This is a genomic window from Pseudomonas sp. QL9, assembly GCF_041409665.1.
Classification (GTDB): Bacteria; Pseudomonadota; Gammaproteobacteria; order Pseudomonadales; family Pseudomonadaceae; genus Pseudomonas; species Pseudomonas knackmussii.
Window position 1 is genome coordinate 679100 of record NZ_CP166971.1, and the last position, 56300, is coordinate 735399.

Sequence of the window (56300 nt, forward strand, 5' to 3'; positions counted from 1 at the left end):
CGGTCGCCTCGATCTGCATCGCCGCCGTGGGCTTTCACCTGCCCAGCGCGGTAGCCGCACTGAGCCTGTTCGTCTTCGCCATGCTCAGCCTCGGGGCAGGCAACGGCGCTGTATTCCAACTGGTCCCGCAGCGCTTCCGCCACAGCATCGGTGTGATGACCGGGCTGATCGGCATGGCCGGCGGGATCGGCGGTTTCTGCCTGACCGCCGGCCTGGGCGCGATCAAGCAGGCCAGCGGCGACTACCAGCTCGGCCTCTGGCTGTTCGCCGCCCTCGGCGTGCTGGCCTGGTTCGGCCTCTACGGCGTCAAGCAGCGTTGGCGCACCACCTGGGGCAGCGCAGCCGTGACCGCTGCGCGGGTATAGCAACATTGTTTTCTGGGTTCCCGCATTCGCGGGAATAACGACCTCCCATGTCATCCCCGCGAACGCGGGGACCCAGCAGACAGCAATGGGCATGACAAGGCAAAAGGAGCCTTCATGAGCCTGCAACTGAGCATCGGCCAGGCCAGCGCCACCGGCCCGCGCAAGGAAAACCAGGACGCCCTGCGGGTGGTCACGCCCCCCGCCGACCTGGCCGCCAGCAAGGGCCATCTGCTGGCCCTGGCCGACGGCGTCAGCCAGTGCGCGGATGGAGGACTGGCGGCACGCGTGACCCTGCAGGCGCTGGCCAGCGACTACTACGCCACCCCGGAAACCTGGGCCGTCGCCCAGGCCCTGGATCGCCTGCTGCTGTCGCAGAACCGCTGGCTGCAGGCCAACGGCGGCGGCCAGCCGCTGCTGACCACGCTGACCGCACTGGTGCTGCGCGGCCGTCGCTTCACCCTGGCGCATGTCGGCGACTGCCGCCTGTACCGCTGGCGCGCAGATTCGCTCGAATGCCTGACCGAGGACCATGTCTGGGAGCAACCGGGCATGCAACACGTGCTCAAGCGCGCCCTTGGTCTCGATCAACACCTGGTGGTCGATTACCGCGATGGCGAGCTTGAGGCGGGTGATCGCCTCCTGCTGGTCAGCGACGGCGTCTGGGCGACCCTGGGCGATGACGGTATACGCCGCATCCTGAATGATGCCGACGAGCCAACCGAAGCGGCCGAGGCGCTGGTCAGGGCCGCACACCTTGCCGGCAGCCAGGACAACGCCAGCGCCCTGCTGGTGCGCATCGACACCTTGCCGCCGAGCGGCCTCGGCGACACCCTAGCACAACTGGACGCCTGGCCGCTGCCGCCGGAACTGCGCGATGGCCAGGCATTCGAGGGCTGGCAGGTGCAGGGGCGACTGAGCCAGTCGCGGCAATCGCTGATCTACCGCGTGCACGACAGCCAACAGCGTCCGTGGCTGCTCAAGACGCTGCCCGAGTACCTGCACGACGATCCGCAAGCCAACCAGGCGCTGCTGCTGGAAGAGTGGTTCCTGCGCCGCGTGCAGGGGCGCCACTTCCCCGAGCTGCACGGCCTGCCGCAACGCCAGCACCTGTACTACGTGATGCGCGAGTACCCCGGCCAGACGCTCGCCGAGCGCCTGCGTGCGGGTGCACTCGGGCTGGCCGAATGGCTGGAGTTGGCGCCGCGGCTGCTGCGCGCGCTGGGCCAGTTGCATCGGCGCAACATCCTGCACCGCGACATCAAGCCGGAGAACCTTCACCTGGGCGAAGACGGCGAACTGCGCCTGCTGGATTTCGGCCTCGCGTATTGCCCGGGACTCTCCCTCGACGAGGCGCACCAATTGCCGGGCACGCCGTCGTACCTCGCGCCGGAAGCCTTCGAGGGCGCCACACCGGACGTACGCCAGGACCTCTACGCCACCGGCGTGTCGCTCTACCAGCTGCTCTGCGAACACTATCCCTATGGAGAAGTGGAAGCCTTCCAGCGCCCCCGCTTCGGTAATCCGACGCCAGCCAGCCGCTACCGCCCGGACCTGCCGGTCTGGCTCGACGCCTGGCTGCTGCGCGCGGTTGCCAGTGACCCGGCACAGCGCTTCGAGACCGCCGAGGAGGCCCTGCTCGCCCTGGAGCAAGGCGAACGCCAGGCCGGGCAGACTGCACGCCCCCGCCCTTTGCTGGAGCGCGCCCCACTGCGTACCTGGCGCGCCATCGCACTGCTTTCGCTAGTCCTCAACCTGTTGCTGATCGTCGCCCTGCTGCGCGGCTGAAAGCGCACCAGTTCGAGTCCCGCACGCTTCATCACAGTGCAGAAATATCGGCAAAGCCGCCGATAGCGCCCGCAAAGCCCCGAAAAATCGGCACTCGGCAAGACTGGCACGGCACCTGCAATAACCCCATCAACAATTTACAAAAGCGCGCGCCTCAACGACGAGGAGCGCACTTCCCGATCGATCGGGACTTGGACAAAGGCGTCCTCGCCGGGCAACCGGCGGGACGCCTTTTTTGTTTTCCGCGATTCCTGGAGCCCCTCGCATGAAGAAGCTCAAGCTCGTCCTGATCGGCAACGGCATGGCCGGTATCCGCACCCTGGAAGAATTGCTGAAGATCGCCCCGGACCTCTACGACATCACCGTGTTCGGCGCCGAGCCCCACCCCAACTACAACCGCATCCTGCTCTCCCCGGTGCTGGCCGGCGAACAGACCTTCGAGGACATCGTCCTCAACGACCTGAACTGGTACAGCGAGAACGGCATCCGCCTGTTGCTCGACCGCAAGGTGGTGAAGATCGACCGCCACAAGCGCAAGGTCTTCGCCGCCGACGGCACCGAGGCCGAGTACGATCGCCTGGTGATCGCCACCGGTTCCAACCCCTTCATCCTGCCGGTGCCGGGCAATCGCCTGCAGGGCGTGATCGGCTACCGCGACATCGCCGACACCCAGCAGATGATCGAAACCGCGAAGAGCCATAGCCACGCGGTGGTGATCGGCGGCGGCCTGCTCGGCCTGGAAGCGGCCAACGGCCTCAAGCAGCGCGGCATGGACGTCACCGTCGTGCACCTCTCCGACTGGCTGCTGGAGCGCCAGCTCGACCGCACCGCCGGCAAGCTCCTGCAGTCCGCGCTGGAAGCCCGTGGCATCCACTTCCGCCTGAACACCGTCACCGACGAGCTGATGGACAACGGCGACGGCCGCGTCTGCGCCGTGCAGTTCAAGGATGGCGACGTGGTCGCCGCCGACCTGGTGGTGATGGCAGCCGGTATCCGCCCCAACACCGAGCTCGCCGAAAGCTCCGGGATCCCCTGCAATCGCGGCATCCTGGTCAACGACACCCTGCAGACCTTCGACCCGCGCATCTACGCCATCGGCGAATGCGCCAGCCACCGCGGCATCGCCTACGGCCTGGTAGCGCCGCTGTTCGAGCAGGCCAAGGTCTGCGCCAACCACCTCGCCCAGTTCGGCTTCGCCAGCTACAAGGGCTCGGTGGTCTCGACCAAGCTCAAGGTCACCGGCATCGACCTGTTCTCCGCCGGCGACTTCATGGGCAGCGAAGGCACCGAGACCATCACCCTCTCCGACCCCATCGGCGGGGTCTACAAGAAGCTGGTGATCAAGGACGACGTGCTCGTCGGCGCCTGCCTCTACGGCGACACCGCCGACGGCGGCTGGTACTTCCGGCAGATTCGCGAGAACCACAACGTCGCGCAGATCCGCGACCACCTGATGTTCGGCGAAAGCAGCCTGGGCGACGTCGGCCACCAGGGCCAGAGCAGCGCCGCGAGCATGCCCGATAGCGCCGAAGTGTGCGGCTGCAACGGCGTGTGCAAGGGCACCATCGTCAAGGCCATCCAGGAGAACGGCCTGTTCAGCGTCGACGAGGTGAAGAAGCACACCAAGGCGGCCAGCAGCTGCGGCTCCTGCGCAGGCCTGGTGGAGCAGATCCTGATCAGCACCGTGGGCGGCGCAGCAGACGTCAAGCCCAAGAGCGAGAAGGCCATCTGCGGCTGCAGCGACCTCAACCACGGGCAGATCCGCAAGGCCATCCGCGACCACCACCTGACCTCGATGGCCGAGGCCATGGGCTTCATGGACTGGCGCACACCCAACGGCTGCGCCACCTGCCGTCCGGCGCTGAACTACTACCTGATCTCCACCTGGCCGGGCGAGGCGAAGGACGATCCGCAGTCGCGCCTGATCAATGAGCGTGCCCACGCCAACATCCAGAAGGACGGCACCTATTCGGTCGTCCCGCGCATGTGGGGCGGCGTTACCAATCCGTCCGAACTGCGGCGCATCGCCGATGTGGCCGACAAGTACAACGTGCCGATGGTGAAAGTCACCGGCGGCCAGCGCATCGACCTGCTGGGCGTGAAGAAGGAAGACCTGCCGGCGATCTGGAAGGACCTCGACATGCCCTCCGGGCACGCCTACGGCAAGTCCATCCGCACCGTGAAGACCTGCGTGGGCAGCGAGTTCTGCCGCTTCGGCACGCAGAACTCGACGCAGCTGGGCATCGACCTGGAGCACGACCTGTTCAACATGTGGTCGCCGCACAAGGTCAAGCTCGCCGTCTCCGGCTGCCCGCGCAACTGCGCCGAAGCCGGCATCAAGGACATCGGCATCATCGGCGTCGACTCCGGCTGGGAGCTCTACATCGGCGGCAATGGTGGCATCAAGACCGAGGTCGCGGAGTTCTTCGTCAAGCTCAAGACCTCCGATGAGGTCCGCGAATACAGCGGCGCCTTCCTCCAGCTCTACCGCGAGGAAGCCTTCTACCTCGAACGCACCGTCCACTACCTGCAACGCGTCGGCATGGAGCACATCAAGAAGGCCGTGCTGGAAGATGCGGAGAACCGCCAGGCACTCAACGCCCGCCTGCAGTTCGCCCTCTCGCTGGAACAGGACCCTTGGCAGCAGCGCATCGAACAGCCGCAGCTGAAGAAGGAATTCGAACGTATTGCGCTCACCCAACTGGAACCGGCCTGAGGAGAACCGCATGAACTGGCAAGACATCTGCGCCCTGGAAGACATCAACCCGCTGGGCTCGCGAGTGATCGCAGGCCCCCGCGGCGACATCGCCCTGTTCCGCACCGCCGACGACGAAATCTTCGCCCTCGACGACCGCTGCCCGCACAAGGGCGGGCCGTTGTCCCAGGGACTGATCTTCGGCAAGCGCGTGGCCTGCCCGCTGCACAACTGGCAGATCGAACTGGATAGCGGCAACGCCGTGGCACCCGACGTCGGCTGTGCCCACCGGCATCCGGCGAAGGTCGAGAACGGCCGCGTGCTGCTGGCCCTGAAAGACCTGGCCGCCTGCGCCTGACATCCACCGCCAAACGGGAGAACGCCATGAGCCAACGCCAAGTCACCGCCAGCACCTGCTGCTACTGCGGCGTCGGTTGCGGCGTGCTGATCGAGCACGACGGCGAGCGCATCCTCGGCGTGCAGGGCGACCCGCAGCACCCGGCCAACCTCGGCCGGCTGTGCAGCAAGGGCTCGAGCCTGCACCTCACCGGAGACCGCTCGGCCCGGGCGCTCTACCCCGAACTGCGCCTGGGCAAAAGCCTGGGCCGCAGCCGGGTCGACTGGAGCCACGCGCTGGAGCACGCCGCCGGCGTCTTCGCCGAAACGATCCGCGAGCACGGCCCGGACAGCGTGGCCTTCTACGTCTCCGGGCAACTGCTGACCGAGGACTACTACGCCTTCAACAAGCTCGCCCGCGCCCTGGTCGGCAGCAACAACATCGACAGCAACTCGCGGCTTTGCATGTCCTCGGCTGTGGTCGGCTACAAGCGCAGCCTCGGTGCCGACGCCCCGCCCTGCTGCTACGAGGACCTGGAACAGAGCGACTGCGTACTGATCGCCGGCAGCAACATGGCCTACGCCCATCCGGTGCTGTTCCGTCGTCTGGAGGCCGCCAAGGCGGCGCGCCCGGAGATGAAGGTGATCGTCATCGACCCGCGGCGCACCGACACCTGCGAGCTGGCCGACCTGCACCTGGCGATCCAGCCGGGCACCGACGTCGCGCTGTTCCACGGCATCCTCCACCTGCTGCTCTGGGAAGGCCGGGTCGACCGCGCCTACATCGAGGCGCACACCCAGGGCTTCGACGACCTCAAGGCCCTGGTGCGCGACTACGGCCCGCTGGCGGTGGCGGAAATCTGCGGCATCGCCGTGGAAGACCTGCAGCGCTGCGCGGAATGGATCGGCCGCGCGCCCTCTTTCCTGTCGCTGTGGTGCATGGGCCTGAACCAATCCACTGCCGGCAGCGCCAAGAACAGCGCGCTGATCAACCTGCACCTGGCCACCGGGCAAATTGGCCGGCCGGGCGCCGGGCCCTTCTCCCTCACCGGCCAACCCAACGCCATGGGCGGCCGCGAGACCGGCAGCCTGGCCAACCTGCTGCCCGGCCATCGCGATGCCGGCGATGCCGCGCATCGTGCCGAAGTCGCAAGCCACTGGGGAGTCGATTCGCTACCAGATGCGCCCGGGCTGACCGCCATCGAACTGTTCGAGGCTGTGCGTGACGGACGCATCAAGGCACTGTGGATAGCCTGCACCAATCCCGCGCAATCGCTGCCAGATCAGCACAAGGTCCGCGAGGCGCTCGAAGCCTGCCCCTTCGTGGTCGTGCAGGAAGCCTTCGCCACCAGCGAGACCTGCCGCTACGCCGACCTGCTGCTGCCGGCCGCCAGCTGGGGCGAGAAGGAAGGCACGGTGACCAATTCCGAGCGCCGCGTCAGCCATGTGCGCCGCGCCGTGCCGGCACCGGGCGAGGCACGCGCGGACTGGGCCATCGCCTGCGATTTCGCCCGGCGCCTGGAGTGCCAACTGCGCCCCGGTCAGCCAAGCCTGTTCGATTTCGCAAGCCCTGAGGCACTGTTCAACGAATACCGCCCGCTGACCGAAGGCCGCGACCTCGACATGGGCGGCATCAGCTACGCCCTGCTGGATACGCGCGGACCGCAGCAGTGGCCGCTCCCCGCCGGCTTCGAGCACGGGCTGAAGCGTCTTTATGGCGACGGCAACTTCGCCACCGCCAACGGCCGTGCGCGCTTCATCGCCGAGGCCTACCGCGCCCCGCGCGAACGCCGCGAAGCGCGCTACCCGCTGATCCTCAACACTGGCCGCCTGCGCGACCAGTGGCACGGCATGACGCGCACCGGCACCGCCGCCAGCGCCTTCGGCCATGTCGAGGAAGCCCGCCTCAGCCTGCATCCCGCCGAACTGCGCCGACGGCGCCTGGTGGACGGCCAACTGGTGCGCCTGAGCAGCCGCCGCGGCAGCCTGGTGCTGCCGGTACAGGCCGATGACGGGCTGCTGCCCGGCCAGGCCTTCCTGCCGATGCACTGGGGCGAACGCTTCCTCAAGGGGCTGGGCGTGAACGCCCTGACCTTGCCGGCCTTCGACCCGCTGTCGCGGCAACCCGAACTCAAGCACACCGCCGTGGAAGTCGTCGCGGTGGACCTGCCCTGGCAGTTCTATGCGCTGGTCGAAGGCGATGTTCAGCAACGGTTCGAGGCACTGCGCCCGCTGTTCGACAGCCTCGACTACGCCGGCGTCAGCCTGGTCGGTCACGAGCGCCCTGCCCTGCAGATTCGCGCCGCGCACAGCGGCAATCCGGACTCGAACTGGTTGCAGCAGGTGGACGCGTTGCTCGATCTGAGCGAGGGAATGGTGCTGGCCTACGACGATCCCCGGCGCGTGCAGGGCAAGCGCGTGCGCCTGGACGGCGGGCGCATCAGCGGCCTGCGTCTGGCGGGCAGCGGCATCGCCAGCGATTGGCTCAAGGCGCTCTGGCAATCCGGCGAAGCCGACACCGACTTGCGTCGTAAGCTGCTCGCACCGCCCGGCGCGCAACCCGCCGCCGCTGCCGACAAGACCCTGTGCAACTGCATGAATGTCAGCCACAGCCGCGTTTGCGCGGGTATCGCCCAGGGCCTGGACCTTGACGGTCTCAAGCGCGAACTGGGCTGCGGCACCCAATGTGGTTCCTGTGTTCCCGAGATCAAGCGACTGCTGGCCAGCGCGGCCGGCAGCCTCGCCGTACACGCCTGAGGAGAGAAGCCATGAGCGGAAAAGTCTGGTTGGTCGGCGCCGGTCCGGGTGATCCGGAGCTGCTGACCCTGAAAGCGGCCAAGGCATTGGCGCAGGCGGAAGTCGTACTGATCGACGACCTGGTCAACCCGCAGGTGCTGGAACATTGCCCGGCTGCGCGCGTGATGCGGGTCGGCAAGCGTGGCGGCTGCCGTTCCACGCCGCAGGACTTCATCCAGCGCCTGATGCTGCGCTATGCGCGCCAAGGGCGACGTGTGGTGCGCCTGAAGGGAGGCGATCCGTGCATCTTCGGCCGTGGCGGCGAGGAAGCAGCCTGGCTGGAGGCCAGAGGTATCTGCTGCGAACTGGTCAATGGCATCACCTCGGGGCTGGCAGCGGCCACGAACTGCGGCATTCCGCTCACGCTTCGCGGCATCAGCCGTGGCGTGACCCTCGTGACAGCGCACACCCAGGACGACAGCGAGCCCAACTGGTCGGCACTGGCGCAAAGCGGCACGACGCTGGTGGTCTACATGGGCGTGGCGCGCTTGGGCGAAGTCCGCGACGGGTTGCTTGCAGGCGGAATGCGTGCCGGGATGCCGGTCGCGCTGATCGAGAACGCCTCGCTGCCCCAACAACGCGAGTGCCGCAGCAGCCTGGCGCGAATGCAGGCCGACGCCCTGGCCTTCGGCCTGCGCAGCCCGGCCATCCTGGTGATCGGCGAAGTCGCGGCAAGCACCGCGCTGGAGCTGGCCCGCAGCGCCTGAGAGTTTTTCTGCAGGCAAAGAAAAACCCAGCCGAGGCCGGGTTTTTCTCAAAGCTCAGGCCAATTACTGCTGTTTGGCTTGGGCTTCTACTTGGGCTTCTACGCGGCGGTTAACAGCACGGCCTTCGGCAGTGTTGTTATCAGCAACCGGACGGCTCTCGCCGTAGCCAACTGCGTTCACGCGGCCGCCTTCCACACCGTAGGTGTTGACCAGAACGTCGCGAACGGCGTTAGCACGCTTCTCGGACAGTTTCTGGTTGTAGGCGTCGGTGCCGACGGAGTCGGTGTGGCCTTCAACGGTGGTGGAGGTGGACGGGTACTGCTTCATGAAGTCAGCCAGGTTCTTGATGTCGGCGTAGCTGTTCTCTTTGACCTTGGCTTTGTCGAAGTCGAACTTCACGTCCAGCTGAACACGTACGACTTCGGCAACAGCCGGGCAGCCGTTGGCGTCAACGGTAACGTTGGCCGGGGTGTTCGGGCACTTGTCGACGTTGTCGCAGACGCCGTCGTGGTCCGCATCGGAGCAGACTTCAGCAACCGGCTCAGGAGCCGGGGCCGGCTTGGAGCCGCCGCCGAAGTTCATGCCGACGCCAACGCCAGCCATCCACTCGCCCTGGTGACCGTTGTCACGCTGCTCCAGGCCGTACTGGCCGTCGAGGCTGGCTTTGGCGTAGAAGTTGTCGGTGAAGTAGTACTTCAGGCCGGCGCCGATGTTGGCCATGGTCAGGTTCTGACGGCTGCCGTTGGCGTCGTGGATGTTGGTCAGGCTCTGGTGACCGATACCAGCGGACACGTACGGACGCAGGCCGACACCCGGGGTGCCGAAGTGGTAGATGGCGTCCAGGGAGGACAGGTTGCCATGTACCTTCTTGTTACCGGTCTCGTAGGTGCCACGAATGTCGTGGTACTCGCCGTAGGACAGCGCCAGCTCGACGTCGTCGGTCAGGAAGTAGCCAACCGAACCGCCGTACAGGTCGCCGTTCTTCATGTCACGGGTGCTGTCGGTGAAGTAACGCTTGCCGAACGCCTCTACCTCGACCGAGTTCTGGCCTTGAGCGAGAGCGTTGGCCGCGGAGGCGGCGATCAAGGAGCCGATAACGACGCCCAGAGTGTTCTTCAGTTTCATCCGTTAAATCCCCATCTTGGTGGTCAGTAAGCTGCAAGCCATCGACAAAAATCAGGACAAGCAACTTGCTCGCAAGTTTATCAGAACTCGCGAATTAGAGAGACAACATTTACCCAACTATGTTTCGGATACGCCCGAAAACTTTTCCCGAAGGCGGTCGAGTGCACGCTTGTAGCGCATTTTCGTCGCGCTCAAGCCCATGTGCATGATGTCGGCGATCTCCTGGAATTCCAGCTCTGCGACAAAACGTAGCACCAGGATTTCCCGATCAATGGGATTGACATGCACGAGCCAGCGGTCGAGCCCCCCCTTCTCTTCAACTTTGGGGGCCTTCTCCTCGGAGGCTTCCTCGATCGGATCGAGACTCAGCGCATCGAGCAGACGACGCTTTCGCCGCTCTTTGCGGTACTGAGTAATACATTCGTTGTATGTGATGCTGTAAAGCCAAGTTTTGAACTTGGACTTACCCTCGAAGTTCTTCAAACCATACAAGACCTTCAACATCACTTCTTGACAGACATCATCCGCATCCCGGTCATTGCCCAGATATCGGGCACAGACGTTGAACAGCGTGCGCTGGTAGCGGCGCATCAACTCCTCGTACGCACGGGTCACGTGGAACAGCTCGTCATGAGCACGCTCCACCAGCTCCTCGTCGGTGAGCTGGCGCGGGTCATAGCGCTGGGACAGTGGTTGCGGCTTGTTCAAGTCGGATCGGGCCAGGTCAAGTCGGTAGCCGACGCGGCTTCGCGGAAGCGGCGTCGGCGCGGATCAGGGTCAGTTCAGCGACTGGTCACGCGACTATCGAGGAGCACGCGGTTGGCAATGGACACCAGCTCGCCCTCCTCGGTCATCAGAATAGTCTTGATGGTCCCGATTTCTTCGATGATGCCTTCGACATCCTCGACTTTCACCTGCTGTCCGACCTGATACAGCTCACGTACGTAGATGCCGGCGATGATCTGCCCGGCAATGTCCCGGCTACCGAGACCCAGCGCCAGCGCGGCGGCCAGGCCGACGGTGATCAGCACGATGGCGATGATGTAGTTGAGCAGATCGGTCTTCACCTCGAGCTGGCCGATGGCCACCGAGATGCTGATGATGATGACCAGCCACTGGGCCAGACGACCCAGGCCGTTGGAGTATTCCAGGCCGACGCCATCCGCGGCGCCGCGCACCAGGCCATTCACCAGTTGCGCCAGGAGCACGCCGACGATCAGTACCAGAGCCGCGCCGAACACCTTGGGAAGGTACAGCGCGAGCATGTCGAGGGTCGCCGAGACCCGCTGCAGGCCCAGGGATTCGGCAGCGGAAACCAGGAACACCAGCAGCACGAACCAGTAGACGATCTTGCCCACCAGGGTCGAGACCGGCACCTGGACGCCGGCGCGCGACAGCAGCTTGGTCAGGCCGGTGCCGGCCATGAGGCGATCCAGGCCGAGCTTGGCCAGCAGTTTGGACAGCAGCGCGTCCAGCAGCTTGGCGACGATGAAGCCGAGCAGCACCACGACCAGGGCGCCGAGCAGGTTCGGAATGAACCCGGCGAGCTTGCCCCAGAGGGTGTTCATGGCCGTCAGCAGGCTTTGCGTCCAGATATCGAATTGCATCTTCAATCAGCCTTGTCAGCAGAAGGAGCGGAATGACGGGGACGGCGGGAAACCGGTGCGACGTGTGCGGCGCCACGGCTGACGCCGATGCTCAGGGCCTGCAGCCAGTGGCCCATGAGGCTGAACAGGTCGCCGGCGCCCACCTGGCGGTTGGCAGTCTTCAGCACGCGACCCAGGCGCAGATCGTCGTCCGGCTGTTCCGCCGGCATGCGCAGCAGGTCGCGCAGGGATTCCTCGAATGGGTCGTGCATGACACACCTCGCCTCTGTGTGGTGCCTTGACGCAGCCACACCACCACAAGTCACATCAGAGCCAGCGCAGGCGGCGGAAGACCCACCATTGGAACCCGGCGATCAGCACGATGGCCACGCAGGCCACGGCAAAGCCGTAGGGAGCGCTGGCGCCCGGGATACCACCCACGTTGACGCCCAGGAGTCCGGTCACGAAGCTCATGGGCAGGAAAAAGCCGGTGATGATACCAAGAATGTACATGGTCTTGTTCATTCTCTCGGTGATGCGCCGGTGCTCGGCCTCCTGGATCAGCGAGATGCGCTCGCGCACCAGCTCCAGTTCCTCGATGTTTCGGGTAAGGCGGTTGTACAGCTCGTTCCAGTAGTCGACATCGTCCGGCACCGTCCAGGACAGCTTGGTTCGGGTCAGTTGCGAATAGATGTCACTCTGTGGCGCCAGGTAACGGCGCAATCCGGCGGAGCGGCGACGCAGGGCACGCAGCACAGCTTGGTCGGGGATATTGGTCTCGTCCTCCTCGATCGCCTCTTCCATGTCGTCGAGCTGGTCGGCCAGATTGCCGATCAGGGTGTCGACACGATCGGTGAGGTAATGCGCCAGGTACAACACCACTTCGGACGCATTCTTCGGCCCCTTGCCGGCAGCCAGGTCCTCGCGCAGGTCAGCAACCGCCTTAAGAGGCCGCAGGCGCATCGAGATCACTCGCCCGGCTTCGGCGAACACCCGTAGCGATACCATGTCTTCGGGCATCGCCCCGGGGTTCAGATTGACCCCGCGCAGGAACACCAGCATGCGCTCGGCGCCGAGATCGACCAGGCGCGGCCGAGTCGCCTCTTCCAGAAGCAGATCACAGGTAAACTCGTTGAGCCCGCTGGTCTCACGTAGCCAGGATTGCGCCTCCGGCACACCGCGATCCCAATGCAGCCAGAGGCTTTCCTCGGGCTTGAGATCCAGCAGCGGCAGTTCGCTTCGAGTGATCTGCCGGCCACTCCCACGCCCGTCCAGGACGAAGCCGTAGATCAAGCCGCGTTCGGTACCGCTTTCGTATGACTGCATGCAGGCTTCCAAGTACTCCGGCGTCGGACGGCGCCAACGCGCGCGCCCGACACTGCGGGGACATCCCCAGGGACCCGGTTGGACCGGAGGGCCGGCCCGGGGTTCACCTTACTCGGGCATTTTCAGCGCTTGCGGGGAAACGATGATGCCGTTGTTGTCGGCATAGACGAACTCGCCCGGGCGGAAGGTGATGCCGCCGAAAGTCACGGCCACGTTGAGGTCGCCGATGCCGCGCTTGTCGGTCTTCATCGGGTGGCTGGCCAGGGCCTGTACGCCCAGGTCGGTCTGCGCGATCACATCGACGTCACGGATGCAGCCGTAGACCACGATGCCTTCCCAGCCGTTTTTCGCCGCCTTCTCCGCAAGCATGTCGCCAAGCAGCGCACGACGCAGGGACCCGCCGCCATCGACCACCAGCACCTTGCCCTTGCCGTCCTTGTCGACCTGCTCCTTGACCAGCGAGTTGTCCTCGAAGCACTTGATGGTGACGATCTCGCCACCGAAGGAGTCGCGACCGCCGAAGTTGCTGAACATCGGCTCTACGACCTGCACCAGTTCCGGGTAGGCGTCGCACAGATCAGGGGTGACGTAATGCATGGAGAGACTCCTTGGAGAATGAGCGGAATGCGCGGCGACATCGCCAGCCGAATCGGCGAACGCATTCCAGGCGCCGGGCACCCGGAATGACTGAAGTTCGCTCCGGCGTCAGAGTCTAGCGACTGCCGCGTCATCCGCCTACGCCCCAGGGCCCTGGATTGCGGCTTTGAGAAGGCTCTACACCGGCACGGCGGCAGCGTCGGACTTCGGTAGCGCCTGATGTTCGAGCCAATGGAGCACCAGTGGCCAGACCTCGCGTTGCGCCCCCTTGCTGACCAGCATTTCGACGTGGCCGAAGTTTTCCGAGAAGCCTTGCTTGCGCCCCAGGCAGAGGTACTCGCGGACTTCGGAACCGAACTGATCGAACAGCTTGCGGCAGAGCCACGGCGGGTCCTGGTGATCACCTTCGGCGCTTACCGCCAGCACCGGCACCTGCACCTCGGAAAGCCCGGCCCACCAATCGTTGTCGCGCTCGCCGAAGCGACCGAACAGGCCGTGCCAGCGCAGGGCTTCGAGGGCCAGGCCGATGGGCTCGTCTTCCGGCCCGCGGCGCAGGCGCGAGCCCGAGATGACACCCATGCGCCTGAGCAGGAAGCGCCCGCTCCAGGCCACTGGCGGCAACTTCAGTGGCCAGTAGTCGCGACTGACCTGGCTGCCGAACAAGGCAACGCTGGCCGCCTCGTCCTCGCCCAGGTAGCCACCGCCACAGGCCGCAGCCAGGGTGATGCCACCGAGGGAATGCCCGATCCAGTGAGGACGCTGCCCCGCCTGCTCGGCGACGAAGCGGCCAATGGCTGGCAAGTCGTAGCGCGCGTAGTCGGCCACGCGATTGCGCGAGTAGTCCTGGTTGCGCGGCGACAGCCCGTGGCCGCGCATCTCGGCGATCCACACGTCGAAGCCGGCGCGTGCCAGGTACGGCCCGAGGCCGATGCCCTTGGGCGAGTACCAGAAGCGCCGGTTGGAGAAACTGCCGTGCAGCAGGATGACCGGGACGCCGCGCGCTTCCTGCCCGATCAGGCCGAGGCGGGTCAGGGCCAGCTCGACGCTGGCGTCCGGGCTGTTGTTGGGCTTGAGGCGGTAGATATCCTCGACGAGGTCTCCGCGGATTTCGGCGCTGACGAGCGCGACGGGAAAGAGTTCGCTGCTGCTTTGCATGATGGAAATGACTGGCACAAAAAAGGGCGGGTGCAAGCACCCGCCCTCTTGGACGGTTTAACGCGACGTCAGGCTTGGCCTTCGGCCAGGAAGAACCAGGTATCGAGCACCGAGTCGGGGTTCAGCGAAACGCTTTCGATGCCCTGCTCCATCAGCCACTTGGCCAGGTCCGGATGGTCCGAAGGCCCCTGACCGCAGATGCCGATGTACTTGCCGGCCTTGTTGCACGCCTGGATGGCGTTGGCCAGGAGCTTCTTCACCGCCGGATTACGCTCGTCGAACAGGTGCGCAACGATTCCGGAGTCGCGGTCCAGGCCCAGGGTCAGCTGGGTCAGGTCGTTGGAGCCGATGGAGAAGCCGTCGAAGTACTCGAGGAACTCGTCAGCCAGCAGGGCGTTGGACGGCAGTTCGCACATCATGATGACGCGCAGGCCGTTCTCGCCACGCTTGAGGCCATTGGTGGCCAACAGCTCCACCACTTGCGAGGCCTCGCCGAGGGTACGCACGAAGGGCACCATGATCTCGACGTTGGTCAGGCCCATTTCGTTGCGGACCTTCTTCATCGCGCGGCATTCGAGCTCGAAGCAGTCGCGGAACGACTCGCTGATGTAGCGCGAGGCACCACGGAAGCCGAGCATCGGGTTCTCTTCTTCCGGCTCGTAGAGCTTGCCGCCGATCAGGTTGGCGTATTCGTTGGACTTGAAGTCAGACAGGCGCACGATGACCTTCTTCGGCCAGAAGGCCGCCGCCAGGGTGCTGATGCCTTCGACCAGCTTCTCGACGTAGAAGCCGACCGGATCGTCGTAACCGGCGATGCGCTTCTCGACGCTGTCCTTGATGTCGGCCGGCAGGCTGGAGAAGTTCAGCAGCGCCTTGGGGTGCACGCCGATCATGCGGTTGATGATGAATTCCAGGCGGGCCAGGCCCACGCCCTCGTTGGGCAGCTGGGCGAAGTCGAAGGCGCGGTCCGGGTTACCGACGTTCATCATGATCTTGAACGGCAGTTCGGGCATGGCGTCGACCGAGTTCTGGCGCACGTCGAAACCCAGCTCGCCTTCGTAGATCAGGCCGGTATCGCCTTCGGCGCAGGAAACGGTCACGCGCTGGCCGTCTTTCAGGACCGCAGTGGCGTTGCCACAACCTACGACAGCCGGGATACCCAGCTCACGGGCGATGATCGCGGCGTGGCAGGTACGGCCGCCGCGGTTGGTGACGATGGCGCTGGCGCGCTTCATCACGGGCTCCCAATCCGGGTCGGTCATGTCGGAGACCAGCACGTCGCCCGGCTGGACCTTGTCCATCTCGGATACGTCGTGGATCACCTTGACCGGGCCGGCGCCGATGCGCTGGCCGATGGCGCGACCTTCAACCAGGACCTTGCCCTTCTCCTTGAGCAGGTAGCGTTCCATGACGTTGGCACTGGAACGGCTCTTAACGGTTTCCGGACGAGCCTGGACGATGTACAGCTTGCCGTCGTCGCCGTCTTTGGCCCACTCGATGTCCATCGGGCGCTGGTAGTGCTTCTCGATGATCAACGCCTGCTTGGCCAGCTCGGTCACCTCGGCATCGGTCAGGGCGAAGCGCGCGCGGTCGGCCTTGTCCACATCGACGACCTTGACCGATTTGCCGGCCTTGGCTTCGTCGCCGTAGACCATCTTGATCGCCTTGCTGCCCAGGTTACGGCGCAGGATCGCCGGGCGACCGGCTTCCAGGGTCGGCTTGTGGACGTAGAACTCGTCAGGGTTCACAGCACCCTGCACGACGGTTTCGCCGAGGCCGTAGGCGCCGGTGATGAAGACCACGTCACGGAAGCCGGACTCGGTGTCCAGGGTGAACATCACGCCGGCGGTACCGGTTTCGGAGCGGACCATGCGCTGCACGCCAGCGGACAGGGCGACCAGTTTGTGGTCGAAGCCCTGGTGCACGCGGTAGGCGATGGCGCGGTCGTTGAACAGGGAGGCGAAGACTTCCTTGGTGGCGCGGATCACGTTGTCCACGCCACGGATGTTCAGGAAGGTTTCCTGCTGGCCGGCGAAAGAGGCGTCCGGCAGGTCTTCGGCGGTGGCGGAAGAGCGCACGGCAACGGCCATGTTGGCGTTGTTGCCGGCCATCTCGGCGAAGGCCTTGCGGATCTCGGCGTCGAGCTGGGCGGGGAATTCGGCGTCCATCACCCACTGGCGAATCTGTGCGCCGGTCTTGGCCAGAGCGTTGACGTCGTCGACGTCGAGCGCGTCCAGGGCGGCATGGATGCGATCGTTCAGGCCGCTCTGCTCGAGGAAGTCACGGTAGGCCTGAGCAGTGGTGGCGAAACCACCGGGAACGGAAACCCCAGCACCGGCGAGGTTGCTGATCATTTCGCCCAGGGATGCGTTCTTGCCCCCCACATGTTCGACATCGTGGACGCCGAGCTTATCGAGGGAAACTACGTACTCTACCAAGGTGATCTCTCCACTGAATGTTGGAAAAGCTCAAAACGGCCGTCGCGGCTCCGCCGCGTCCTGGCCTGGGCCGGAAAAATGGGTAACAATCCCCCGGCAAAAGGCCCTGCAAAAGCGCGGCCTATCATACCTAGGATTCCTTCCTACCTTAAGGCCACTAGCGCAATGAAACGTACGGCGTTCTTCATTTCCGACGGAACCGGCATCACTGCCGAAACCCTCGGCCAAAGTCTCCTTGCGCAGTTCGAGAACATCAACTTCCTCAAACTGACGCGACCCTACATCGACTCTGAAGAAAAAGCGCGCGTCATGGTACAGCAAATCAACGCTGCTGCCGAGGCGGACGGGGCCCGCCCGATCATCTTCGACACCATCGTGAACCGCGAGATCCGCGCCATCCTGGCGCAGTCCAATGGCTTCATGATCGACATCTTCTCGACCTTTTTGTCCCCATTGGAACAGGAATTATCCGCGGACTCCTCGTACTCCGTCGGAAAGTCGCACAGCATCGGCCAGCACACCAACTACATGGAGCGCATCGAGGCCGTGAACTTCGCGCTGGACAACGACGACGGCGCGCGCACCCACTACTACGACAAGGCCGACCTGATCCTGGTCGGCGTGTCGCGCTGCGGCAAGACCCCGACCTGCCTGTACATGGCCATGCAGTACGGCATCCGCGCCGCCAACTACCCGCTCACCGAAGAAGACATGGAGCGCCTGCAGCTGCCCAATGCGCTCAAGCCCTTCAAGCACAAGCTGTTCGGCCTGACCATCGACCCCGACCGGCTGACCGCCATTCGCCACGAGCGCAAGCCCAACAGCCGCTACGCGAGCTTCGCCCAGTGCGAGTTCGAGGTGCGCGAGGTGGAGAACCTGTTCCGCCGCGAGAACATCGCCTACATCAACTCCACGCATTTCTCGGTGGAGGAGATATCGGCCAAGATTCTCGTCGAGAAGGGTGTCGAACGCCGCCTAAAATAACCCGCGACCTCCCTGATACAGCGCGAAAAGCCGGCCAAACGCCGGCTTTTGCCGTTATCCGTCGCCTTTGACGCCAGTGCAATGGCGCGCGATTGTCGCGGCCGAAACGCCCCATGCTAGAATGCCGCCCGCTCTCCACTGGGCGTCTACCCGGCGCGGCCGAACGATCAGCGCGCGCATGCGGGCCAGGCGTTTGCCGGATGCTCCCGTACCCGAGGCCTCGCGGTCTCCCAGTGCACAGAACCTATGCAACCCAGACTCACCGCCCTTCTGCTGCTGTTCCTGCTCCCCGTGCTCGGCGTAACCGCCCAGGCCGCGGGGAAGACCGTCTACGGCCTCAACGAATACGCGCACATTGGCGAGCTCGATGAAGTGCTCGCAGCCAAGCTCGACACTGGCGCCAAGACCGCCTCCCTCAGCGCCCGCGACATCAAGCGCTTCAAGCGCGACGGCGAAACCTGGGTGCGCTTCTACCTGGCCACCGACAGCGCCGACCGCGAGCCCATCGAGCGGCCGCTGGCGCGCATCAGCAAGATCAAGCGCCGCCACGGCGATTTCGACCCCGACGAAGACAAGGCCTACACCGCGCGCCCGGTCATCGAACTGGAGGTCTGCCTGGGCAAGGTGCGCCGCACCATCGAAGTGAACCTGACCGATCGCAGCGCCTTCCAATACCCGCTGCTGATCGGCTCCGACGCGCTCAAGCGCTTCGGTGCGCTGGTCGATCCCAGCCTGAAATACGCCGCCGGCCAGCCCGGCTGTCCCCTTGCGAAGAAAACTGCCGAGTAACGCCCCATGCGCTCTCTGAACCTACACCTGAAGATCCTGATCGCGACCCTGGTGCTGCTGGGCATCTCGATCACCGCGTACCAGATCTTCGTCCTCGGAATTCCCATGACCGAAGCGGAAACCGAGGACCTCTGGAACATCGACGCCCGGGTCAGCTTCGAAGCTGCGCCCAAGACGCCGGTGAAGGTGCAGATGTTCGTCCCGCCACTGACCCAGGACTACACGAGCCTCAACGAGAGCTTCGTGTCGAACAACTACGGCGTGAGCATCAACCGCTCCGACGGCAACCGTAAGGTGACCTGGTCTTCGCGCCGCGCCAGCGGCAAGCAGACCCTCTACTACCGCCTGGTGCTGACCAAGCGCTTCAGCGGCGAGAAGCCCAAGGAGAAAGGCCCGATCTTCCGTGACACGCCGCCCCTGGAGGGCCCGGAGAAGATCGCTGCCGAAGCGCTGATCGCTCCGATCCGCCAGCATTCGGCCGACATCGAGACCTTCGTCAGCGAGACCATCAAGCGCGCCAACAACCAGGCCGACGACAACGTCAAGCTGCTGATGGCCGGCGACACCAGCCTGGAGAAGCGCGCCTACATCGTCGAGACCCTGCTGGGCATCGCCCACGTGCCGCTGGAGCGGGTGCACACCCTGCGCCTGCTGGCCAACCAGCAGCAAACTCCGGAATTGTGGCTGCGCAGCTACAACGGCAAGGACTGGCTGTACTTCAACCCCGAGACCGGCGAGCGCGGCCTGCCCAACGACCGGGTGATCTGGTGGCTGGGCGACGAGCCGCTGCTGAGCGTGGACGGTGGCAAGAAGGCCCAGGTCAGCTTCAGCATCAACAGCAGCGAGATGAATGCCATCCGCCTGGCGAAGATCTCCGACGCCAACACCGACGCGACCTTCCTCGAGTACTCGCTGTACGGCCTGCCGCTGTCGACCCAGCAGACCTTCCAGATCATGATCATGATCCCCTTCGGCGTGCTGGTGATCCTGGTGCTGCGCAACCTGATCGGCATCCAGACCCTGGGCACCTTCACCCCTGTGCTGATCGCCCTCGCCTTCCGCGAGACCGGCCTGCAGTGGGGCATCGGCCTGTTCACCGTGATCACCGCCCTGGGCCTGTCGCTGCGCTCGTACCTCGAGCACCTGAAGCTGCAGATGCTGCCGCGCCTGTCGGTGGTGCTGACGTTCGTGGTGGTGATGATCGCGATCATCAGCCTGCTCAGCCACAAGCTCGGCTTCGAGAGCGGGCTGTCGGTGGCGCTGTTCCCGATGGTGATCCTGACCATGAGCATCGAGCGCCTGTCGATCACCTGGGAGGAGCGCGGCGCCGCGCATGCGATGAAGGCGGCCCTCGGCACCCTGGTGGCGGCTACCTTGGCGCACATCCTGATGCGCGTGCCGGAACTGGTGTACTTCGTTTTCACCTTCCCGGCGGTGCTGCTGATCCTGGTCGCCTTCATGCTCGCGATGGGTCGCTACCGCGGCTACCGCCTGACCGAGCTGTTCCGCTTCAAAGCCTTCCTCAAGGACTGAGCCATGTTCGGCCTGATCAAGCGATGGAAAGCCCTGGAAGCCAAGGGCATCATGGGGATCAACCGGCGCAACGCGGACTTCGTGCTGAAGTACAACAAGCGCCACCTGTACCCGATCGTCGACGACAAGATCATCACCAAGGAGCGCGCCATCGAGGCCGGCATCCAGGTGCCGGAGATGTACGGGATCATCTCCACCGAGAAGGAAATCGAGAAGCTCGACAGCATCATCGGCGAGCGCAACGACTTCGTGATCAAGCCTGCGCAGGGCGCCGGCGGCGATGGCATCCTGGTGATCGCCGACCGCTTCGAGGGCAACTACAAGACGGTCTCCGGGCGGATCATCAGCCGCGACGAGATCGAGTACCAGCTGTCCAGCATCCTCACCGGCCTCTACTCCCTCGGCGGGCACCGTGACCGCGCACTGATCGAGTACCGCGTCACCCCCGACCCGATCTTCAAGAGCATCAGCTACGAGGGCGTGCCAGACATCCGCATCATCGTCCTCATGGGCTACCCGGTGATGGCCATGCTGCGCCTGCCGACCCGCCAGTCCAACGGCAAGGCCAACCTGCACCAGGGCGCCATCGGCGTCGGTGTGGACCTCGCCACCGGCAGCACCCTGCGCGGCACCTGGCTGAACCGCAAGATCGCCAAGCACCCGGACACCGCCAACGCGGTGGACGGCGTGCAGCTGCCATTCTGGGACGGCTTCATGAAGCTCGCCGCGGGCTGCTACGAGCTCTGCGGCCTTGGCTACATCGGCGTGGACATGGTGCTGGACCAGGACAAGGGCCCGCTGATCCTCGAGCTCAACGCACGCCCCGGCCTGAACATCCAGATCGCCAACGACTGCGGCCTGGTCGGCCGAACTCAGGCAGTGGAGGCGCATCTGGAAGGCCTGCGCGCCAAGGGTATTGAGGAAACGCCGGAGCAGCGCGTGAAGTTCGCCCAGAGCCTGTTCGGGCACGTGCCGCAGCGGGAGATCTGACGGCGCCGCCCCGCCCGTAGGAGCGGATCTCATCCGCGAAAAACCTGTAGGAGCGCGCCATGCGCGCGAATCGCGGACAAGGTCCGCTCCTACAGGGATTCCCCCGCCCAACCTCAGCGAATCACCGCCAGCTCGAAACCGCCCTGGTCGCCGTGGTCGCGCACCTTCATGCCGGCGTCGTTCACCGCGAGCTTCTCCAGCGGCCGCTTGTAGGGCTTGTTGTCCAGCGTCTGCAGGCTACGGTCCTCATCCGTGGTCAGCAGCAGCACGTAGCGTTCACCTTCGTTGGCGCGCACCGGCACCGTGCCTTCGATGAAAGCGTAGCGGTACCAGGTCTCCGGATTGAGCTTGTACACCGCGTCGCTGACCAGGCGGGTCGGGCGCTTGTGTTCGTCGAGGAACAGCAGCGACGGGTAGACCACCTGGTGGTTGGCGAAGCTGCGCACGCGCAGGCCATAGACCTGCTGCGACGCCGGCAGCTTCATGGCCACGTAGTAGCTCTTGCCCATCGGGAAATCGAAGCTCGGCGAGAACTTGTTGAGTTCCTCGTAGCGCGGTTCGTCGGCACTCAGTTCGGTGAAATCGCCCTCGCCGATCTGCTCGCAGCAGCGCCGCTGCAGGTCCTGGTAGAGGTCGTTCAGGGTCTTGCCGCTACCCTTGAGCAACGCCTTCATGGCGTCGGTCTGCTCGCCGCTGCCGTCGAGCCCAGGCAATGCCTGCGGACGCTTGCCGAACTCGACCTGGCGCCCTTCGGTGAAGGCGATGTCGTTGCGGCGAATGCCCGCTGCGCGCTCCTCGGGGCTGATCGGCGAGTTGTGCATGCGCCCCTGCTCGTCGACCCAGGTGTAGTACGGATTGCCGTTCTGGCTGCGGACGAAGCCCTTGTCTTCGTACGCCTCGGCATCGATGTACTCGGACGAGCGATCGCCATTGGGCAGCACGTAGTCGGCGCCACCGGCAGGCGCCTGGTTGGCCGCGTAGAAGCTGTTCTGCAGGTTGCCCTGGCCGTCCACCCAGGTGAAGTAACGCCGCTTGCTCTCCCCCGCCGCCTGGCTCCCCGGCCAGCGCGTGCCGCCGTCGTCGAGCAGGCGCGCCTGGTCGCTTTGGTCGATGCGCTTGGCCGCCTGGCGCTGTTGGCGATTGAAGTCGTCGTCGACGAAGGTGTTGTGCACCTGCCCGCTGTCGTCGATCCACGACAGGTAGCGTCCGGCGCCCGCCTGCGCACCCGCGGACAGCAAGGCCACGCCGAGGAGAACAATGCCCAGTGGAGTGCAGCGACGCATCTGTCCGTCCTCAGAAGGTGGTGTTGTAGGTCAGTGCGAAAATATAGGCCTTCACCGTCGTGTCCACATCCATGCCGGCATAGGGGTTGTACACCAGGTTGTCAATCCCGGTGCAGGTCAGGTTGCAGCTCTCGCCGGCCTTGATGCTCTGCTTGGAAACGAAGTAGTTGAAGCCCAGGTCGATGGTGGTGTCCTTGTCCCAGCGATAGCCCAGGCCGAGGCCGTAGAGGTTGGCGTCGCCGATGGGCACCAGGGCGTCGGCCTTGCTCTTGGGGATCGCCGAGGGGCGGTACTCGTAGCCGGCGCGCAGCTGCAGGCGGTCGTTCACGTCGTACTGCACGCCGGCGGCGTAGCTCCAGGTGTCGCGGTAGCCGCGGTCGAGGATGATGCTGTGGTCGGTGGCGCCGTTGGGCGCGAAGTTCTTGGCGATGCGCAGCAGGTCGAGTTCCTTGTCGAACTCGATGGTCATGTTGTTCCAGTCGCTGTAGCCGCTCCACTTGAGGTCGGCGTTGAATTGCCAGTTGTCGAACGGACGAATCTTGATGCCGGTGGAGAAGTTGTCCGGGTTGGTCAGCTTCAGCGTGGCTACGCCGTGCTCTTCGTCGACGTTGCCGTTGGGGAACAGCGGACTGAGGAAGGCACCGAACACCGAGCTCTGCAGGCCGGACCAGAAGCCCTGCCAGTCCTGGGTGTAGTCGACGCGGTACTTGCCCTTGAGCTTCATGCGCGACTCGCTCTGGTACACCGCCCCCCAGCCGAACCAGTCGTTGGGCTCCCAGAGCACGCCGAGGTTGTAGCTCGGCGAGAGGGTCTGCTGCATGTCCAGCTTGAGGTTGGCCAGCTTGTCGTAAGGGCCGATCTTGCCGCCGCAGACGTTGAACACCAGCTCGACGATTTCCTGCGCCCCCGGCACGCAGGTGGTGTTGTGCAGGGTTTCCAGCAGGCCGGTGAGGATGCCCGGGTTGCGGAAGTCGGTATCCAGCGCCATGGCCTGGTGCGAGAAGCCGATCGACAGGCCGAACGACCAGGCGTCGTTCATCTGGTAGCCCACCGAGGGCGAGAAGTAGGTCAGCCGCTGCAGCGATACACGACGGCCATCGTAGCGTGCCGGATCGCTGTCGGAATCGCGCGAATAGCCCAGCGCCTGCGGGGTGTAGACGTTGGTGGCGAAGGTGAATTTCGAGCCCGGCGGGTTGATCGAGATGCCGGCCAGCGGCGCTACCAGCGCCGGCACGTCGGTCATGCCGCCGAGGCCTGGCAGGTACATGGTCGGCGTGGTGGTGCGGCTGTGCGAGTTGGCGATCGGGTCGTCGGTCACGCCGAAGGTGCTCGAGCCATAATCTGGCGGCGCATGGAAGCCGGCGCGGATATCCATGAAGCCGGCCACCAGCTTCACCGTGGTCTGCCGGCCCTTGAGTTTGGTCAGCGCGGCCGGGTTGTAGTGCACGGCGTCGATGCCGGTCGAATCGGCAGTCACCGCGTTGCCCAGGGCCATCGCCTTGGGGTTGCCGATGGTGATGTCGTTGGCCAGTTGTGCGTGCGCCGGCAGAATCCAGCCAAGCCCCGCCCCAGCCATCGCCAGCACGAGTGGCGAAATGCGCTTCGTCATGTGGGTCTCGCTCGCGGGTTAGTCGGGTTTCAGGCCCTTGATGTCCAGGGGCAGGGAAACCCCCAGCAGGACATCCGGCGAGTCCTCGGTCATGCCGAAGCCGGCGTTCACGTTGACGATGTAGTCGGGTGAAGTTCGCAGGCCGAGCGAGAAGTTCATGATTGCGCTGGTCTGTTCCGGAGCCTCCACCGTGCGGTCGTCGAAGTGGTAGTGGCTCTTCATCTGGTAGGCCATCTGGTACGAGGTGGCCAGCGATACGTCATAGGACAGCGCGTAGGCCATGCCCATGGCGAAGTTCAGGGTGTCGCCCGGAGTGACCTTCTGCAGCTCCTCGTTGTATTGGTACTGGTGGATGCTGTCGACCTGCATGTTGTAGGTGTAACCGAGCGAGCCGTAGAGCACGACCGGGTCGATCACGTAGGACATGTTGGCGCCCACGCCCAGGCTGTAGTAGCCGCTGCCGGTAGACACGTCCTTGTCCGGATTCATGTCGTACGGGCTGTCGCCGGTGGGGAGGCCGAGGGTGGCGTAGAAGGTAGTGACGGGACGTCCGCGTACCGATGGCCAGGGCTGCCAGCGCAACGTCGTGGAGATGTCGCCGAGGCTGTAGGCATGCACGTCGCGCTCGGTGTCGTACTTGGCCACGAACGGCAGGCGCAGGCTGAAGGTCAGGTTGTCCCAGATGCCGTAGTCGAAGGTGAACGAGTTGGTGAAGGTGTGCTGCGCCTCGCTCTGCGCCAGCACGCTGTAGACGTTCTGGCCAGTGCGCACCTGCTGGATGCGGGTGTCGCGCATCATCGAGTAGTCGAAGCCATAGGTGAGCGTGCGCTCGCCCTTCTTCAGCAAGGTGTAGCTTTGTTCCGCCGCCTGGAACACCTGCTCCAGCGCCTTGGCGCTGTCGGCGTCACCCTCTTTCTTGGACAGTGCATCACGCGCCTGGTCGACCGATTTCTCCTCGGCCAACACAGGGCCGCCAGCCAGCAAGGCCAGTATGGCGGCGCACGCATACCCCCTGAAATCCATGATGCTATCCCCTGGTCTTATTCTTATGGGTCGATGAAAAGAGCGCTCACTTGTTGCGGATGTACTGCACGTCGCCTTTCGAGGCGGCCTCCGTCACGCGGTTGCTGGCGAACTTGCTCAGCTCCGGGAAATCGCGGAAGGCCAGCAGGCTCACGGTGCGGTCATCCACCAGGCGCAGGTCCTGTTCTTTCAGGGCCAGGGCGTTCTTCGGCTCCTGGCCGCCGGGGTAGATCACGAACAGGACGTTCTGGTCCCAGATCGCCTCGAAGCGGCTGCGGGTGAAACTGATGTTGCCCAGGGCAGGATCGGCAACGAAAACGTGATCGTTGTAGACGTCACGCACCACCACGAAATGCTTGAAGCCGCCGTAGTGGATGGGCACGAGCGCCGGGTTTTCCAGCGAGTCGAGGTCGGAGAATTCGGCACGGAAACCACCGCTCTTGTAGCCCAGTGCAGCGGCGTAGCGCTTCATGTCGAGCAACGAGAAACCGCGACGCTGGACGATCTTGTCCGCCTCGCCGTACTTCAGAAGGCCTTCCATGACCTGGCGCTCTTCCAGGTTGCGCCCCAGGTAGTAGTCCAGCAGCGTGGTCAGGGCCGCCGAGCCGCAGCTGTAGTCGTACGACTGGCGAATGACGTTGCGGAACTGCACCTGGCTCATCGGCTCGAGCTGCACCGACTCACGCAAGGGGCCGTTGGGAGTGAGTTGCTGCGAGAGATTGACCGTGCCTTGCGGTTGCGGCTTGGTGTCCACCGCCTGGGTGAAACCGAACAGCCCCAGCAGGCTCCCCAGCAGAATCTCGAACATCCATCCCACTCCTTGAATTCTGGATGGACCTCGCCGGCGAGGCGCCGGCGAGATCGGGTACTACGCGAACACCGTGATCAGTGACCCCAGATCTTCACGGTGGAACCGGCCAGGTTCAGGTTGGAGACGGTCAGCGAGCCGATGCTGGCGCCAGTGCTGCCAACCTTGATGGCGTCGATGGTCACGTCGCCGGTGACTGTCGGCAGGCCGATAGCCAGCTGCTGGGTCGGGGTGCTGCCGATGGTGGTGGTAACCACGTCTACGGTCATCGGGGCGCTGTCGGCGATGGTTACGCTCGGCAGATGGATGCCCTGCAGCACCAGGGAGCCGCCGTTGGTGTCGGCGTCGGTGTAGGTCACGGCGCCGATAGAGGCGTTGAAGGTACCGGCGATGCTGATGCCGTCCTGACCGGTCACGCTGGACAGCGCGGTGTCATCCATGGATTTCAGGTCGGCATGAGCCATGAACGGAGCGGCCAGAACAGCACTTGCAAGAACCAGTTGTTGGATTTTTTTCATTGTTGTGTCTCTCCAGTGTTCAGGTGGGTTTGCCCCAGGGCACTGCAGTGGGCGTCCTGCCCCGCTGCAGGTTGGCCGGCCAAGCCGACCCTCCAGACCCGCCACGGCTTCCCTAGGTGTCGCGGGCATGGATTCGTGAAGCACTCAGGCTTCGCGTCCTGGTTTCAAGCTACTGGTCCAACCCCCACCTGCCAGCCCATCCAAGGGATGGAGCCGGATCTTCCGTGATTTCACGCCTCGCTCAGCAAGCCGAGGCTCTTCCCCTTGAGAACTGCCTGGGTACGACTGCGCACGCCCAACTTGGCGAACAGGTTGTGCAGGTGCCACTTGATGGTGGCCTCCGACAGATGTACCGCCTGGGCGATATCGCGATTGGAAAGGCCCGCCGCGACCAGCCGCAGGATCTCCCGCTCGCGGTGGCTAACATCCTGATTTTCCTCGAAACCTTCCGGGTCGACGGAGAGCCGGCGGCACTGCTCGCGGAGCATCTCGGCCACCCCTTGCCAGGCGGCGGCGCGCTTGGGCTCGGCTTCGCGCCAGGCCTCCCAGAACGGCAGCAGCCAGAGCGCGTCGTCCTGGAACAGGCGGCGATAGCCCTGGTTCCAGGCCTCTTCGAGAGTCGGCGCGAAGAGTGCGAAGGCTTTTTCGCTGTTACCTTTCTGCCAATACGCAACAGAAAGTAACAAGGAAAGACGCAAGCGCCGGTCGCGCAGATAGGGCGAAGTCGTCGCCGCCAGGCAGGCTTCCAGGCGCTGTTGCGCTTTCTCGGCATGCCGCTCGGACAACGCCAGGCGCGCCTCGGCCAGGCACAGCGCGGCGTGGGCGTCAGCGAAGCGCTCCGCGGAAAGCCCCGAGAGCTGTCGCGCCAGTTGAAGGCAAACGCGCTCGGCCTCGTTGGGTCGACGCAGCCAAAGCAACAGCTGCACCTTGCAACTCATGGCCAGCGCATTGACTCGCTCGTAACCCGGCGATTGCAGCCCGGCCAGCCATTCGTCGAGTTGGGCCAGGCCCTGATCGGCCTCGCCGGCAAAGAAACGCGCCTTGGCCATCACCAACTGGCCGCGACTGATCAGCTCGACCGGCGTCGCCACGTCGCGCCAGGTCGTGGCGAGCGGCAGTTCGGCGAGGATCGCGGCGTGGCGATCCTGCTCGTAGAGGATATCGGCGTAGGCCAGCGACAACGGCCCACCTACCCTACTGCGCCGGCCGAACACCCGCTCGACCCGGCTGCGCGCGCTTTCGGCGATGGTCCGCCCGCGTTCAAGCTCGCCACTCTCCTTGCAGATCAGCGCCTCGATCATGCTCGCCACCACCTGCAGGTACTCGCTGTCCGCCATGCGCAGGCATTCGCGAGCGATCCCGATGGCGCCGGCCGCCTCGGCGTAGTCGCCCAGTAGCGCGTGTGCAGCGGCGAGGATGCACGCCAGGCTCGCGCGGAACACCGGCTGGTTCGCAGGCACCAGCGACAGCCACTGGCGCGAGACCTTGAGGCTCGCCTCCAGCTTGTCCTGGTAGAGCAGCACCAGCGCCTTGAGTACCTGGGCCACCGCCAGCAACTCGGCCAGACCGAAGTTGCGCGCCTTGCCCTGCCCCAGCAGCAGCCGTGCGCTGAGCTCCTCGATGAGGGCCTCGGCCTCGGCGAACTTCTGCTCGAAGGCCAGCTGCCAGGCATAGAAGATCTGGAACACCGGGTGCTCGCGGATCACCTCGGCGGGAATGCTGCCGAGCATGCCGAGGATGCTGTACACCCGGTTGCCGGCGATCAGCCGCGCGCCCTGGCGCTCCAGCAAGTCGGCGGCAAAAGCGTAGTCACGCGCACGCAACGCATAGCGCACCGCGCGATCGGCCATGTCGCGGCTCTCGCACCAGCGCGCCGCGGCATTGAGCAACGGCGTGGGATCGGCGCTGCGCGCCAAGCGCCCGTGGAGGAACTCGGCGAACAGGTGGTGGTAACGGAACCACTCGCGCTGGTCGTCCAGCGGGATGATGAACAATTGCTCGTTCTGCAGGCGCATGAGCATGTCCATGCCGTCGCGCCGCCCGGTCAGGGCGTTGCACAGCTCGGCGCAGAACTCGTCGAGCACGGAGGTCTGGTCGAGGAATTGCTGCAGCGGCGCCGGCAGCGAGGCGAGCACGTCTTCGGCGAGGTAGTCGGCTATGTCCCGTTCGGTACCGGACAGCCCGCGCAGAAAGGCGGCGCGGTCGCTGTGCCGGGCCAGCGCCAGGGCGGCCAGGTGCAGCGCGGTGATCCAGCCTTCGGTGCGCTTGTAGAGCAGCGCCAGCTCGGACTCGGCCAGAGACAGCCCCTTGAGCTCCAGCAGATAGGTGTCGGCTTCTTCGCGGGTCAGGCGCAGATCCGCGCCGTTCAGGCAGAAGGCCCAGGGCGACAGCGCCGGTTCGTCGACCAGGAAGCGTGGCCGGTAGCGCGTGCTGGTAACCAGGCGGACGTTGTCCGGCAGGTGCTCGATCAGATAGCGCGCGCCGGGCGTGAGCGCCGGATGGCGAATGCGATGGAAGTCGTCGAGGAACAGATAGAGCTGGCCGTCGATACGCTTGAGGTCGGCGAGGAAGGCATCGAGCAGCCCCTCCAGCGGCAGCGTCATGTCCGACTGCAGCAGGTTCGAGGTGTTGGCGCCGAAGCCCTCGGCGACGCTGCGGATGCTCGCCACCAGATATTGCAGGAAGCGCTGCGGCTCGCTGTCGCCTTCGTCGCAGGACAGCCAGGCTACCAGCGCCCCGCTCTCCTGCAGGCGCCGGCGAAACAGGCTGAGGATGGTGCTCTTGCCGAACCCTGCCGGCGCGCTGAGGATCAGCGCGCGCTGGTTGCGCGCACCGTACAGGCGGTCGATCAAGGCCTGGCGCGGCAACAGCGCCACGCCATCCGCGTGCGGCGGGAACAGCTTGGTGCGCAGCAGCGGCGTGGGCTGCTGAGAATTCATCATGTTCATGTCAGAGCAGGCTCAGCTCGCGGGCACGGCGGATCGCTTGGGTCCGATTACGCACCTTGAGCTTCTCGTAGATGTTGTGCAGGTGCCATTTGACGGTTCCCAGGGCCAGCGACAGCTGCTGGCCGATCTCCTCGTTGGAGAGTCCCTGGGCCGCCAGACACACCACTTCCCGCTCGCGGTCGGTCAGCCCTTCCTCGAGCACGTCCTGTGCCTTGCGTATTTCCTGTCCCGGCCAGGCGGACAGCAGGCCGCGAATGAAGACCTGCAGCGCCGGCTGGCGTTCGGTGGACTCGAGTTGCTGGAGGAGCAGGCGGATGCCCTCGCCTTCCTCGACGAAGAGGCTACGCACCCCTTCGCGCTCGGCGCCGATCAGGCACTGGCCGAGCAGACTGTTGGCGCGCTCCTGGTAGCCCAGGCGCTGGTAGCTGAGCGCCGCCAGCAGGTCCAGGCGCAGGCGCTGCAGACCGTGCCAGCCGGGTTGCAGCAGCGCGCGCAATTGGGTGATCTCGTGCAGCGCTTCGCTGAAATGGCCGCGCGCCTGCAGCAGGCGCACCCGGCTGATGCCGCGTACCCAGAGCACCGGGTTGAACGGGCCCTGGCGATAGGACGCAGCGAGCTTCTGCCAATCGATGCCGTTGAGGCGCTGCTCGGCGCGCTTGCAGCGGTCGGCGGCCGACTCCTGGAGAATCAGGTTGATCTCCTCCCCCACCGCCATGGCGAAGATGCGCCAGGAGTGGTTGCGCGACGCCAGCGCCTGCATCAGGCCGAGCGTCGCCAGGGCCTCCTTGCTGCGCCCCTGCAGGCGCTGGATGCGCGCCAGGCATTGCACGCCCTGGGCGTAGAGATCGATGGGGTTGATCACGTCGACCCGCCCCAACGCCCAGCGCAGGCGCGCTTCCAGGCCGTCGAGTTCCATGCGGTAGTAGGCCGTCAGGCTCTCGGTGATCGCCGGCAGGGCCAGGGCCTGGGAGCGCCGATCGAACAGCGGCACGGCCTGCTCGCGGACGCGATCGACCAGCAGCTGCGCCTGCTTCACGTGGCCTTGCTCCAGCGCCAGCATCACCTCAATGGTGGACAGCTGCATGTGCAGGTAGCGGCCGTCGAGGAAATGATTGCGCTGCTGCGCCAACCCCATCAGGCGCCGGGCCTGCTCGGCCTGGCCATGCATGACCTGGGCGAAGGCGGCGACCAGCAGGATGGCGCACTCGAGGAACGCCGAGTTCTGCCCCAGCTGGCTCTCCACCCGTCGCGCCAGGGCGATGCACTGTTCGAGATCGTCCTTCTGCAGCGCCAGCACGGCCTTCACCGCCAGCGCCGACAGGTATTGGTCGCCCATGGGCGACTGCGGCTTGCCGTCGCTCCAGCGCGCCAGCAGCTCGTCGAGCATGCGATTGGCTTCGGCGAGGCTGAGCTCGGTGGCGCGGGTCCAGACATCGCTGAGCACCAGGATCGGATAGCGCGCGGCGATCTCGTCCGGCACGTGCCGGCGCCAGCGCGAGATCAGGTACAGCTGGCCGCGGTTGATCAGCTCCAGACCGTAGCCATCGACCAGCGCGGCTAGCATTTCCGGGTCTTCGGCCAGGCAGGCGTGTTCGATCGCCAGGGTCGGCATGTGGTGGTTGGTAAACCACAGGCTCGCGTTGAAGTGCAGCTGCTTGAAGCGTTCCGGCTCGCGATCGCGCAGGTGCGCGCGGAGGAAGTCGGCGAACAGCTGGTGGAAGCGGTACCACTGGCGCTCGCGGTCCAGCGGCAGGAGGAAGAGTTGCAGGCTGTCCAGGCGCTCCAGCAGGGCCTGGCCGTCCTGGCGACCAGTCAGGGCATTGGCCAGGTCGCCGTTCAGGCGACTGGCCACGCTCAGAGACAGCAGGATGCTACGGATGTCGTCGGGTAGGCGCTCGAAGACCGCGCGCAGTAGATAACCACCGACCGCCGCCTGGTCACCGCGCAGGGCCTCGAGGTTCAGGGGCGTGCCGCTGGGTTGCTGACGCAGCCACAGGCTGACCAGGTGTACCCCGATCACCCAACCCTCGGTCTGCGTGTACAGCGCGCGCAGGCATTCGTCGGCCAGTTCAAGACCGCTGCGGCGGAAGTAGTCGCGGGTCTGTTCTTCGCTCAGGCGCAGCTCTTCGAGGCCGACTTCCAGCAACAGACCCTTGGCGCGCCAGGTGGCCAGGCTGAGCGGCGGCAGCGAACGGCTGCCGATGGCCAGGGTGAAGGCTGGCGGGGCGTACTGCACCAGGCGGTTGAGGCCACCGAGGATTTCTTCGTGGCCAATGCGATCGAAGTCATCCAGCACCAGCAGGACCGGCTGCTCGCAACGCGCCAGGTCCATCAGCAGGCTTTCCATGACTGCGACGACCGGCACACGCAGGGTGTTCTGCAGGTAGCTCTGGGCATCGGCGCCAACGCCGGGCAAGGCGGCGGCGAGCGACTCGGTCAGCCGGGTGCAGAAGCGCACCGGGTCGTCGTCGGCACTCTCGAGGGAAATCCACACCACGTGGTGGCCGCGTTCCTCACGCTGAGCTGCAAGCGACGCCAAAGCGGCACTCTTGCCGAAACCGGCAGGCGCAGAGAACAGCAGGACTCGGAAATGCTTGGAACGGTCCAGTGCGGACTGGACCTGGGGAAGGTACAGATGATCGGCAGGCACCTGGGGGAGCGAAGACTGATGACGCGAAAGGCTGCCGGCTGCGGTTTTGAACACGACGTCCACGGCCTATATCCCTGTTTCATTATCGTTGTGGTACGGAGCATGGCTTCCGCGGGATAATCCAATTCTTATCAGAATGCCTTTCCTACGTAAACCGAGGAAACGGCTCTAGCATCGGACTTTTCAGACAAGCAGCAGCCCCTGCTTGGAGCGCCCTCACCCCACCTATGTCCCATTACCTCGTACACCCTCTGCCCTATCGGGAAGATCCTGCCGCGTATTTCACGCGCATCAGTCGGGCTCCAGGCGCCGTCCTGCTTGATGCAGGCAGGCCAGTGGCCACACGTGGACGCTATGACCTTATGAGCGCCTGGCCATTGGCAGAACTGGCGCCAGGCACTGACGAATCGGCCAAGGATTTCTTCGATCGCCTGCGAGCCGCCTTGCAGAGCCTCGGCAATCTGCAACCGGCCGAAATTCCGGATCTGCCATTCGTCGGGGGAGTGATCGGCTATCTGAGTTATGACTTCGGCCGGCGCATCGAACGGCTGCCGCAATGCAGCGCCGACGACCTGGGTCTACCCGAGGCGCGTGTCGGTCTGTACACCTGGGCGCTGATTAGCGACCACCAGCAGCGCACGAGCCAGCTGGTGTTTCATCCGCATCTGGGTCAGGACGAGCGCCAGCGCTTGATGGCGCTGTTCGAAAGCGGCGAGCCGGCACACGCGGAAGAGCCCTTCCGCCTGCAACGCGGCTTCCGCCCGGACCTGGAAAAGGCGCAGTACCGCGAAGCGCTGGAGCGCGTACAGGGCTACATCCTTGCCGGCGACTGTTACCAGGTGAACTACACCCAGCGTTTCCAAGCCCCCTGCAGCGGCTCGCCGTGGCTGGCCTATCAGGCGCTGCGCCAGGCCTGCCCGACACCCTTCGCCGGCTACCTGGCGCTGGACGAAGGCGCGATCCTCAGCCTGTCGCCGGAACGCTTCATCCAGATGCACAAGCGCCAGGTAGAGACCCGCCCGATCAAGGGCACACGCCCGCGCGGGCGCACGCCGGAAGAGGACGCAGCGAACGCCGAAGCGCTGCTGGCCAGCGAGAAGGACCGCGCGGAGAACCTGATGATCGTCGACCTGCTGCGCAACGACCTGGGGCGCAGCTGCACCCCAGGCAGTGTGCGAGTGCCGGAGTTGTTCGCCCTGGAGAGCTACCCCAACGTCCACCACCTGGTCAGCAGCGTCACCGGCGAACTGGCGCCGGACAAGGACGCCCTCGACCTGCTGCTCGGCAGCTTCCCCGGTGGCTCCATCACCGGTGCGCCGAAGATCCGTGCCATGCAGATCATCGACGAACTCGAACCGACCCGGCGCAGCATCTACTGCGGCAGCCTGTTCTACCTCGACGTGCGCGGCGAGTTGGACAGCTCCATCACTATCCGCACTGTGCTGGTGAAAGACGGCCAGGCCAGTTGCTGGGGCGGCGGCGGCATCGTTGCCGACTCGAACTGGGAAGCCGAGTACGAGGAATCGCTGACCAAGGTCGATGTGCTGCTGCGAACCCTGGAGCGGCTGTAACGCCCACGAATGAAAAAGCCCCGCACTGGCAGACTGTGTGAAAGCCTCGCAGTCTGAGTGCAAGCCAAAGACAATGCCCGTATCGATCGATACGGGCATTGTCGTTCATGGGCTATATCCGCGGTGAAGGGCGTGTTCAGGGCAGCTTGTTTCCGGTGTCGCTGGATGAGTTGGTCCCTGAAGAACATCTGGTCCGCGTGATCGAGGCCTATGTGGCACGACTGGATCTGCAGCGACTTGGCTTCAGCAAGGCGCAGGCGAGCAAGGTTGGACGCCCGGCCTATAATCCGGCCGACTTACTCAAGCTGTACCTGTATGGCTACTTCCAGCGAGTGCGCTCCTCGCGCCGACTGGAAGCTGAATGCCAGCGCAATGTCGAAGTGATATCGAGTTGATGGGCTGATCCCTCCGAAAAACAAACGCCCCGAACCAGTCGGGGCGTTTGTTTTGCCTTGCTCACAGCGTGTTTTCACACGGCCTGATCTGCGGGGCTTTTTCGTGCACAGCCGAGATTACAGGCTGAGCTCGCGGTTCGACGCCTTGAGGAATTCCTGCTTCAGGTCCTCGTAGGTGTGCACCGCCGGGAACTGCGGGAACTCGCGGATCACGTTCTCCGGCGCATGGAACAGGATGCCGGCATGGGCTTCGCTGAGCATGGTGGTGTCGTTGTACGAGTCGCCGGCGGCGATCACACGGTAGTACAGGCTCTTGAGGGCGATCACCGACTGACGCTTGGGATCTTTCTGGCGCAGTTGGTAGCCCACCACGCGATCGGTCTCGTCGGTGACCAGCTTGTGACACAGCAGGGTCGGGAAACCGAGCTGGCGCATCAGCGGCTGGGAGAACTCATAGAAGGTGTCGGAGAGGATCACCACCTGGAAGCGCTCGCGCAGCCAGTCGACGAACTCCACCGCGCCTTCCAGCGGCTTGAGGGTGGCGATCACTTCCTGGATGTCGGACAGCTTCAGGCCGTGCTCGTCGAGGATGCGCAGGCGCTGCTTCATCAGCACGTCGTAGTCGGGAATGTCGCGGGTCGTCGCCTTCAGCGCATCGATACCGGTTTTTTCAGCGAAGGCGATCCAGATTTCCGGAACCAGAACCCCTTCCAGGTCGAGACAGGCGATTTCCACGAACGTTTTCCCCGCAGGATTTGACAGAAGGCGGCACTCTAGCGGCTCGCCCGAGCCGGCGCAACGCGGCCCTTATACCCAAACAATGCAGTCACCCTTCCTGATGGTTATTTAGGGGCATATCCGCCTCTTTGCTAAGATCGGCGGCCACTACAGCGCACCGCGCAAGAACAACTGGAAGCCGCCTGATGAGCCACCCCTTCGATGTAGCGGAAGTCGCCGCGACTTACGCCAGCAAGTCCCCCCAGGACATCCTCAAGTTCGCTTTCGAGCACTTCGGCGACGACCTGTGGATCTCCTTCAGCGGTGCCGAGGACGTGGTGCTGCTGGACATGGCCTGGAAGATCAACAAGAACGTCAAGGTGTTCAGCCTGGACACCGGCCGTCTGCACCCGGAGACCTACCGATTCATAGAGCAGGTGCGCGAGCACTACGGCATCGCCATCGAGGTGATGACGCCCGATCCGCGTCTTCTGGAACCCTTCGTTAAAGAGAAAGGCCTGTTCAGTTTCTACAAGGACGGCCACGGAGAATGCTGCGGCATCCGCAAGATCGAGCCGCTGCGTCGCAAGCTCTCCACCGTAACCGCCTGGGCCACCGGCCAGCGCAAGGACCAGAGCCCCGGCACCCGCAGCCAGGTCGCGGTGGTCGAGCTGGATGGCGCCTTCTCCACCCCGGAGAAACCGCTATACAAGTTCAACCCGCTGGCCAACATGAGCAGCGAGGAAGTCTGGGCCTACATCCGCATGCTGGAGATTCCCTACAACAGCCTGCACGAGCGCGGCTTCATCAGCATCGGCTGCGAGCCCTGCACCCGTCCGGTGCTGCCGAACCAGCACGAGCGCGAAGGCCGCTGGTGGTGGGAAGAAGCCACCCAGAAGGAATGCGGGCTGCACGCCGGCAACCTGATCAGCAAGGGCTGAAGATGGGCCGCAGGTTTGCACCTGCGCCCTGCTCTACCGGGACAGCAGACGAGGTAGATCGATGCGTATCACCCTGGTGAAGAAGGTCCTCGCCGATGGCGAGGACTGCGGCAAATGCAAGGACGTCCAGCAGCGCCTGGAGCGCGGCGGCTATCTCGATCGCATCGATCGCGTGCTGGTCGCCGACGAGCGCAATCCGTCCAACAGCGGCTGGATGGTCGCCGCGCAGTATGGCGTGGAAACCGCCCCCTTCTTCGTGGTACGCCATGACGACGGTCGCGAGCAGGTCTTCACGGTGTTCATGAGCTTCCTCCACGAGATTCTCGAAGGCCGTGGCCCCGCCCCTGCGGACGACCCCGAGGTGCTGGCCGAACTGGCCGCACGGAACGACCTCGATCACCTCTGACGCCTTCTCGCGACATTTTTTTCACCGCCGGTTAATGCCGCGTTCATTCTTCGCCCCGTAGAGTGCGGCCGTCCGGGCTCGCCACGAGCCCCGTTGCTCAAGCGGTTCCGACTCGTCATGCCAAGCCCTCTCCTTGCGTCTTCGTCCAGCCTACTGGAGCACATCAACCACCAGGCGTTCCTGGCTATCAATGCCGGCCCCGATACGCCGAACTGGCTGCTTGGCTTCGCTCGCCTGATAGCGACGGTGCCGCTCTTCCTGCTGCCGCCGATGCTGCTGGGCCTCTGGTGCTGGGGGGACCGCGCGAAACGTGGTGTATTGTTGCGAGCACTATCGGTCACGCTGATTGCGCTGTTGATGGGATTCTTGATCGGCGCCATCTGGCCTCATCCGCGGCCCTTCGCCATCGGCCTGGGGCACGCCTGGCTACAGCACGCGGACAACGCCTCCTTCCCCAGCGACCACCTGACCATCTTCGCCAGTCTGGCCCTGAGCCTGCTGTTCGACGATGCCTACCTGCTGGGTGCGACGCTTGCACTGGTCGGCCTGGCGGTTGGCTATGCACGGGTCTATCTGGGCATCCACTTCCCGCTCGACATGCTCGGCGCCCTAGCCGTCTCGGCAGTCAGCAACAGCCTCGTCTGGGTGCTCTGGCAACGCCACGGCACGCCCATCACGCAGCTGGCGGAAGGCGTCTATCGGCGCTGCCTGGCACCCGCCATTGCGCGAGGTTGGGTACGAGACTGATCGCCCAAATGAAAGCGCCCGGCAATGCCGGGCGTTTTCGTTCTCGATATTCAGGCTCAGTAGACCGGCAGCTCGATGCCTTCGAACAGTTCGTCCAGCTCCGTCTTGTTGTGGCATTGCACCGCCTTGGCCAGCAGGTCACGGGTCAGGTGCGGTGCGAACTTCTCGATGAAGTCGCACATGAAACCGCGCAGGAAGGTGCCGCGGCGGAAGCCGATCTTGGTGATGCTGGACTCGAACAGGTGGCTGGCGTCGAGCATCACCAGGTCGCTGTCGAGCTTGGGATCGACTGCCATGTGCGCCACGATGCCCACGCCCAGGCCCAGGCGCACGTAGGTCTTGATCACGTCGGCGTCGGCCGCGGTGAACACCACCTTGGGCTGCAGGCCGCGCTGGTTGAAAGCCTCGTCTAGCTTCGAACGGCCGGTGAAGCCGAACACGTAGGTAACGATCGGCTGTTCGGCCAGCAGTTCCAGGGTCAGCTTCGGCACCTTGGTCAGCGGGTGGCCCTGGGGCACGATCACGCAACGGTTCCAGCGATAGCAGGGCATCATGATCAGGTCGCCGAACAACTCCAGGGCCTCGGTGGCGATGGCGAAGTCGACGGTGCCGTCAGCAGCCATCTCGGCGATCTGCATGGGCGTGCCCTGGTGCATGTGCAGCGACACATCCGGGTACTGTTTGATGAAGCTGCCGATCACGCCAGGCAGCGCATAGCGCGCCTGGGTGTGGGTGGTGGCGATGGACAGCGTGCCCTTCTTCTCGTTGGAGAACTCCTGGGCGATCTGCTTGATGCTCTCGACCTTGCGCAGGATCTCCCCGGCGGTCGTGATGATGCGCTCGCCGGCCGGCGTGACGCGGGTAAGGTGCTTGCCGCTGCGAGCGAAGACTTCTACGCCGAGTTCGTCTTCGAGCAGGCGGATCTGCTTGCTGATGCCCGGCTGCGAGGTGTACAGGCTCTGCGCCGTGGCGGACACGTTCAGATCGTGGTGCGCGACTTCCCAGATATAGCGCAGTTGCTGAAGCTTCATGGAGGTTCCTCGAAATGGATGTCGCGGCCCGCGATCCCGGGCTCTGCTTTTATAACCATATTAATGGTTTAGGGAATAAAGTTAGACGTTTTTTGGGAACCTGCCTACCACTCGTCCAAAGTCCCCGTCCGTTTCCCTGCAGAATCGCGCGAAGCTCCATTGCAGAGCGGCTGCGTGCCACTGCGCCGCTCGTCGTACTCAACGATGCTGGAGCATCGGCACCAGGTACACCGGCACCTCGGCCAGTTGCACCACGCGCGCGGCGGTTCGCCCCAGGGGCGTATTGAGCCCGTCTCCGTGGCTGTGGCTGCCCGCGACGATCAGGTCCACACCCAGGCGCTGCGCCTCTTCGAGGATCACCATGGGCGGGTCGCCCAGCATCACGCGCACCGAGCGGATCAGCCCTGCGTCCGGCTGCAGCTCGCCCAGTTCATCGCGAAAGCCTTCCATCACCCGCTTCTCGATATTGCCCATCACCGTCTGCATCCCCGAAGCGCGCAGCTCGGCCAGGGTTTCGCTATCCAGATAGGTCTGCAGCACCGAATCGGCGAACAGCCCCATCGGCTCTACCGCATGTACTACATAGAGTTCAGCCGAATAAGCGCGAGTCAGCGACAAGGCGTGTTGCAGGACGTAAGGCGCGTAAAGACCAAGATCGGTGGCATAGAGAATGGAGCGGATCATGCGGCCTCCCACTGCCTGGAACGGCGGGCCTTAGAGCAGCGTAGCAGCAACTGGAGAAGACCACCGACGGCGCGCCGCCGGCTTCAGTTGGCAACTTTCTCGTTGCTTACCCCGTGCGGCACATGGCCAGTCGCGACGACCTTGCTGGCACGCTCGCAATGCCCCGGCTGGTCGTCGAAGAACACATCGGCGGAAAACGCCTCGAGGAAGGCCGATTTGTCCAGGCCGCCGAGGAACAGCGACTCGTCGAGACGAATATCCCACTCGCGCAGGGTGCGGATCACCCGCTCGTGAGCCGGCGCCGAGCGCGCGGTAACCAGCGCCGTGCGGATCGGGCAGGACGCCTGGGGGAAGGCGCGCTGCACACGGTTCAGCGCGGCCAGGAAAGGTTTGAACGGGCCGCCGCCCAAGGGCTCGCGAGCGGATTCGCGCTCGCGGTTCTGGAAGGCTTCCAGCCCGCCTTGCTGGAACACCCGCTCGGCCTCGTCGGAGAACAGCACGGCATCGCCATCGAAGGCGAACCGCAATTCATCCGCCGCATCGCGCTGAGCACCGCCAGAAAGGATGGTCGCCGCAGCGAAGCCGTTCTCCAGCGCGCCGCGCACATCCTCTACGTGGGTCGAGAGGAACAGGTGGCAGCCAAAGGCCTTGAGGTACAGATAGGGACTGCTGCCGCCGGAGAAGGCCGCGCGGGAAATCTCCAGGCCGTGCTGCTGGATGGAATTGAACACGCGCAGGCCGGTATCTGCGCTGTTGCGCGAGACCAGCACCACCTCCACCAGTTGCCGCTCCAGCCGCGCATTCAGAGCCAGCAGCTTCTGCACCAGCGAAAACGCATCGCCAGGCTGCAGCACCTCGTCCTCATGGGAGATCTGGTACTGGCGGTAGGCTTCAACCCCATCGTTCTCGTAGACCTCGTGGCTTTCACGCAGGTCGAACAATGCCCGCGAGGAAATCGCCACCACCAGCTTGTCGCCCAGCCCTGCCGCCATGCTTGTCTCTCCCTCAGCGTTGCTGATTGCGTGCATCCAGGAAACGTAGCGCAGCCAGCAATGACTCGATGCGAGGCAGCTGTGCGCCTGCCTGCGCAGCGGCAGCCAAGGGCGCTCCATAAATGGCTTGCAGCTCCAGCGGACGATGCTGGGCAAAATCGTGGTACATGCTCGGCAGGTAGTCCGGCATGCGCTCGGTGGCGTCGAGCATCGCCGCCGGATAGCCGGCAGGCAATTCATGGCCACAAGCTGCGGCTCCCTGCATGACCTCGTCCATGATCGCGGCGATCAATGCGCGACTGTCCGGGCTGGCCATGAGATCGCGGGTGCCGCTATCGAGCAGCACCGAAAGACCGTTGTAGGGGATGTTCCAGACGAGTTTCTGCCAGCGCGCTTGCTCCAGGTTCGGCATGGCCTTGGAATCCAGGCCGGCGGCGCGGAACATCGCCGATCCCTCTTCAGCGATCGCCAGTTGCGCCTCCGAATCGACCGCAGGCCCCGAGTGATAGCCAAGGTGTACCGCCCCCAGCGCCTGGTGCTCGACGACACCCGGTGCCGATCGATGCACGCAGATGTAGCAAAGGCCGCCGAGCAGGTGCAGCGAGTCCGGCAGCAGCGCGCGCATGCCCTCTTCCACCGCGAAGCCATTCTGCAGCAGCAGGACCTTCGCACCTGGCGCCGCCGCGCGGGCGATTATCGGGGCCAGTTCGGCATTGCTGGTGGTCTTGGCGCCAACCAGCACCCAGTCGCAGGGCGGCATGTCGGCGACATCGTGGTACGCCTGAACTGACTCCAGCGCCAGGGCGCCATGCACCTGGCTGTTTAATCGCAGGCCGTTTTCGGCTACCGCGGCGTACTCGCTGCGCAGCAGGAAATGCACGTCGAAGCCGGCACGCGCCAGCAGCAGACCGTAGAAACCGCCAATAGCGCCGGTGCCGATGACACCGATGCGGACATTCTTCATCTAGGGCAACTCCTCGGGGGCGCGCGTCGCGGCGACGCCCAGGGCTTCGGCCAGGGCTGGGGCGCGCAAGGGCGCCAGCACGCGGCCATGGAAACTGCCATCGCGAATCAGGAACAGCGCCGGCAGGTGAAAGACTTCATAGCACTCGACGAGGCCACCGTTGCGCTCCGCATCGATCCACGCAAGGCGATCCACCGGCAGCCCCATTTTGGGCAGCTGTGCGCGCGCGAATCGGCAGGCGGAGCAACCTTCGCCAGTGAAGATCAGCAGTGTGTCGCCGGGCAGCGCCAGCAGCTGATGCTCGGCATCCAGGTCAGTCAGTTCGAGCGACGGCACTATACTCAAGTCGATGCCAACACCATAAAGATTGCAGTCGGAGTACTCCGTCATGCGTCAGTTCCTACGCCACCCGTGCGATCTGCCGGTCGAGTTGATCATCCGCAAGCAGACCTTTCTGCCCCGCCAGCGCCTGTACAATATCAGCCTCGGCGGTGTCGCCTGCAACGCTCCGCGCGGCTTTCGCCGCGGCACCTCGGTTGAACTGCGAATCCCCCTGCTCGGCGACGCCGCGCGCTGCCCTGGCGTGGTGGCCTGGAGCCGCAAGCTGAGCAGTGATTACCTGGTGGGAGTCGCCTTCATCGACGAGGACACGCTGTTCCGCGCGCGCATGGTCGAGCAGGTTTGCCAGATCGAGCATTACCGCCGAAAGCGCGAGCTGCAGAGCGGCGAACTGCTGTCGATCGAAGGCACCGCCCTGGAATGGATCACCTGCAACGCCGCCGACTTCCCGCTGTTCTGTTCGATCTAGGCGCGAAGAAAGCGCTCGACGCCCCGTCGCTCGGGCATTCTCCCTGACTTTGCCCATTGTCGCGGGCGTGCCAGCACGTTAAGGTTCGGGTTCCCCGTAGCGACATCCTTGCCCGCGCCCCATCGCATGGGGGTTCCTGGCGGCCGGCACCCGTGACCTGATTGAGTACCACGATGGCTGATTTACAGATCGACGACCTTAACGTTGCCTCCAACGAGACCCTGATCACGCCGGAGCAGCTCAAGCGCGAAATCCCCCTGACCGACGCGGCGCTGAGCACCGTTGCCAATGGTCGCCAGGTAATTCGCGACATCCTGGATGGCAAGGACCACCGCCTGTTCGTGGTCATCGGACCCTGCTCCATCCACGACATCAAGGCTGCTCACGAATACGCCGAACGCCTGAAAGTCCTGGCCGCCGAAGTGGCCGATACCCTGTTCCTGGTGATGCGCGTGTACTTCGAGAAGCCGCGCACCACCGTCGGCTGGAAGGGCCTGATCAACGATCCGTATCTGGACGACTCCTTCAAGATCCAGGACGGTCTGCACATCGGCCGCCAGCTGCTGCGCGACCTCGCCGAGATGGGCCTGCCCACCGCCACCGAGGCACTCGATCCGATCTCCCCGCAGTACCTGCAGGACCTGATCAGTTGGTCGGCCATCGGCGCGCGCACCACCGAATCCCAGACTCACCGCGAGATGGCCTCGGGCCTGTCCTCGGCGGTCGGTTTCAAGAACGGCACCGATGGCAGCCTGACCGTGGCGATCAACGCGCTGCAGTCGGTTTCCAGCCCGCACCGCTTCCTCGGCATCAACCAGGAAGGTGGTGTGTCCATCGTCACCACCAAGGGCAACCGCTACGGCCACGTGGTACTGCGCGGCGGCAACGGCAAGCCGAACTACGACTCGGTGAGCGTCGCCGTCTGCGAGCAGGAACTGACCAAGGCGAAGATTCCGCTGAACATCATGGTCGACTGCAGCCACGCCAACTCCAACAAGGATCCAGCCCTGCAGCCGCTGGTGATGGACAACGTCAGCAACCAGATCGTCGAAGGCAACAACTCGATCGTCGGCCTGATGGTGGAAAGCCACCTGGGCTGGGGCAACCAGCCGATTCCGAAGGATCTGTGCCAGCTGCAGTACGGCGTCTCCATCACCGACGCCTGCATCGACTGGGATGCCACCGAGAAGGCCATCCGCAGCATGCATAGCAAGCTGAAGGATGTCCTGCCCAAGCGTCAGCGCGGCTGAGCGTAGGCAGAAATGAAAACGCCGGGCATTGCCCGGCGTTTTCGTTTGCGCTCGCGATTCAGGCCGTGCGATCGGCGTGACGCGGGTGGCGCTCCAGGTAGCGTTCAACGTACGAGCACGAGGGAATCACGCTGTAGCCCTTGCGCTCGGCGTACTGGAGAGCATGTTCGGTGAGCGCCGCAGCGATGCCGCGGCCGCGCAGGCCGTCGGGTACGAAAGTGCGGTAGATGTCGAGAGTCTGCTTGCCCAGATCCATGTAGGCCAGATAGGCACGATGACCGTCAACAGTCGTCACGAACTGGTGGCTGGTTTCATCATGATGGATGGACAACGACTCACTCACTTGCACTCTCCTCTCCCGGGCCTCACAACTCGACCCGCACCTGATTGATCTTGTTCAGACGGAGGTTCACTTCGGCCGTTCCGGTCCCCATCAGGACAGTCAGGTAGACTCGGCCGTCCTCCACCCTGTGCAGCACACCCTGGTAATAAGTACCATCAAAAGTGATGAACTGCAGGCGCTTGCCGGTGTACTTAGCAAGGCTGGCGATATCGACGAAGCCATATTGCTGCGTTCTCTTCTCGGACTCAACCGTTTCTTCCGCAGCGATCTTCTGGGTCGCCGAATCCACGGTGATTTTTTCCTTGTGCGGGTCGACCCAGGCAAAACCGATCGGCGTCACCGACTGCTGGTTGACCAGTACAACCGGCTTGAGCATGCCGACCACGTCCTTGGCCTCGAAGAACTGCAGGCCATCCCAGCTCATGCCCTCGGTCGGCGTCATCTCCAGGCGTAGCGATTGTGGGTCGGCCAGGTAGCGGCCGTAGGCATCCAGCAGTGGCTTGTCGAGCGCCACGCGCTGGCCGCGCAGGTTCTTGTCGAATACCTCCACTGCCTTCTTCAGGTAGGTGGCTTTGTCCACACCCATCTTGGCCGCGCAGAACTCCTGGACCCGGCGCTGGTACTGGTTGTCGTCGAGTTCGACAGTGACACTCGAAACGCGCGGCGGGTTCACGCGCATGTCGCCAGGGCGCTCGGAAACGTTGCTCAGCGACATGCTCACACGGGTATCGGCCATGTCACGAACGTCCGAACGCATATTGAAGGTCAGCTTCTGCGCGCCAGGTTCGAACAGGTACGAGAACTCGACGTCGGCATCCAGCGAGCGGTAGCCCATCTCCAGCAGTTCATCCGAGCCGATGTTACGCACGCTGCCACAGGCGACCTCGCTCATGGCAGTGAACACACTGCGCTCGGCGGGCTGTTGGTAAAGCGCCTGGATGAACGGGCCGTGAACCATCAGCTCGACGCCATCGAGCTCCACCGCCATCTGCTCCGGCATCTTGCCGTCAGCGAGGCGCTCCTTAAAGCTGAGCAGTTCGCGCAGGCCGTTGAACTTCAACTGGGCGTGGGCGACTTTCAGGCTGTCGTGAGCGGCCGGTACCCGGATCACCACGTTCTTCAAACCGACCCGGCCGTCGAACGACGAGGAAATGCCGCCGTAGCTGACATCCACCACCGGCGCCATCTTGGCTACCGCGTCATTGACGATGCTGCGTACCGAAAGCCACAGGGAAACCTTGATGAGCACGGCCACCGCGACGACCAGCAGCAGGGCCCACTTGAAGAATTTGGACATCGGATAGGACTTCCTTGTGTGAATTCTTGTACGAATGATGGCAGCTTAACAGCAGGCAGGCGGCGTCTCCACGCACGCTCGACGGAAACCCACCAGGAGCCCGCCAGAGAGTGACAGCCATCGCAAATTGACGACTGACCAACCAGTCGGTCAAAGCGCTTTACGCTCGCCATGGCCGCCAGTATGTTCTGCGCCTCGCCTTTTTCCAGGAAGCCCGGCCATGAGCGAACTGATCAGCTATCAACTCGAAGACGGTATTGCCACCCTCACCCTCGCCAATGGCAAGGTGAACGCCATCTCCCCCGCTGTGATCGAAGCCTTCAACCAGGCCCTCGACCGCGCCGAGCAGGACCGCGCAGTGGTAATCCTCACCGGCCAGCCGGGCATCCTCTCCGGCGGCTACGACCTCAAGGTGATGACCTCCGGCCCGGAAAACGCCGTAGCCCTGGTGGCTGCTGGCTCGACCCTGGCCCGGCGCATGCTCGCCCACCCGTTCCCGATCATCGTCGCCTGCTCCGGTCATGCCGTGGCCAAGGGCGCGTTCCTGCTGCTCTCCGCCGACTACCGCATCGGTGTGGACGGCCCGTTCCAGATCGGCCTGAACGAAGTGGCCATCGGCATGACCATGCACCACGTGGGCATCGAACTGGCCCGCGACCGCCTGCGCAAATCGGCGTTCAACCGCTCGGTGATCAACGCCGAGATGTTCAACCCGCAGGACGCTGCCGCTGCCGGCTTCCTCGACAAGGTGGTGGCGCCCGAAGCCCTGCTCGACACCGCCCTCGCCGCCGCCCAGCAACTGAAGAAACTGAACATGACCGCGCACCGCAACACCAAGCTGAAAGTGCGCCGGCAGCTGCTGGAAACCCTCGACCAGGCCATCGAGCAGGACAAGAAGCACCTCGCCTGATACCAGGCCAGCCCTCCGAGAAAGCCCGGCCTTGCGCCGGGCTTTTTTCTGCGCGCTGAAAAGCGCGGCAGGAACCGCTCAGCGGGTACCAGGAACTCGGTTGTAGGAACCCGGCTCCAATAGTTACGAAAAAAGCAATACTGATTAATCTACTTTGCTATTTTTCAAAAATTATTGCGCGATAACCTATTGATGAGCCCCACGAACAACCCAACCCAGAGGTACTCATCATGAAACTCCAACTGATCGCCAGCGCCGTTTTTGCCACCGCCGCCCTGTTCACTGCCCAGGCCAGCTTCGCCGAAGAATCGCCGCAGATGCACGACCGCATGGTCCAGATGAACCAGGCCGCGATCCAGCAACAAGCCGAGCGGACCGCCAGCCAGCAGGACGCCGCCGTCCAGCCGGCCAACCAGGGCTGATAGACGCAGCGCACCACCACGGAGTACGCAGCATGTCCCCGCTTCGATCCAGCCCAGCCCGGCGTGCTGCCGGGCAGCCCAAAGCCACGACCGGTCAGCGTGATCGGTCGCTGGACCGCAGCCTCGCGTATCCGGGTGCGCGGGTCCTGCTGCTCGCGGAGCATCGCCAGCGCAACCGTACCAATGCCGGAAAAACATCAACCGCGCTGATAGTTGAAAGCAACGAAGTTCGTTATTCCATCGAAGGCCCTGCTGGGAAACTGAGCCCATTCCCACTCCCGGCAGCCCTCACCATGAGCCGACCCACCGCTCGACATGCGCGCAACGGCGCCCTCGCCAGCCTCGGCCTGTACAGCATCGTGATCCTGGTGCTGCTGGCACTGACCGGCGGTTTCGATCGCGCCAGCCACGTGCAGGCCGAAAACATTGACAAGTCGGCCCTGTTCCAGCGCGTCAACCAGGTCGTGCCCAACGCCCTGGCGGTGCTCCAGCAATCCTTCAGCCCGCGCTCCTGACAGCCAACGGTGGCACCCGCCGCCAGCTTGCCCATACTCATTGCTAGTCCACGCCGGGTAGTCCGGCGCGCCCGCCTTTACCTGCCTGGGGAAAGCGCCCATGGGCCGAGTCATAGCATCTGCCGTCTATTGCAAGGGCAAGAAGGTCTCCGACATCCCGCTCGAGGACGGATATCGCTGGGCGTGCCAGCCCGACCACTTCGTCTGGACCGGCCTACAGGAACCCACGCCCGAGGAACTGAGCAACCTGCAGCGGCAGTTCAACCTGCACGAACTGGCGATTTCCGACGCACTGGAAAAACACAGCCGGCCGAAGCTGGAAACCTTCGGCGATGCCCTGTTCATGGTCATCTACTCACCGGTGCGGGCGGACAATCGGCTGATGTTCGTGGAAACCCACCTGTTCGCCGGCATCGGCTACATCATCAGCGCCCGTCACGGCTTCTCGCAGTCCTACTCGCAGGTGCGCCAACGCTGCGAGGCACGCCCTCTGTTGCTGGCCCACGGCACCGATTTCGTGCTCTACGCCCTGCTCGACTTCGTGGTCGGCAACTACGAGCCGGTGGTCGAGGCGATCCGGGAAGAAATCGAGCAACTGGAACAACGCGCCTTGCGCTACTCGCTGACCCAAGAGGAGATCGAGCGCATCTACGGGCTGCGCCGCGAGGTGCTCAAGCTCAAGCATTACGCCGCGCCCATGGTGGAGATCTGCCAGGAGCTGCAGCGCCTGGACTTCCCTTTCATCGACAAGCAGATGCGCCCCTACTTCCGCGATGTGGCGATCCACGTCAATCGCCTGCTTGAAGACCTCGGCTCGCTGCGTGACATCGCCAGCCAGACCATCGAGGTCGGCCTGCTGCTGGAGTCCTCGCGGCAGAGCATCGTGCAGCGCAAGTTCGCCGCGTGGGCGGCCATCCTCGGCTTGCCCACTGCGGTGGCCGGCATCTACGGGATGAATTTCAGCTACATCCCCGAGCTGCACTGGCACTACGGCTACTTCCTGGTGATGGGCCTGCTGGTGATCGGCTGCGTCGGCCTGTACATCAGCTTCAAGCAGGCGGATTGGCTGTAATCCCCACAAACGAAAACGCCGCTCATTCGAGCGGCGCTTTTGCGATCAGCAAACGGATCAGGCGGCGTTCTGCTCGTCCTTTTTCCGGCCTTGCTGGACGAAGCGCATCATCCACTCCGCCACTGCGGTGCCCTGGTGCGAACGCTCGAGGCTGTCGATGCCCTGGCGATAGACCGGCTCGCTGAAGATCTCGCGGCGCAGGTTGAGAATCGCCGCGGAATAGTCAGCCATGAACTCCGGGTGCCCCTGGAAGCACAACACCTGGTCGCCGACGGCGTAGGCGGCATTCGGGCAGAAGTCGCTGGAGGCGATGCGCCGGGCGTTGGGCGGCAGCTGGGTGACCTGGTCCTGGTGGCTGACCAGCAGGGTCAGGTCCTCGAGAGCCGGTTGCATCCATTGCGGCTGCTCCTCGACGCGATAGTCGTGGATGCCCACGCCCCAACCCTGGCTCGCACGCTCGGTCTTGCCACCGAGCAGCAGGGCCAGCAGCTGGTGGCCGAAGCACACGCCCAGCAGCTTGTCACCGCGCTCGTAGCGGGTCAGCAGATAGGCCTTGAGCTTCTGGATCCACGGATCGTCGCCGAAGGAGTCGTGCTTGCTACCGGTCACCAGATAAGCGTCGTAATGCTCGCTGTCGGGCGGGTAGTGCCCCTCCACCACGTTGTACACCTTGAACTCGGCGGCTACCGGTTGCTTGGCGAACAGCTGCTGGAACATCCAGCCGTAGCCGGTGTACTGACCGATCAATTCGGGACGCAGGATATCGGTTTCCAGAATGCAGATTTGCAGCGACATGCAGTGGGGGTTCCTGGGGGTTGGCGAATGTTGACTAAGGGCTTCCTGATACCTTTGAAAAGCGCGTGAAAATTACGCTCAATTTTTTCACCACACAAGAAGGCAAACCCTTTTCTTGCGGGAAATTTCAGGGGAAATACCCGAAAAATCGTCTTGCATCAATGCCAGAGAAAATCATGGCGACATGCGGTCCCGCCTGGGCTACCCAATCCGCAGCCGCGCCAGCGCCGCCGAGGCTTCCAGCACATCGGCGTACTCGCCCTGAAGATTGCCCAAAGCCATGGCGTGAACCTCTTCTGCACTGCGCAATTGCCCGAGAAAATCGCGTTGTTCGAAGGCAAAGCAGGCATCGGCCACTACCAGCGTTCGAAAACCCAGATTGCCGGCACTTCGCGCCGTGCCTTCCACCGAGTTGTTGGTACTGACGCCAACGATCACCAGCTCCTCGATGCCGCGCACCCGCAGCCAGCGCTCCAGACCGCTGTTGATGAAGGCATCGGGCACGTTCTTCTCCAGTACGTGCTCATGCGCAAGCGGCGCCAGGTCCGGCTGGAACTCCACCCCCGGCTGCCCCGGCCAGAACGGCGAGCCGGGCGTACGAGAGATATGCCGGACATGCGCGATGGGCGCGCCCTCCGCGCGCCAGGCAGCCAGCAGCTCGGCGATGCGCGCCTCGGCCTGCGGGTTGTTGCGCGGAACGGGGCTGTCGCGCATGCCTTTCTGCATGTCGATGATCAACAGGGCGGGCTGGGCCATGCTCGGGTCCTTGGCGTGGGCAAAAACGCATCCTACGTCTGCCGGGGACAAGAAAAAACCGGCCGCAGGGGCCGGTTTCGTCGTACAGCTTTTCGTAGGAGCGAGCTTGCTCGCGAACCAACCTCGCAGCGACGCCGTTCGCGAGCAAGCTCGCTCCTACAGGTTCTGCACGGTCAGAAGGTCTCTCCGCGCAGCGCCTTGTCCAGCAACAAGGCCGGCGGTTCGAAGCGTTCACCGTACTGCTCCGCCAGGTACTGCGCGCGGGCGATGAAGTCCTTGAGACCGTACTGGTTGATGAACTGCAGCGCACCGCCGCTCCAGGCCGCGAAGCCGATGCCGAAGATCGAGCCGATGTTGGCGTCGGCGGTGGACATCAGCACGCCCTCCTCCACGCAGCGCACCGTCTCGATGGCCTGGACGAACAGGATGCGGTCGCGCACGTCTTCCGCCGGAATCATCCGGTCGGCCTTCTCGAAGCGCTGCTTGAGCTCCGGCCAGAGGTGTTTCTTGCCATTGGCGGGATAGTCGTAGAAGCCGCCGCCCGCCGCTTTGCCCGGTCGCTTGTACTCGTTGAGCATCAGGTCGACCACGGCAAAGGCCGGGTGCTGCGGCAGCGCCTTGCCCTCGGCTTGCAGGTCCTTGCGGGTCTGCTCGCGGATATGGCTCATCAGGCTCAGCGAAACCTCGTCGCTGATCGCCAGCGGTCCGACCGGCATGCCGGCCTGGCGCGCCTGGTTTTCGATCATCGCCGCCGGAACGCCCTCTCCGAGCATGGCCAGGCCTTCGTTGGTGAAAGTACCGAACACCCGCGAGGTGAAGAAGCCGCGGCTGTCGTTGACCACGATGGGCGTCTTCTTGATCTGCAGGACGTAGTCGAAGGCGCGCGCCAGGGTGGCGTCGTCGGTCTTCTCGCCACGGATGATTTCCACCAGCGGCATCTTGTCCACCGGGCTGAAGAAATGCAGGCCGATGAACTTCTGCGGCTGTGCAACGGCCTGGGCCAAACCGGTGATCGGCAGGGTCGAGGTGTTGGAGGCGATCACTGCATCGGCCAGCGCCGCGCTTTCCGCCGCCGCGGTGACCTTGGCCTTGAGCCCGCGATCCTCGAAGACCGCCTCGATGATCAGGTCGCAGCCTTCGAAGTCGGCGTCGCTGGCGGTCGGCTTGATTCGGGCGAGGAAGGCGTCGCGCTTCTCGGCGGTCATCTGGCCCTTGCCGACCTTCTTGTCCAGCAGCCCGGCCGAGTACGCCTTGCCCTTCTCCGCCGCTTCGACGGAGACATCCTTGAGCACCACTTCGATGCCAGCGGCAGCTGAAACGTAGGCGATGCCCGCGCCCATCATGCCGGCGCCCAGCACGCCGACCTTCTTCGTGACGTAGGCCGGATGGCCCTGCGGGCGCGACTTGCCGGCATTGATCTCGTTCAGCTGGAACCAGAAGGTGCCGATCATGTTCTTCGCCACCTGGCCGGTGGTCAGCTCGGTGAAGTAGCGCGCCTCGATCAGTTGCGCGGTGTCAAAGTCGACCTGGGCGCCCTCGACGGCGGCGCACATGATCTTCTCCGGCGCCGGGAAGCAGCCCTTGGTCTTGTCGCGCAGCACGCTCGGGGCGATGGCGAGCATCTGCGCCACGTTCGGGCTGGACGGCGTACCGCCGGGGATCTTGTAGCCGGCGGTGTCCCACGGCTGCTTGGCCGCAGGGTTGGCGGCGATCCATTCGCGGGCCTTGGCCAGCATGTCGTCGCGGTCGCTGGCGATCTGATGGATCAGGCCGGCCTTGAGCGCCTGCTCCGGGCGCACCTTCTTGCCTTCGGCGAGATACGGCAGGGCCTTCTCCAGGCCGAGCAGACGCACCATGCGCACTACGCCGCCGCCACCGGGCAGCAGGCCCAGGGTGACTTCCGGCAGGCCGAGCTGCACATGGCTTTCGTTCAGCGCGATGCGGTGGTGGCAGGCCAGGCAGATTTCCCAGCCACCGCCCAGGGCGGCGCCGTTGATGGCGGCGACCACCGGCTTGCCGAGGGTTTCCAGGCGACGCAGCTGGCCCTTGAGGACCAGGATGCCTTCATAGAACGCCTGGGCGTCGGCCTTGGTGACCTTGATCAGTTCGTTGAGGTCGCCGCCGGCGAAGAAGGTTTTCTTGGCGGAGGTGAGGATCACCCCGGCGATGGAATCCTTCTCGGCTTCCAGGCGGGCGACAGTGGCGGCCATGGCTTCGCGGTAAACACCGTTCATGGTGTTGGCACTCTGGCCGGGCATGTCCATGGTCAGGACGACGATGTTGCCCTGATCTTTCTCGTAGCGGATGGCTTCGGTCATTTTTGTTCTCCGGCCTCAAACCCTTTCGATGATGGTGGCGATGCCCATGCCGCCGCCCACGCAGAGGGTGGCCAGGCCGTAGCGCAGGTTGCGCCGCTCCAGTTCGTCGAGCAGGGTGCCGAGGATCATGCAGCCGGTGGCGCCCAGCGGGTGGCCCATGGCGATGGAGCCGCCGTTGACGTTGACCTTGCTCTCCGGCACGCCCATGTCCTTCATGAACTTCATCACCACCGAGGCGAAGGCTTCGTTGACCTCGAACAGGTCGATCTCGTCGACGCGCAGCCCGGCCTTGGCCAGGGCCTTGCGGGTCGCCGGCGCGGGGCCGGTGAGCATGATGGTCGGATCGGTGCTGGTGACCGCGGTGGCGACGATGCGCCCTCGCGCCTTAAGGCCCAGCTCGCGGCCCTTGGCCTCGGAGCCGATGAGCATGGCGGCGGCGCCGTCGACGATGCCGGAGCTGTTGCCCGGGGTGTGCACGTGGTCGATGCGCTCGACGTAGCTGTATTTGCGCAGGGCGCTGGCGTCGAAGCCCATCTGCCCCATCATCTCGAAGCTCGGCTTGAGCGCACCCAGGCCCTCGAGGGTGGAGTCGGCGCGGATGAATTCGTCGTGGTCGAGCAGGACGATGCCGTTCTGGTCGGTCACCGGCACCAGGGATTTGCCGAACAGCCCTTCGGCGCGGGCCTTGGCGGCCTTCTGCTGGGAGCGCAGGGCGAAGGCGTCGACGTCCGCGCGGCTGAAGCCTTCCAGGGTGGCGATCAGGTCGGCGCCAATGCCCTGGGGGACGAAGCTGGTGTGCAGGTTGGTCTCAGGGTCAAGCGCCCAGGCGCCGCCATCCGAGCCCATGGGCACGCGCGACATGGACTCCACGCCGCCAACCACGACCAGGTCCTCGAAGCCCGAACGCACCTTCATCGCGCCCAGGTTCACCGCCTCCAGGCCCGAGGCGCAGAAACGGTTGATCTGCACGCCGGCGACCTGTTCGTCCCAGTCGGCCACCAGTGCGGCGGTCTTGGCGATGTCGGCGCCCTGGTCGCCCACCGGGGTCACGCAGCCGAGGACGATGTCGTCGACCTGCGCGGTGTCCAGTCGGTTGCGCTGCTGCAATTCACGCAGCAGGCCGGCCATCAGGTTCACCGGCTTGACGCTGTGCAGCGCACCGTCCTTCTTGCCTTTGCCGCGGGGAGTACGCACCGCGTCGTAAATGAATGCTTCGGTCATGGCGCTCTCTCGTAGAGTTGTCGTCACGCGGACTGGGGCGTGTCGGCCTACCTTAGCGGCGCGGCGGCGGCGGACAATGACCGGATCGCTCAGGGCAATTGACCGCCGCGCTCAGGCCGGGCGACCAGCGGCAATGGCCAGGCAGGCTCTACGGCGGCTCCCGCCTCGTCGCCGGATGAACGGTCGACAGGCGAGCCAGAGCGGTCACGTCGCTGTCATATAGATGGAATACCCCTGAGGGCTCAGGACTTGCTGCCAGATCGTCTAAGCCCGCGCCAGCCGGGGCTTAGACTCAGATTTTGCAGTGCCTATGGACGCCGTTGCCGGGTTTTGCCGGGGCGGTCGGATTGCAAAGCCAAGGTCAGGATCATCGGTCGCCGAGCCGTACAGGCGACAGGGGCCGGGCCAACAACAAGAAAGGCGGACAAATCATGACGGATCAACAACCGAAGAAATGGCGTCAGGCGGGCCTGATCGTCATCGTCACCACTGTCGTTCTGATCATCCCCAACCTCACTCGCCTGGTCGGCTGACCACTCAAGCCTCTGCCTGCCGCTGCGTCCGCGTGCCTCGAAGGCCGCCGCAGTGCAGGCAGCAGTGCCGCGCGAGCCCATCCTCTGCTATGTTTCGGCAGCTAAATTGCCGGAGCCCTTCCATGCGCGCCCTCCTGTCGCTGCTGCTTCTGTTGTGCCCCACGGTCTTCGCCGCCGACCTGACCCTGGAACTGCCCTCGGGCAAGCGCGTCCTGAGCAGTGCGCAACTGCTGGTCAACCCGCAGGCGAAGAGCATCGAGATCAAGGACGACGTGTCCTACCACCGCACCATGCGCTATCGCGCCGTCCCGGTGGCCGCCCTGCTCGAAGGGGTCGATGCGCAGGCTCACATCCAGGCGGTGGCCCTGGACGGTTTCGTCGCCGAATTGCCGGCCGCGCCGTTGCTGCAGATCGAAGGCTCGCGCGCCTGGCTGGCCATCGAGGACAGCACCAAGCCCTGGCCGCCGCTGGCGGAGGGCAAGCCGTCCGCCGGCCCCTTCTACCTGGTCTGGACCAATCCCAAGGCCTCCGGCATCGCCCCGGAACAATGGCCGTTCCAGGTCAGCACCCTGCGCGCGCTTACTTCGGTGGCCGATCGCTTCCCGGCGCTGGTCCCGGCCAAGGACGCCACCGCCGATGTGCAGGCGGGCTTCTCCCTGTACCAGAAGCACTGCATGGCCTGTCACCGCCTCAACGGCGCCGGCGACGCACAGTTCGGCCCGGACCTGAACCAGCCCTTCAGCCCCACCGAATATTTCGCCAAGGATTACCTGCGCACCTACATCCGCGATCCGCAGAGCCTGCGCCAATGGCCGCAGGCGAAGATGCCCGGCTTCAGCGAGGAAACCCTCAACGAGGGTGAGCTGGACCAGTTGATCGAGTACTTCAAGCACATGGCCGCGCTGCGCCAGGCGATGATGCCGTAGCTGCAGCGTGGGCGCGGCCCCTGGCCGCGAATCGCGGACAAGGGCCGCTCGTTTCTGGATCCCCGCGTTCGCGGGGACGACGCGGGAGTGGGCGAATCTTGATCCCGTCGCTCCCGCGAACGCGGGAGCCCAAATGACAGTTGCTCCTGGCACCGCCGGCTCTCGTAGGAGATTCTATGTCAATGACGGCTCCTGCTTTGGAGGCTGGTAGCTGATCTGGGATTGCATCAGGGCAAAGGCAATTCGGGCCAATTTGCGGGCGAGGATAGTCAGGGCCTCGATCTTCTTCAGGCCGCGCGCCAGGTAGCTTTGGTAAAGGGCCTGCCAGCGCTGCGTGCGCGCTGCCGCCATGGCCGCGTTGTGGAGCAGCCGACGGATTTCAGGGTCCCCTTGCTTGGTCAGCTTTCGTCGGCCGCTATAGCGGCCGGACTCCTTGAGCCGCACATCCAATCCGATAAAGGCGATGAAGGCATCGCTATTGCGAAAACGTCCCCGCAGAAATGCCAGGTTCAGGGCCGCTGCCGTCAGCGGTCCGATCCCTTCGATGGCCTGGCAGCGCTTGCTTTGCTCCATTAGGCCGGCCTCTCGCAGCGCCTGTTGAATCTCTTTCTCCAGGCGTGACTCCAGTGTGGCCATTTGCTTGAGAACAGGCTTCAGCGCCTTGGCCAGGGAGCGATCCTGGGAAAAGCTCTGGCGCAACGAGATGGCGCTACGGACCAGTGCAGCACGCCGATGCAGCAGTGTCTGCAGGCGGCAGTAGGCCTTGCTCGGCGGCTGCCAAGGCTCCAGTTGCGCTTGTTCGTGGGTCAGGTAACGGGCCAGCAGCAGGGCATCGCTGCGATCATCCTTGTTTCGCCCACCAATCCCCTTGCGGTAGTTGCTCAGGCGAAAGCCATTGATGACGTAGATCCGATGTCCCCGCGCATGCGCCAGGGTCGCAACATCCATGTGATAGGTGCTGGTCGCTTCGATCGCGATGGCGCAGCAGGGCGGAAGGGTTTTCAGCCAGGCCTTGATTGTGCGGACGTCATTGGCCAGTTCGAATACTTCGCCCGAGCGTGTATCGCAGAGGCTCAGCGACTCCTTGGCGACATCGATACCGATAACCGGAACTTGGCTTGTCATGGGGTTCTCCGACAGTGAAGATGGTCCAACCTGTCGGGAGCTCACATTGGCGCAGGCTTGCCGGTATTGTCGGTTTGAGCGGCTACTCAATCCGATGGATTCCTTATCGGCGCTTGTCGTGAGCGGGTGGGTGGGGGAAGTCTCCTACCGTCTGGCTTGCAGAAGCGGATCTTGTCCCTCCACACCCCGACAGGTTCCTACCCTAACGCCATACAAGCGGATCTCATCCGCGAAAGCTCCCCACTCCGATACCACCTGCAGGAGCGCGTCATGCGCGCGAATCGCGACCATGGCCCGCTCCTACAAGCTCCGCTCTAGATGTTGTATTCCTTCGGCGGCTCCGGCAGTTGCCCCAGCAGGTCGTGCAGGCCCGCCGACCACTGCTTGCGGATGCTCGCGTAGTAGGCGTCGTCCTCGGTGACCCGATAGCCGGCCGGCAGGATCAGGCTGTCGCGGTGATACACCAGCAGGTCCAGCGGCATGCCCACCGAGAGGTTGCTGCGGATGGTCGAGTCGAACGACACCAGGGCGCAGCGCAATGCCTCGCCCAGCGGCGTGTCGAACTCGAGGTTGCGGTCGAGGATCGGCTTGCCGTACTTGCTCTCCCCCAGCTGCAGGAAGGGCGTGTCCTCGGTGGCCTGGATGAAGTTGCCCTGCGGATAGATGCTGAACAGCTCAGTCGGGCCGCCGGCTATCTGCCCGCCGACCAGGAAGGAACAGGTCAGGTCGGTGTTGCCGGCCAGCGGCGCGGCATCGCGCGCCACCACTTCACGGACGGTGCTGGCGACCAGCTCGGTCGCGTCATAGAGGGTCGGCACGCTGTGCAGGTTGGCCTGGTTCGGGTCGTCCAGGCGCTGCTTGAGCAGGTTGACCACCGACTGCGAGGTGGCCAGGTTGCCGGCACTTTGCAGGACGATCAGCCGCTCGCCCGGCACGCCGAAAGTGAACAGCTTGCGGAAGGTGGCGATGTGGTCGATGCCGGCGTTGGTCCGCGAGTCGGAGGCGAACACCAGCCCCTCGGCCAGGCTCATGGCGACGCAATAGGTCATGGCAATGCTGTCCCGTGGAGATGGTCGGGGAATACTAGTCCATGCGCGGCCGTCGCCCAGCCGCGCACAACTGCCCTACTGCTGGGACAAACGCAGCAGCGGCGGTGCCGCCACCCGCGCATGCATCTGCACGCCGATGCCGCCGCCACGGCGCATGCCGCGAACCGGGCAGGCATCGAGATAGTCCAGCCCCACCGCCAGTTTCAGGTGGCGCTCCGGACGCGACAGCTCGTTGGTCACGTCGAAGCTGTACCAGGCGTCGTCCAGCCAGGCTTCAGCCCAGGCGTGGCTGGCCAGGTCCTGGTCGCTGCCCTGGTACAGGTAGCCGGAGACGAAACGCGCCGGTACGCCCAGGCTGCGGGCGCAAGCAAGGAACGCATGGGTGTGGTCCTGGCAGACCCCGGCACCACCGGCGAAGGCTTCCGCCGCTGTGCTGTCGGCATGGGTGACGCCCGGTTGGAACGGC

At 64.5% G+C, this 56300-nt stretch carries 51 protein-coding genes and 1 pseudogene (2 of these 52 running past the window's edge); 22 read left to right on the forward strand and 30 right to left on the reverse strand.

Annotation, left to right across the window (positions count from 1 at the left end):
- The 6 genes from ACA097_RS03120 to cobA all read left to right on the forward strand — a co-directional run.
- Window positions 1-365, forward strand: the 3' portion of a protein-coding gene (locus ACA097_RS03120; RefSeq protein ID WP_043251197.1) for a NarK/NasA family nitrate transporter. The gene continues 847 nt to the left of window position 1, outside the view; 365 of the gene's 1212 nt are visible here — the last part of the coding sequence; its start codon lies beyond the left edge, outside the window; the stop codon is at window positions 363-365.
- A gap of 114 nt (window positions 366-479) precedes the next feature.
- Window positions 480-2150 carry a protein kinase gene (locus tag ACA097_RS03125; protein ID WP_371368453.1) on the forward strand — a complete coding sequence of 557 codons (1671 nt, stop codon included), beginning with the start codon at window positions 480-482 and terminating at the stop codon, window positions 2148-2150.
- A gap of 265 nt (window positions 2151-2415) precedes the next feature.
- Complete coding sequence (gene nirB, locus ACA097_RS03130) at window positions 2416-4866, forward strand: nitrite reductase large subunit NirB (protein WP_371368455.1); 2451 nt, start codon at window positions 2416-2418, stop codon at window positions 4864-4866.
- Window positions 4867-4876: 10 nt separating this feature from the next.
- On the forward strand, window positions 4877-5203 hold the full coding sequence (gene nirD / locus ACA097_RS03135) for a nitrite reductase small subunit NirD (protein ID WP_371368457.1): 327 nt from the start codon (window positions 4877-4879) through the stop codon (window positions 5201-5203).
- Window positions 5204-5229: 26 nt separating this feature from the next.
- Window positions 5230-7938 (forward strand): molybdopterin-dependent oxidoreductase, encoded by a 2709-nt coding sequence (locus ACA097_RS03140; protein ID WP_371368459.1) that lies wholly within the window; start codon window positions 5230-5232, stop codon window positions 7936-7938.
- Window positions 7939-7949: 11 nt separating this feature from the next.
- The gene (cobA, locus tag ACA097_RS03145; RefSeq protein WP_160286497.1) at window positions 7950-8684 is read left to right on the forward strand and encodes a uroporphyrinogen-III C-methyltransferase; all 735 of its coding nucleotides are present in this window, start codon (window positions 7950-7952) and stop codon (window positions 8682-8684) included.
- Between the two features lie 63 nt (window positions 8685-8747).
- Here cobA and ACA097_RS03150 read toward each other — a convergent pair whose 3' ends face one another.
- The 8 genes from ACA097_RS03150 to ppsA all read right to left on the reverse strand — a co-directional run bounded on the left by ACA097_RS03150 (window position 8748) and on the right by ppsA (window position 16911).
- Complete coding sequence (locus ACA097_RS03150) at window positions 8748-9809, reverse strand: OmpA family protein (protein WP_043251184.1); 1062 nt, start codon at window positions 9807-9809, stop codon at window positions 8748-8750.
- A 117-nt stretch (window positions 9810-9926) separates the two neighbouring features.
- Window positions 9927-10517 carry an RNA polymerase sigma factor SigX gene (sigX, locus tag ACA097_RS03155; protein ID WP_043251181.1) on the reverse strand — a complete coding sequence of 197 codons (591 nt, stop codon included), beginning with the start codon at window positions 10515-10517 and terminating at the stop codon, window positions 9927-9929.
- A gap of 74 nt (window positions 10518-10591) precedes the next feature.
- On the reverse strand, window positions 10592-11416 hold the full coding sequence (locus ACA097_RS03160) for a mechanosensitive ion channel domain-containing protein (protein ID WP_043251179.1): 825 nt from the start codon (window positions 11414-11416) through the stop codon (window positions 10592-10594).
- Between the two features lie 2 nt (window positions 11417-11418).
- Complete coding sequence (locus tag ACA097_RS03165; RefSeq protein ID WP_043251176.1) at window positions 11419-11667, reverse strand: hypothetical protein; 249 nt, start codon at window positions 11665-11667, stop codon at window positions 11419-11421.
- 55 nt (window positions 11668-11722) lie between these two features.
- Window positions 11723-12721 carry a zinc transporter ZntB gene (locus tag ACA097_RS03170; RefSeq protein ID WP_371368462.1) on the reverse strand — a complete coding sequence of 333 codons (999 nt, stop codon included), beginning with the start codon at window positions 12719-12721 and terminating at the stop codon, window positions 11723-11725.
- Window positions 12722-12829: 108 nt separating this feature from the next.
- Complete coding sequence (rraA, locus tag ACA097_RS03175; protein WP_371368464.1) at window positions 12830-13318, reverse strand: ribonuclease E activity regulator RraA; 489 nt, start codon at window positions 13316-13318, stop codon at window positions 12830-12832.
- A gap of 177 nt (window positions 13319-13495) precedes the next feature.
- On the reverse strand, window positions 13496-14473 hold the full coding sequence (locus ACA097_RS03180; protein ID WP_371368466.1) for an alpha/beta fold hydrolase: 978 nt from the start codon (window positions 14471-14473) through the stop codon (window positions 13496-13498).
- A gap of 68 nt (window positions 14474-14541) precedes the next feature.
- Window positions 14542-16911, reverse strand: a complete 2370-nt coding sequence (ppsA, locus tag ACA097_RS03185; RefSeq protein ID WP_043251166.1) for a phosphoenolpyruvate synthase — start codon at window positions 16909-16911, stop codon at window positions 14542-14544.
- A gap of 165 nt (window positions 16912-17076) precedes the next feature.
- Here ppsA and ACA097_RS03190 point away from each other — a divergent pair, with 165 nt between their 5' ends.
- From ACA097_RS03190 to ACA097_RS03205, 4 genes are all read left to right on the forward strand, one after another.
- A complete protein-coding gene (locus tag ACA097_RS03190; protein WP_043251164.1) occupies window positions 17077-17895 on the forward strand; it encodes a pyruvate, water dikinase regulatory protein in 819 nt (272 codons plus the stop codon).
- Between the two features lie 246 nt (window positions 17896-18141).
- Complete coding sequence (locus ACA097_RS03195; protein ID WP_160286493.1) at window positions 18142-18684, forward strand: ATP-dependent zinc protease; 543 nt, start codon at window positions 18142-18144, stop codon at window positions 18682-18684.
- A gap of 6 nt (window positions 18685-18690) precedes the next feature.
- Window positions 18691-20217 (forward strand): inactive transglutaminase family protein, encoded by a 1527-nt coding sequence (locus ACA097_RS03200; protein ID WP_043251158.1) that lies wholly within the window; start codon window positions 18691-18693, stop codon window positions 20215-20217.
- Window positions 20218-20220: 3 nt separating this feature from the next.
- Window positions 20221-21207, forward strand: a complete 987-nt coding sequence (locus tag ACA097_RS03205; protein WP_160286492.1) for an alpha-L-glutamate ligase-like protein — start codon at window positions 20221-20223, stop codon at window positions 21205-21207.
- A gap of 113 nt (window positions 21208-21320) precedes the next feature.
- Here ACA097_RS03205 and ACA097_RS03210 read toward each other — a convergent pair whose 3' ends face one another.
- From ACA097_RS03210 to ACA097_RS03240, 7 genes are all read right to left on the reverse strand, one after another.
- Window positions 21321-22490, reverse strand: coding sequence for a MalM family protein (locus ACA097_RS03210; RefSeq protein ID WP_043251152.1), 1170 nt, complete (start codon window positions 22488-22490; stop codon window positions 21321-21323).
- A 10-nt stretch (window positions 22491-22500) separates the two neighbouring features.
- A complete protein-coding gene (locus tag ACA097_RS03215; protein ID WP_043251149.1) occupies window positions 22501-24099 on the reverse strand; it encodes an outer membrane protein transport protein in 1599 nt (532 codons plus the stop codon).
- A gap of 18 nt (window positions 24100-24117) precedes the next feature.
- Window positions 24118-25122 carry a transporter gene (locus ACA097_RS03220; RefSeq protein ID WP_160286489.1) on the reverse strand — a complete coding sequence of 335 codons (1005 nt, stop codon included), beginning with the start codon at window positions 25120-25122 and terminating at the stop codon, window positions 24118-24120.
- Window positions 25123-25168: 46 nt separating this feature from the next.
- Window positions 25169-25930 carry a C39 family peptidase gene (locus ACA097_RS03225; protein ID WP_371368471.1) on the reverse strand — a complete coding sequence of 254 codons (762 nt, stop codon included), beginning with the start codon at window positions 25928-25930 and terminating at the stop codon, window positions 25169-25171.
- Between the two features lie 77 nt (window positions 25931-26007).
- On the reverse strand, window positions 26008-26448 hold the full coding sequence (locus tag ACA097_RS03230; RefSeq protein ID WP_043251140.1) for a DUF6160 family protein: 441 nt from the start codon (window positions 26446-26448) through the stop codon (window positions 26008-26010).
- Window positions 26449-26678: 230 nt separating this feature from the next.
- Window positions 26679-29396: a LuxR C-terminal-related transcriptional regulator gene (locus ACA097_RS03235; RefSeq protein ID WP_371368474.1), complete on the reverse strand. Its 2718-nt coding sequence runs from the start codon at window positions 29394-29396 to the stop codon at window positions 26679-26681.
- 1 nt (window position 29397) lies between these two features.
- Complete coding sequence (locus ACA097_RS03240; RefSeq protein ID WP_371370470.1) at window positions 29398-31974, reverse strand: LuxR C-terminal-related transcriptional regulator; 2577 nt, start codon at window positions 31972-31974, stop codon at window positions 29398-29400.
- 299 nt (window positions 31975-32273) lie between these two features.
- Here ACA097_RS03240 and pabB point away from each other — a divergent pair, with 299 nt between their 5' ends.
- Entirely contained in the window at window positions 32274-33617 is a 1344-nt protein-coding gene (gene pabB / locus ACA097_RS03245; protein ID WP_371368476.1) for an aminodeoxychorismate synthase component I, read from the forward strand.
- A 107-nt stretch (window positions 33618-33724) separates the two neighbouring features.
- Window positions 33725-34003: pseudogene (locus tag ACA097_RS03250) on the forward strand (transposase); the annotation flags it as partial.
- Window positions 34004-34129: 126 nt separating this feature from the next.
- Here the strand turns inward: ACA097_RS03250 and thrH are convergent.
- Window positions 34130-34747, reverse strand: a complete 618-nt coding sequence (gene thrH / locus ACA097_RS03255) for a bifunctional phosphoserine phosphatase/homoserine phosphotransferase ThrH (RefSeq protein ID WP_043251132.1) — start codon at window positions 34745-34747, stop codon at window positions 34130-34132.
- Window positions 34748-34935: 188 nt separating this feature from the next.
- Between thrH and ACA097_RS03260 the strand changes: the two genes are divergently transcribed.
- The 3 genes from ACA097_RS03260 to ACA097_RS03270 all read left to right on the forward strand — a co-directional run bounded on the left by ACA097_RS03260 (window position 34936) and on the right by ACA097_RS03270 (window position 36823).
- Window positions 34936-35670 carry a phosphoadenylyl-sulfate reductase gene (locus ACA097_RS03260; RefSeq protein ID WP_043251130.1) on the forward strand — a complete coding sequence of 245 codons (735 nt, stop codon included), beginning with the start codon at window positions 34936-34938 and terminating at the stop codon, window positions 35668-35670.
- Between the two features lie 61 nt (window positions 35671-35731).
- Entirely contained in the window at window positions 35732-36076 is a 345-nt protein-coding gene (locus tag ACA097_RS03265) for a hypothetical protein (RefSeq protein ID WP_371368479.1), read from the forward strand.
- A gap of 117 nt (window positions 36077-36193) precedes the next feature.
- Window positions 36194-36823 carry a phosphatase PAP2 family protein gene (locus ACA097_RS03270; RefSeq protein WP_160286483.1) on the forward strand — a complete coding sequence of 210 codons (630 nt, stop codon included), beginning with the start codon at window positions 36194-36196 and terminating at the stop codon, window positions 36821-36823.
- Between the two features lie 56 nt (window positions 36824-36879).
- Here ACA097_RS03270 and cysB read toward each other — a convergent pair whose 3' ends face one another.
- The 5 genes from cysB to ACA097_RS03295 form a co-directional block, all read right to left on the reverse strand.
- Complete coding sequence (cysB, locus tag ACA097_RS03275) at window positions 36880-37854, reverse strand: HTH-type transcriptional regulator CysB (RefSeq protein ID WP_043251125.1); 975 nt, start codon at window positions 37852-37854, stop codon at window positions 36880-36882.
- Window positions 37855-38052: 198 nt separating this feature from the next.
- Window positions 38053-38538 carry a universal stress protein gene (locus tag ACA097_RS03280; RefSeq protein ID WP_043251123.1) on the reverse strand — a complete coding sequence of 162 codons (486 nt, stop codon included), beginning with the start codon at window positions 38536-38538 and terminating at the stop codon, window positions 38053-38055.
- A gap of 83 nt (window positions 38539-38621) precedes the next feature.
- Window positions 38622-39530: a 5'-nucleotidase gene (locus ACA097_RS03285; protein ID WP_043251119.1), complete on the reverse strand. Its 909-nt coding sequence runs from the start codon at window positions 39528-39530 to the stop codon at window positions 38622-38624.
- A 13-nt stretch (window positions 39531-39543) separates the two neighbouring features.
- Entirely contained in the window at window positions 39544-40494 is a 951-nt protein-coding gene (locus ACA097_RS03290) for a putative 2-dehydropantoate 2-reductase (RefSeq protein WP_043251118.1), read from the reverse strand.
- Window positions 40495-40884, reverse strand: coding sequence for a thioredoxin family protein (locus ACA097_RS03295; RefSeq protein ID WP_160286481.1), 390 nt, complete (start codon window positions 40882-40884; stop codon window positions 40495-40497).
- On the opposite strand from ACA097_RS03295, the gene ACA097_RS03300 reads away from it, so the two are divergent.
- Together ACA097_RS03300 and ACA097_RS03305 are read left to right on the forward strand one after the other, a co-directional pair.
- A complete protein-coding gene (locus ACA097_RS03300) occupies window positions 40883-41302 on the forward strand; it encodes a PilZ domain-containing protein (protein ID WP_371368483.1) in 420 nt (139 codons plus the stop codon). The genes ACA097_RS03295 and ACA097_RS03300 overlap by 2 nt on opposite strands.
- Before the next feature lie 173 nt (window positions 41303-41475).
- Window positions 41476-42552 (forward strand): 3-deoxy-7-phosphoheptulonate synthase, encoded by a 1077-nt coding sequence (locus ACA097_RS03305; RefSeq protein WP_371368486.1) that lies wholly within the window; start codon window positions 41476-41478, stop codon window positions 42550-42552.
- Window positions 42553-42610: 58 nt separating this feature from the next.
- On the opposite strand, the gene ACA097_RS03310 is transcribed toward ACA097_RS03305, so the two are convergent.
- Both ACA097_RS03310 and ACA097_RS03315 read right to left on the reverse strand, forming a co-directional pair.
- On the reverse strand, window positions 42611-42895 hold the full coding sequence (locus ACA097_RS03310) for a GNAT family N-acetyltransferase (protein WP_043251109.1): 285 nt from the start codon (window positions 42893-42895) through the stop codon (window positions 42611-42613).
- A 22-nt stretch (window positions 42896-42917) separates the two neighbouring features.
- Window positions 42918-44192: a hypothetical protein gene (locus ACA097_RS03315; protein WP_043251107.1), complete on the reverse strand. Its 1275-nt coding sequence runs from the start codon at window positions 44190-44192 to the stop codon at window positions 42918-42920.
- Between the two features lie 220 nt (window positions 44193-44412).
- Between ACA097_RS03315 and ACA097_RS03320 the strand changes: the two genes are divergently transcribed.
- The 4 genes from ACA097_RS03320 to ACA097_RS03335 all read left to right on the forward strand — a co-directional run bounded on the left by ACA097_RS03320 (window position 44413) and on the right by ACA097_RS03335 (window position 47111).
- Window positions 44413-45102, forward strand: coding sequence for a crotonase/enoyl-CoA hydratase family protein (locus ACA097_RS03320; RefSeq protein WP_043251105.1), 690 nt, complete (start codon window positions 44413-44415; stop codon window positions 45100-45102).
- 230 nt (window positions 45103-45332) lie between these two features.
- On the forward strand, window positions 45333-45524 hold the full coding sequence (locus ACA097_RS03325; RefSeq protein ID WP_371368489.1) for a hypothetical protein: 192 nt from the start codon (window positions 45333-45335) through the stop codon (window positions 45522-45524).
- A 293-nt stretch (window positions 45525-45817) separates the two neighbouring features.
- Window positions 45818-46039: a hypothetical protein gene (locus ACA097_RS03330; RefSeq protein WP_371368491.1), complete on the forward strand. Its 222-nt coding sequence runs from the start codon at window positions 45818-45820 to the stop codon at window positions 46037-46039.
- Window positions 46040-46139: 100 nt separating this feature from the next.
- Window positions 46140-47111, forward strand: a complete 972-nt coding sequence (locus ACA097_RS03335; protein WP_371368493.1) for a magnesium and cobalt transport protein CorA — start codon at window positions 46140-46142, stop codon at window positions 47109-47111.
- 57 nt (window positions 47112-47168) lie between these two features.
- Here the strand turns inward: ACA097_RS03335 and ACA097_RS03340 are convergent, their stop codons facing one another.
- From ACA097_RS03340 to ACA097_RS03355, 4 genes are all read right to left on the reverse strand, one after another.
- Window positions 47169-47906 carry an amidotransferase gene (locus ACA097_RS03340; RefSeq protein ID WP_371368495.1) on the reverse strand — a complete coding sequence of 246 codons (738 nt, stop codon included), beginning with the start codon at window positions 47904-47906 and terminating at the stop codon, window positions 47169-47171.
- A 201-nt stretch (window positions 47907-48107) separates the two neighbouring features.
- Window positions 48108-48662, reverse strand: coding sequence for a cysteine hydrolase family protein (locus ACA097_RS03345; protein ID WP_371368497.1), 555 nt, complete (start codon window positions 48660-48662; stop codon window positions 48108-48110).
- A 173-nt stretch (window positions 48663-48835) separates the two neighbouring features.
- Window positions 48836-50980, reverse strand: a complete 2145-nt coding sequence (locus ACA097_RS03350; RefSeq protein ID WP_371368500.1) for a 3-hydroxyacyl-CoA dehydrogenase NAD-binding domain-containing protein — start codon at window positions 50978-50980, stop codon at window positions 48836-48838.
- A gap of 15 nt (window positions 50981-50995) precedes the next feature.
- Window positions 50996-52201 (reverse strand): acetyl-CoA C-acetyltransferase, encoded by a 1206-nt coding sequence (locus ACA097_RS03355; protein ID WP_371368502.1) that lies wholly within the window; start codon window positions 52199-52201, stop codon window positions 50996-50998.
- Window positions 52202-52856: 655 nt separating this feature from the next.
- On the opposite strand from ACA097_RS03355, the gene ACA097_RS03360 reads away from it, so the two are divergent.
- Window positions 52857-53660: a cytochrome c gene (locus ACA097_RS03360; protein ID WP_371368504.1), complete on the forward strand. Its 804-nt coding sequence runs from the start codon at window positions 52857-52859 to the stop codon at window positions 53658-53660.
- 174 nt (window positions 53661-53834) lie between these two features.
- On the opposite strand, the gene ACA097_RS03365 is transcribed toward ACA097_RS03360, so the two are convergent.
- The 3 genes from ACA097_RS03365 to ACA097_RS03375 form a co-directional block, all read right to left on the reverse strand.
- Window positions 53835-54785 (reverse strand): IS110 family transposase, encoded by a 951-nt coding sequence (locus tag ACA097_RS03365; protein WP_371368506.1) that lies wholly within the window; start codon window positions 54783-54785, stop codon window positions 53835-53837.
- A gap of 314 nt (window positions 54786-55099) precedes the next feature.
- A complete protein-coding gene (locus ACA097_RS03370; RefSeq protein WP_371368508.1) occupies window positions 55100-55834 on the reverse strand; it encodes a peptidase in 735 nt (244 codons plus the stop codon).
- A gap of 75 nt (window positions 55835-55909) precedes the next feature.
- Window positions 55910-56300, reverse strand: the 3' portion of a protein-coding gene (locus tag ACA097_RS03375; protein ID WP_371368510.1) for a transglutaminase N-terminal domain-containing protein. It continues 410 nt past the right edge of the window; 391 of the gene's 801 nt are visible here — the last part of the coding sequence; its start codon lies off the right edge, out of view; the stop codon is at window positions 55910-55912.

What these genes read in the sequence shown, in the direction of transcription:
- ACA097_RS03125 (WP_371368453.1), top strand. Translation starts at nt 480, where the DNA reads ATGAGCCTGCAACTGAGCATCGGCCAGGCCAGCGCCACCGGCCCGCGC.
- nirB (WP_371368455.1), top strand. Translation starts at nt 2,416, where the DNA reads ATGAAGAAGCTCAAGCTCGTCCTGATCGGCAACGGCATGGCCGGTATC.
- nirD (WP_371368457.1), top strand. Translation starts at nt 4,877, where the DNA reads ATGAACTGGCAAGACATCTGCGCCCTGGAAGACATCAACCCGCTGGGC.
- ACA097_RS03140 (WP_371368459.1), top strand. Translation starts at nt 5,230, where the DNA reads ATGAGCCAACGCCAAGTCACCGCCAGCACCTGCTGCTACTGCGGCGTC.
- cobA (WP_160286497.1), top strand. Translation starts at nt 7,950, where the DNA reads ATGAGCGGAAAAGTCTGGTTGGTCGGCGCCGGTCCGGGTGATCCGGAG.
- ACA097_RS03150 (WP_043251184.1), bottom strand. Translation starts at nt 9,809, where the DNA reads ATGAAACTGAAGAACACTCTGGGCGTCGTTATCGGCTCCTTGATCGCC.
- ACA097_RS03160 (WP_043251179.1), bottom strand. Translation starts at nt 11,416, where the DNA reads ATGCAATTCGATATCTGGACGCAAAGCCTGCTGACGGCCATGAACACC.
- ACA097_RS03165 (WP_043251176.1), bottom strand. Translation starts at nt 11,667, where the DNA reads ATGCACGACCCATTCGAGGAATCCCTGCGCGACCTGCTGCGCATGCCG.
- ACA097_RS03170 (WP_371368462.1), bottom strand. Translation starts at nt 12,721, where the DNA reads ATGCAGTCATACGAAAGCGGTACCGAACGCGGCTTGATCTACGGCTTC.
- rraA (WP_371368464.1), bottom strand. Translation starts at nt 13,318, where the DNA reads ATGCATTACGTCACCCCTGATCTGTGCGACGCCTACCCGGAACTGGTG.
- ACA097_RS03180 (WP_371368466.1), bottom strand. Translation starts at nt 14,473, where the DNA reads ATGCAAAGCAGCAGCGAACTCTTTCCCGTCGCGCTCGTCAGCGCCGAA.
- ACA097_RS03190 (WP_043251164.1), top strand. Translation starts at nt 17,077, where the DNA reads ATGAAACGTACGGCGTTCTTCATTTCCGACGGAACCGGCATCACTGCC.
- ACA097_RS03195 (WP_160286493.1), top strand. Translation starts at nt 18,142, where the DNA reads ATGCAACCCAGACTCACCGCCCTTCTGCTGCTGTTCCTGCTCCCCGTG.
- ACA097_RS03200 (WP_043251158.1), top strand. Translation starts at nt 18,691, where the DNA reads ATGCGCTCTCTGAACCTACACCTGAAGATCCTGATCGCGACCCTGGTG.
- ACA097_RS03205 (WP_160286492.1), top strand. Translation starts at nt 20,221, where the DNA reads ATGTTCGGCCTGATCAAGCGATGGAAAGCCCTGGAAGCCAAGGGCATC.
- ACA097_RS03210 (WP_043251152.1), bottom strand. Translation starts at nt 22,490, where the DNA reads ATGCGTCGCTGCACTCCACTGGGCATTGTTCTCCTCGGCGTGGCCTTG.
- ACA097_RS03215 (WP_043251149.1), bottom strand. Translation starts at nt 24,099, where the DNA reads ATGACGAAGCGCATTTCGCCACTCGTGCTGGCGATGGCTGGGGCGGGG.
- ACA097_RS03220 (WP_160286489.1), bottom strand. Translation starts at nt 25,122, where the DNA reads ATGGATTTCAGGGGGTATGCGTGCGCCGCCATACTGGCCTTGCTGGCT.
- ACA097_RS03225 (WP_371368471.1), bottom strand. Translation starts at nt 25,930, where the DNA reads ATGTTCGAGATTCTGCTGGGGAGCCTGCTGGGGCTGTTCGGTTTCACC.
- ACA097_RS03230 (WP_043251140.1), bottom strand. Translation starts at nt 26,448, where the DNA reads ATGAAAAAAATCCAACAACTGGTTCTTGCAAGTGCTGTTCTGGCCGCT.
- ACA097_RS03235 (WP_371368474.1), bottom strand. Translation starts at nt 29,396, where the DNA reads ATGAACATGATGAATTCTCAGCAGCCCACGCCGCTGCTGCGCACCAAG.
- pabB (WP_371368476.1), top strand. Translation starts at nt 32,274, where the DNA reads ATGTCCCATTACCTCGTACACCCTCTGCCCTATCGGGAAGATCCTGCC.
- ACA097_RS03260 (WP_043251130.1), top strand. Translation starts at nt 34,936, where the DNA reads ATGAGCCACCCCTTCGATGTAGCGGAAGTCGCCGCGACTTACGCCAGC.
- ACA097_RS03265 (WP_371368479.1), top strand. Translation starts at nt 35,732, where the DNA reads ATGCGTATCACCCTGGTGAAGAAGGTCCTCGCCGATGGCGAGGACTGC.
- ACA097_RS03270 (WP_160286483.1), top strand. Translation starts at nt 36,194, where the DNA reads ATGCCAAGCCCTCTCCTTGCGTCTTCGTCCAGCCTACTGGAGCACATC.
- cysB (WP_043251125.1), bottom strand. Translation starts at nt 37,854, where the DNA reads ATGAAGCTTCAGCAACTGCGCTATATCTGGGAAGTCGCGCACCACGAT.
- ACA097_RS03280 (WP_043251123.1), bottom strand. Translation starts at nt 38,538, where the DNA reads ATGATCCGCTCCATTCTCTATGCCACCGATCTTGGTCTTTACGCGCCT.
- ACA097_RS03285 (WP_043251119.1), bottom strand. Translation starts at nt 39,530, where the DNA reads ATGGCGGCAGGGCTGGGCGACAAGCTGGTGGTGGCGATTTCCTCGCGG.
- ACA097_RS03290 (WP_043251118.1), bottom strand. Translation starts at nt 40,494, where the DNA reads ATGAAGAATGTCCGCATCGGTGTCATCGGCACCGGCGCTATTGGCGGT.
- ACA097_RS03300 (WP_371368483.1), top strand. Translation starts at nt 40,883, where the DNA reads ATGCGTCAGTTCCTACGCCACCCGTGCGATCTGCCGGTCGAGTTGATC.
- ACA097_RS03295 (WP_160286481.1), bottom strand. Translation starts at nt 40,884, where the DNA reads ATGACGGAGTACTCCGACTGCAATCTTTATGGTGTTGGCATCGACTTG.
- ACA097_RS03305 (WP_371368486.1), top strand. Translation starts at nt 41,476, where the DNA reads ATGGCTGATTTACAGATCGACGACCTTAACGTTGCCTCCAACGAGACC.
- ACA097_RS03315 (WP_043251107.1), bottom strand. Translation starts at nt 44,192, where the DNA reads ATGTCCAAATTCTTCAAGTGGGCCCTGCTGCTGGTCGTCGCGGTGGCC.
- ACA097_RS03320 (WP_043251105.1), top strand. Translation starts at nt 44,413, where the DNA reads ATGAGCGAACTGATCAGCTATCAACTCGAAGACGGTATTGCCACCCTC.
- ACA097_RS03325 (WP_371368489.1), top strand. Translation starts at nt 45,333, where the DNA reads ATGAAACTCCAACTGATCGCCAGCGCCGTTTTTGCCACCGCCGCCCTG.
- ACA097_RS03330 (WP_371368491.1), top strand. Translation starts at nt 45,818, where the DNA reads ATGAGCCGACCCACCGCTCGACATGCGCGCAACGGCGCCCTCGCCAGC.
- ACA097_RS03335 (WP_371368493.1), top strand. Translation starts at nt 46,140, where the DNA reads ATGGGCCGAGTCATAGCATCTGCCGTCTATTGCAAGGGCAAGAAGGTC.
- ACA097_RS03340 (WP_371368495.1), bottom strand. Translation starts at nt 47,906, where the DNA reads ATGTCGCTGCAAATCTGCATTCTGGAAACCGATATCCTGCGTCCCGAA.
- ACA097_RS03345 (WP_371368497.1), bottom strand. Translation starts at nt 48,662, where the DNA reads ATGGCCCAGCCCGCCCTGTTGATCATCGACATGCAGAAAGGCATGCGC.
- ACA097_RS03350 (WP_371368500.1), bottom strand. Translation starts at nt 50,980, where the DNA reads ATGACCGAAGCCATCCGCTACGAGAAAGATCAGGGCAACATCGTCGTC.
- ACA097_RS03355 (WP_371368502.1), bottom strand. Translation starts at nt 52,201, where the DNA reads ATGACCGAAGCATTCATTTACGACGCGGTGCGTACTCCCCGCGGCAAA.
- ACA097_RS03360 (WP_371368504.1), top strand. Translation starts at nt 52,857, where the DNA reads ATGCGCGCCCTCCTGTCGCTGCTGCTTCTGTTGTGCCCCACGGTCTTC.
- ACA097_RS03365 (WP_371368506.1), bottom strand. Translation starts at nt 54,785, where the DNA reads ATGACAAGCCAAGTTCCGGTTATCGGTATCGATGTCGCCAAGGAGTCG.
- ACA097_RS03370 (WP_371368508.1), bottom strand. Translation starts at nt 55,834, where the DNA reads ATGACCTATTGCGTCGCCATGAGCCTGGCCGAGGGGCTGGTGTTCGCC.